This is a genomic window from Gemmatimonadaceae bacterium (assembly GCA_016720905.1).
In the GTDB taxonomy this organism is placed as follows: Bacteria; Gemmatimonadota; Gemmatimonadetes; order Gemmatimonadales; family Gemmatimonadaceae; genus Gemmatimonas.
In genome coordinates, this window is record JADKJT010000005.1 from 229,173 (window position 1) to 286,843 (window position 57,671).

At 63.3% G+C, this 57,671-nt stretch carries 45 protein-coding genes and 4 pseudogenes (2 of these 49 cut by a window edge); 28 read left to right on the forward strand and 21 right to left on the reverse strand.

The annotated features are described in order from the left end of the window. Positions 1-211, forward strand: partial view of a hypothetical protein gene (locus IPP90_07140; GenBank protein ID MBL0170498.1) — the final stretch only. It extends 284 nt beyond the left edge of the window; only the last 211 of its 495 coding nucleotides appear in the window; the start codon falls outside the window, past its left edge; its stop codon occupies positions 209-211. On the opposite strand, the gene IPP90_07145 is transcribed toward IPP90_07140, so the two are convergent. From IPP90_07145 to IPP90_07160, 4 genes are all read right to left on the reverse strand, one after another. Then, complete coding sequence (locus IPP90_07145) at positions 195-1,067, reverse strand: DUF4249 family protein (protein MBL0170499.1); 873 nt, start codon at positions 1,065-1,067, stop codon at positions 195-197. The genes IPP90_07140 and IPP90_07145 overlap by 17 nt on opposite strands. A 2-nt stretch (positions 1,068-1,069) precedes the next feature. Further along, positions 1,070-3,499 carry a TonB-dependent receptor gene (locus IPP90_07150; protein ID MBL0170500.1) on the reverse strand — a complete coding sequence of 810 codons (2,430 nt, stop codon included), beginning with the start codon at positions 3,497-3,499 and terminating at the stop codon, positions 1,070-1,072. 387 nt (positions 3,500-3,886) lie between these two features. Next, positions 3,887-4,087 carry a hypothetical protein gene (locus tag IPP90_07155; GenBank protein ID MBL0170501.1) on the reverse strand — a complete coding sequence of 67 codons (201 nt, stop codon included), beginning with the start codon at positions 4,085-4,087 and terminating at the stop codon, positions 3,887-3,889. 256 nt (positions 4,088-4,343) lie between these two features. After that, entirely contained in the window at positions 4,344-4,733 is a 390-nt protein-coding gene (locus IPP90_07160) for a YccF domain-containing protein (GenBank protein MBL0170502.1), read from the reverse strand. A 127-nt stretch (positions 4,734-4,860) separates the two neighbouring features. Here IPP90_07160 and IPP90_07165 point away from each other — a divergent pair, with 127 nt between their 5' ends. The 4 genes from IPP90_07165 to IPP90_07180 are packed head-to-tail and all read left to right on the forward strand — an operon-like array spanning position 4,861 to position 9,161. Continuing rightward, entirely contained in the window at positions 4,861-7,092 is a 2,232-nt protein-coding gene (locus tag IPP90_07165) for a S9 family peptidase (GenBank protein ID MBL0170503.1), read from the forward strand. Positions 7,093-7,106: 14 nt separating this feature from the next. Beyond that, positions 7,107-7,511 (forward strand): hypothetical protein, encoded by a 405-nt coding sequence (locus IPP90_07170; protein ID MBL0170504.1) that lies wholly within the window; start codon positions 7,107-7,109, stop codon positions 7,509-7,511. Between the two features lie 28 nt (positions 7,512-7,539). Continuing rightward, complete coding sequence (locus IPP90_07175) at positions 7,540-8,430, forward strand: DUF2911 domain-containing protein (GenBank protein MBL0170505.1); 891 nt, start codon at positions 7,540-7,542, stop codon at positions 8,428-8,430. Next, positions 8,427-9,161: a hypothetical protein gene (locus IPP90_07180; GenBank protein ID MBL0170506.1), complete on the forward strand. Its 735-nt coding sequence runs from the start codon at positions 8,427-8,429 to the stop codon at positions 9,159-9,161. The genes IPP90_07175 and IPP90_07180 overlap by 4 nt, the downstream gene beginning before the upstream one ends. On the opposite strand, the gene IPP90_07185 is transcribed toward IPP90_07180, so the two are convergent. Together IPP90_07185 and IPP90_07190 are read right to left on the reverse strand one after the other, a co-directional pair. After that, complete coding sequence (locus IPP90_07185) at positions 9,135-10,313, reverse strand: potassium channel family protein (GenBank protein MBL0170507.1); 1,179 nt, start codon at positions 10,311-10,313, stop codon at positions 9,135-9,137. The genes IPP90_07180 and IPP90_07185 overlap by 27 nt on opposite strands. Before the next feature lie 9 nt (positions 10,314-10,322). Beyond that, on the reverse strand, positions 10,323-13,664 hold the full coding sequence (locus tag IPP90_07190) for a PD40 domain-containing protein (protein ID MBL0170508.1): 3,342 nt from the start codon (positions 13,662-13,664) through the stop codon (positions 10,323-10,325). A gap of 132 nt (positions 13,665-13,796) precedes the next feature. On the opposite strand from IPP90_07190, the gene IPP90_07195 reads away from it, so the two are divergent. Together IPP90_07195 and IPP90_07200 are read left to right on the forward strand one after the other, a co-directional pair. Further along, entirely contained in the window at positions 13,797-14,096 is a 300-nt protein-coding gene (locus tag IPP90_07195) for a ribbon-helix-helix protein, CopG family (GenBank protein ID MBL0170509.1), read from the forward strand. Further along, positions 14,093-14,485: a type II toxin-antitoxin system VapC family toxin gene (locus IPP90_07200; GenBank protein ID MBL0170510.1), complete on the forward strand. Its 393-nt coding sequence runs from the start codon at positions 14,093-14,095 to the stop codon at positions 14,483-14,485. Before IPP90_07195 ends, IPP90_07200 begins: the two co-directional genes overlap by 4 nt. A gap of 23 nt (positions 14,486-14,508) precedes the next feature. Here the strand turns inward: IPP90_07200 and IPP90_07205 are convergent, their stop codons facing one another. Further along, positions 14,509-15,006: a hypothetical protein gene (locus IPP90_07205; GenBank protein MBL0170511.1), complete on the reverse strand. Its 498-nt coding sequence runs from the start codon at positions 15,004-15,006 to the stop codon at positions 14,509-14,511. A 174-nt stretch (positions 15,007-15,180) separates the two neighbouring features. Next, on the reverse strand, positions 15,181-15,378 hold the full coding sequence (locus IPP90_07210; GenBank protein MBL0170512.1) for a hypothetical protein: 198 nt from the start codon (positions 15,376-15,378) through the stop codon (positions 15,181-15,183). A 159-nt stretch (positions 15,379-15,537) separates the two neighbouring features. Between IPP90_07210 and IPP90_07215 the strand changes: the two genes are divergently transcribed. After that, entirely contained in the window at positions 15,538-15,972 is a 435-nt protein-coding gene (locus IPP90_07215; GenBank protein ID MBL0170513.1) for a GntR family transcriptional regulator, read from the forward strand. 647 nt (positions 15,973-16,619) lie between these two features. On the opposite strand, the gene IPP90_07220 is transcribed toward IPP90_07215, so the two are convergent. Continuing rightward, positions 16,620-18,980 carry a hypothetical protein gene (locus tag IPP90_07220; protein MBL0170514.1) on the reverse strand — a complete coding sequence of 787 codons (2,361 nt, stop codon included), beginning with the start codon at positions 18,978-18,980 and terminating at the stop codon, positions 16,620-16,622. A gap of 129 nt (positions 18,981-19,109) precedes the next feature. Between IPP90_07220 and IPP90_07225 the strand changes: the two are divergent. The 11 genes and pseudogenes from IPP90_07225 to IPP90_07275 all read left to right on the forward strand — a co-directional run bounded on the left by IPP90_07225 (position 19,110) and on the right by IPP90_07275 (position 33,588). Beyond that, positions 19,110-19,677: pseudogene (locus IPP90_07225) on the forward strand (RNA polymerase subunit sigma-70). 14 nt (positions 19,678-19,691) lie between these two features. Continuing rightward, entirely contained in the window at positions 19,692-20,522 is an 831-nt protein-coding gene (locus IPP90_07230) for a serine/threonine protein kinase (GenBank protein MBL0170515.1), read from the forward strand. Positions 20,523-22,523: 2,001 nt separating this feature from the next. Next, positions 22,524-23,675 carry an oligopeptide transporter, OPT family gene (locus IPP90_07235; protein ID MBL0170516.1) on the forward strand — a complete coding sequence of 384 codons (1,152 nt, stop codon included), beginning with the start codon at positions 22,524-22,526 and terminating at the stop codon, positions 23,673-23,675. A gap of 61 nt (positions 23,676-23,736) precedes the next feature. Continuing rightward, positions 23,737-24,282: an OPT/YSL family transporter gene (locus IPP90_07240; protein MBL0170517.1), complete on the forward strand. Its 546-nt coding sequence runs from the start codon at positions 23,737-23,739 to the stop codon at positions 24,280-24,282. A gap of 1,506 nt (positions 24,283-25,788) precedes the next feature. Continuing rightward, positions 25,789-27,446, forward strand: a pseudogene (locus IPP90_07245) (amidase). Positions 27,447-27,583: 137 nt separating this feature from the next. Further along, positions 27,584-28,305 (forward strand): annotated as a pseudogene (locus IPP90_07250) (creatininase family protein). Positions 28,306-28,325: 20 nt separating this feature from the next. Then, positions 28,326-29,337, forward strand: a pseudogene (locus tag IPP90_07255) (2-dehydropantoate 2-reductase). Next, positions 29,334-30,101 carry an SDR family oxidoreductase gene (locus IPP90_07260; protein ID MBL0170518.1) on the forward strand — a complete coding sequence of 256 codons (768 nt, stop codon included), beginning with the start codon at positions 29,334-29,336 and terminating at the stop codon, positions 30,099-30,101. Before IPP90_07255 ends, IPP90_07260 begins: the two are co-directional and overlap by 4 nt. Positions 30,102-30,103: 2 nt before the next feature. Further along, complete coding sequence (locus tag IPP90_07265) at positions 30,104-31,498, forward strand: dipeptidase (protein ID MBL0170519.1); 1,395 nt, start codon at positions 30,104-30,106, stop codon at positions 31,496-31,498. Continuing rightward, positions 31,495-32,925 (forward strand): APC family permease, encoded by a 1,431-nt coding sequence (locus IPP90_07270; GenBank protein MBL0170520.1) that lies wholly within the window; start codon positions 31,495-31,497, stop codon positions 32,923-32,925. The genes IPP90_07265 and IPP90_07270 overlap by 4 nt, the downstream gene beginning before the upstream one ends. Before the next feature lie 93 nt (positions 32,926-33,018). Beyond that, positions 33,019-33,588, forward strand: a complete 570-nt coding sequence (locus IPP90_07275) for a hypothetical protein (protein MBL0170521.1) — start codon at positions 33,019-33,021, stop codon at positions 33,586-33,588. A gap of 19 nt (positions 33,589-33,607) precedes the next feature. On the opposite strand, the gene IPP90_07280 is transcribed toward IPP90_07275, so the two are convergent. Beyond that, positions 33,608-34,153 (reverse strand): Uma2 family endonuclease, encoded by a 546-nt coding sequence (locus tag IPP90_07280; protein ID MBL0170522.1) that lies wholly within the window; start codon positions 34,151-34,153, stop codon positions 33,608-33,610. Positions 34,154-34,714: 561 nt separating this feature from the next. On the opposite strand from IPP90_07280, the gene IPP90_07285 reads away from it, so the two are divergent. From IPP90_07285 to IPP90_07295, 3 genes are all read left to right on the forward strand, one after another. Next, positions 34,715-35,347, forward strand: coding sequence for a carboxypeptidase regulatory-like domain-containing protein (locus tag IPP90_07285; GenBank protein MBL0170523.1), 633 nt, complete (start codon positions 34,715-34,717; stop codon positions 35,345-35,347). A gap of 183 nt (positions 35,348-35,530) precedes the next feature. Then, a complete protein-coding gene (locus IPP90_07290) occupies positions 35,531-35,833 on the forward strand; it encodes a carboxypeptidase regulatory-like domain-containing protein (protein MBL0170524.1) in 303 nt (100 codons plus the stop codon). 455 nt (positions 35,834-36,288) lie between these two features. Beyond that, positions 36,289-36,912 (forward strand): carboxypeptidase regulatory-like domain-containing protein, encoded by a 624-nt coding sequence (locus IPP90_07295; protein MBL0170525.1) that lies wholly within the window; start codon positions 36,289-36,291, stop codon positions 36,910-36,912. A 58-nt stretch (positions 36,913-36,970) separates the two neighbouring features. Here the strand turns inward: IPP90_07295 and IPP90_07300 are convergent, their stop codons facing one another. From IPP90_07300 to IPP90_07320, 5 genes are all read right to left on the reverse strand, one after another. After that, complete coding sequence (locus tag IPP90_07300) at positions 36,971-38,218, reverse strand: ABC transporter permease (protein MBL0170526.1); 1,248 nt, start codon at positions 38,216-38,218, stop codon at positions 36,971-36,973. Positions 38,219-38,704: 486 nt separating this feature from the next. Next, positions 38,705-39,967, reverse strand: coding sequence for a hypothetical protein (locus IPP90_07305; GenBank protein MBL0170527.1), 1,263 nt, complete (start codon positions 39,965-39,967; stop codon positions 38,705-38,707). A 193-nt stretch (positions 39,968-40,160) separates the two neighbouring features. Beyond that, positions 40,161-40,919: a hypothetical protein gene (locus IPP90_07310; protein ID MBL0170528.1), complete on the reverse strand. Its 759-nt coding sequence runs from the start codon at positions 40,917-40,919 to the stop codon at positions 40,161-40,163. A gap of 171 nt (positions 40,920-41,090) precedes the next feature. Next, a complete protein-coding gene (locus IPP90_07315; GenBank protein ID MBL0170529.1) occupies positions 41,091-42,650 on the reverse strand; it encodes an amidohydrolase in 1,560 nt (519 codons plus the stop codon). After that, entirely contained in the window at positions 42,611-44,023 is a 1,413-nt protein-coding gene (locus IPP90_07320; GenBank protein ID MBL0170530.1) for an MBL fold metallo-hydrolase, read from the reverse strand. The genes IPP90_07315 and IPP90_07320 overlap by 40 nt, the downstream gene beginning before the upstream one ends. Positions 44,024-44,110: 87 nt before the next feature. Here IPP90_07320 and IPP90_07325 point away from each other — a divergent pair, with 87 nt between their 5' ends. The 4 genes from IPP90_07325 to IPP90_07340 all read left to right on the forward strand — a co-directional run bounded on the left by IPP90_07325 (position 44,111) and on the right by IPP90_07340 (position 47,050). Further along, the gene (locus tag IPP90_07325; protein MBL0170531.1) at positions 44,111-44,689 is read left to right on the forward strand and encodes a hypothetical protein; all 579 of its coding nucleotides are present in this window, start codon (positions 44,111-44,113) and stop codon (positions 44,687-44,689) included. After that, positions 44,682-45,461 carry a 1,4-dihydroxy-6-naphthoate synthase gene (locus IPP90_07330; GenBank protein MBL0170532.1) on the forward strand — a complete coding sequence of 260 codons (780 nt, stop codon included), beginning with the start codon at positions 44,682-44,684 and terminating at the stop codon, positions 45,459-45,461. The genes IPP90_07325 and IPP90_07330 overlap by 8 nt, the downstream gene beginning before the upstream one ends. A gap of 48 nt (positions 45,462-45,509) precedes the next feature. Further along, positions 45,510-46,046 carry a prolyl-tRNA synthetase associated domain-containing protein gene (locus IPP90_07335; GenBank protein MBL0170533.1) on the forward strand — a complete coding sequence of 179 codons (537 nt, stop codon included), beginning with the start codon at positions 45,510-45,512 and terminating at the stop codon, positions 46,044-46,046. A gap of 65 nt (positions 46,047-46,111) precedes the next feature. Continuing rightward, the gene (locus IPP90_07340; GenBank protein MBL0170534.1) at positions 46,112-47,050 is read left to right on the forward strand and encodes a DUF4382 domain-containing protein; all 939 of its coding nucleotides are present in this window, start codon (positions 46,112-46,114) and stop codon (positions 47,048-47,050) included. A 153-nt stretch (positions 47,051-47,203) separates the two neighbouring features. On the opposite strand, the gene IPP90_07345 is transcribed toward IPP90_07340, so the two are convergent. From IPP90_07345 to IPP90_07365, 5 genes are all read right to left on the reverse strand, one after another. After that, positions 47,204-48,406 carry a histidinol-phosphate aminotransferase family protein gene (locus IPP90_07345; GenBank protein MBL0170535.1) on the reverse strand — a complete coding sequence of 401 codons (1,203 nt, stop codon included), beginning with the start codon at positions 48,404-48,406 and terminating at the stop codon, positions 47,204-47,206. Between the two features lie 205 nt (positions 48,407-48,611). Next, the gene (locus tag IPP90_07350; protein ID MBL0170536.1) at positions 48,612-51,461 is read right to left on the reverse strand and encodes an Ig-like domain-containing protein; all 2,850 of its coding nucleotides are present in this window, start codon (positions 51,459-51,461) and stop codon (positions 48,612-48,614) included. A 330-nt stretch (positions 51,462-51,791) separates the two neighbouring features. Then, positions 51,792-53,075, reverse strand: coding sequence for a VWA domain-containing protein (locus IPP90_07355; GenBank protein MBL0170537.1), 1,284 nt, complete (start codon positions 53,073-53,075; stop codon positions 51,792-51,794). A gap of 106 nt (positions 53,076-53,181) precedes the next feature. Continuing rightward, positions 53,182-54,126 (reverse strand): WYL domain-containing protein, encoded by a 945-nt coding sequence (locus tag IPP90_07360; GenBank protein ID MBL0170538.1) that lies wholly within the window; start codon positions 54,124-54,126, stop codon positions 53,182-53,184. Then, a complete protein-coding gene (locus IPP90_07365; GenBank protein ID MBL0170539.1) occupies positions 54,119-55,216 on the reverse strand; it encodes a WYL domain-containing protein in 1,098 nt (365 codons plus the stop codon). Before IPP90_07365 ends, IPP90_07360 begins: the two co-directional genes overlap by 8 nt. Before the next feature lie 170 nt (positions 55,217-55,386). Here IPP90_07365 and IPP90_07370 point away from each other — a divergent pair, with 170 nt between their 5' ends. Further along, positions 55,387-56,910 carry an Ig domain-containing protein gene (locus tag IPP90_07370; protein MBL0170540.1) on the forward strand — a complete coding sequence of 508 codons (1,524 nt, stop codon included), beginning with the start codon at positions 55,387-55,389 and terminating at the stop codon, positions 56,908-56,910. A 38-nt stretch (positions 56,911-56,948) separates the two neighbouring features. Here IPP90_07370 and IPP90_07375 read toward each other — a convergent pair whose 3' ends face one another. Beyond that, entirely contained in the window at positions 56,949-57,218 is a 270-nt protein-coding gene (locus IPP90_07375) for a metal-binding protein (GenBank protein MBL0170541.1), read from the reverse strand. Between the two features lie 221 nt (positions 57,219-57,439). Here IPP90_07375 and IPP90_07380 point away from each other — a divergent pair, with 221 nt between their 5' ends. Further along, positions 57,440-57,671 carry the 5' portion of a DUF2442 domain-containing protein gene (locus IPP90_07380; protein ID MBL0170542.1) on the forward strand. 215 nt of this gene lie beyond the right edge of the window, so the window shows 232 of its 447 coding nt (coding positions 1-232); the start codon lies at positions 57,440-57,442; its stop codon lies off the right edge, out of view.

A 57,671-nucleotide genomic window follows, 5' to 3' on the forward strand; every position in this document is an offset into this window, starting at 1 on the left:
ACAACAGGTGCAGGTGGACTCGGTGCTCACACGGCAGATGGAGGCGATCCGTCGCGCCACCGATGCGTTGCGACCCACGACCGACTCCATCACCCGCGAGGCGCAAAGTGCGATGGATTCCATTTTGAACCCGACGCAACGCGCCAAGGTCAAGGTCGTCCGCGAGCGCATGGGGCGTCCGCCCTCCGGCCGACCTACTTCACCACCGTAAACGACGTCGTATCGGCCGAAAACGCGCTGAAGATGCCGAGGCCGCCGTACACGTTGGAGATGGGCTCGTTCAGGTCTCGTGAATCCTGCTGTAAGGTGGCATACAGCTGGGCGTATTCTTCGTTCACGCGCCACACGCGCGCGGTGTACTTGCCGTAGTAGGTGAGGGAAAACACGTTCACGCGCGTGCTGTCGGCCGATGTCGGTGGAAAGATGAACCGGCGCCCGCCGCCAATCGGGATGGGCACATTGAGGTCAATGCGAACCGGCGAGGCCTCGGCACTTTCGAGTGTCACAAAGTACAAGGCAGCACTGCTCTTGGTCCAGCGAACGAGCACCGTTCCGGCCGTGAAGTCCGGTGGCCCGGAGCCCGGGGTGAACGTGAACGTGGGCACTTTCAACGTGGGCGCCGACATGTGTGCGCCGGAGGGGCGAACGGGGACGGTCGTTCTCGCTGTCAACGACTTGCCGTTGACCGTGGCGTCCAAATCGAACACGTCACCTTCGCGAACGGTGAGATCCGTGCCCGTGTATCGGTAGTACCCGCTGTCGCCTGGAGACCGGGTGAGGAGATAGCGAACACCACTACGCACCAGCGTCACGGCAGCATCATTGATCGGTGGCGATGCGCTGTCGGCAAGAGAGTCTGGCGTTCCGATAGGGGCGGTCCATGTCAGGCGAATGTCGTTCACCGGCTGACCCGCGTACAGGTAGGCCCGCACGACGGGTTCGCGCGCGGAGGCCGCGGTCGCGGTGGGATCACCGCAGGCGATGGCGCCGCAGGCGATGGCGCCAACGAGTACGGCACCGGCAGTCGGCGCACAGGCGCGCCGAGGGGTCTTGGGGTTTCCGCGCATGGTCAGTTGTTCCCTATCGGGTCACGCAGGCCGCGCCGCGTGAACTTGATGTCGATACTTGGGGTGAATCCCAGCTGCGTCACGTCGGAGATCGTCATCGGGTCGGTGCTCAGGTCGAATTTGCGGAATGACACATTGCGCCGGTTGGCAATGTTGTACAACGACATGCCGACGCGCCAATCAAACAGCCCTTCGGTCCGGATCGTGCGCGACACCGCGAGATCGATGCGTTGATACGATGGCAGGCGTTCGCCGTTCTTGTCGCCCACGTTGATGTAGTTCTGCGTGGATCCGTCCAGGAGCTTGAGTTGGTACTGACTGATGGGTGCGGTGTAGGGTCGGCCGGACCCGAAAATTCCGGTGGCGGAGAGGTCCCACTTGCGAAGCTGCATGGTGCCGAACGCCTTCAACTCGTGTCGCTGGTCTTGTGAGGTGGGGAACGTGCGCCCCTGATCCACGTCGGCAAATTGAGTCGTCGACTTCGCCAAGGTGTAGCTGGCCCAGCCGGTCACTGTGCCGATCTTTCGTTCCAGCAGGAACTCCAGACCGCGCGAACGTCCCTCGCCCGTGAAGAAGAAGGCTCCCGTATTGACGCCGAATGCCTGGCGATATCGTCGCGAGAACAGCGTGGCATTCTCGAGCGTCTTGTCATAGGCTTCCACGTTCAGCGCCCATGACGGGCGATCGAACAGCAATCCCACGATGCTGTGCGTTGACGCGTTCGGCTTCAGGGCGGTATCGGCGAGCAGCCAGAAGTCGCGGCTCCCCTGCAGAACGTCTTCGTTTTCCACGCGATTGACAAACTGGTGATAGCGACCCCAGGCGGCCTTCAGTCGAAGCGAAGGGGTGAGTTGCCATCCCGCGGCGAGACGCGGTTCGACGTAGGTAGCGGCCGTCACGTTGTAGCGATTGGCCCGCACACCCGTGGTGAGGTCAATGGTCGGCGTCGGCGTCCAGGTGTGCTGCGCATACGCCGCTGAAAGCGTGCCGGCGCCATCGCGGGTGGTATTGCGCCCGCGTTGCGTGGTGTCGGTGCCGCCGATAAGGAAGTCATATGTGACCGTGTTGTGAGTGTTCCACACCCCGAACGCCACGCGAGACCACGAGGCCAGGTCCAAGGTGTTGTCGATTCGTACGGTCACGTCGTTGACGGTGTTGGTCTCGTTGAAACCGAAATTGAAACGCGCGCCACCGTTGGGTGTGCCACCATTGGCCGTGCGGTCGCTGTTGCTCTCGTACCGTGAAGAGGCCACCAGGGCATCGGAGCTGAGTCGACTGGACCACTGCCGAAACCATCGACCGCTCACACCCTGATTGCTGGCCACCGTGATATCGTTCAGTGTCGATGATGTGCCCGCGCCTTGTCCGCCAAACGGACCACCGCCGCCCAGTGACTGGGACTGATCGAGGTTATCGAGACCACGATACACACTGAGCGTCGCGACGTCCTTGTCGCTTAGGCGGTAAGTCGCCTTTGAATTGAAGTCGTAGAAGTAGAAGGATGGATCGACCGACTGTTGCTGAAAACGATTGCCGAATCCGCCGCGCGCCGGTCCGGCCTGCGCCTGGGAGGTCCCCTGACTCCCCGCGAAGTCAAACAGCTTGTTGTACAGGCCACTGCGAATGATATCGGTGTAGGAACGGCGTCCGGACACCAGGATCGAACCACGGCCAAGCGGAATTTCCACCACACCGCGCGCGCTCAACAAACTGGCGCCGCCGCTGGCACGAAATTGATGTTCGTCCCCCGCCTTGCCGGTCAGATCGATCACCGACGAGACGCGTCCGCCGTAACGGGCCGGAAAACCACCCGCATACAACTGAATATCCTTGAGCGCATCGGTGTTGAACGCGCTGAAGAGTCCGAAGAAATGGTCCACGTGATACACCGTCATACCGTCGAGCAACACCAGGTTCTGGTCGGCCTTGCCGCCGCGAACCGAAAGACTGGCGGTGCCATTGCCGGCGCCGGCGACACTCGGCAGCATTTGCAGCGTGCGAAACACGTCCGCTTCACCAACCGATGGCATCGCTTCAACCTGGGCCGTCGAAATGGAGAGCTGGCTGATTTCGCGCCCGATCGCGACCACCGTTGGCGCCGCATCAGTGGCGCCGACGACGTTGGTCGTGGCCAATCGCACGACCGCATGCGAGAGCTCCACCGCCAGCGGACTCTTGACGGTATCTGCGTTGATCGCCAGCCGACGGGTGGTATACCCGATGTACTGGATAAGCAGAACCTGTGCGGTGGCCGGCACGCCGAGGAGCGTGAATCGACCGTCAGCGTTGGTTTGTGCCGTGCGCGCGATCGCGGCAATGCTCACCCGCGCGTTCGGCAGCACTTCGCCCGTGGTCGAATCCCGGACCACGCCTGTGAGCGTGACGCTGCGCTCTCGCGGAGACCCCTGTGCATTGAGCGAAGTGCTACCCATAGCGGTAGCGACGAACGCCGCCAGAAGTGATGCGGAAATACTGATAGGTCGCATGAGTCAGATGGGGCGATTGCCTGTACAGCCTGGAGGGCTCGTCCGCTGCTCGAGATTGCGTGGAGCGGACTCCGATGTGGACGTGTCGGCAACACCTGCCATTTGCCGCACCCTATGCCATAACCATATGATGTCAAATGGTTTACGTGCTATGCGAATGACCGGAACGTCCAATCTCGCGACACGTCGACTGGACGCCCCACCAACTTCAGATACCATCTTCATAGGGGAAGCGTTTGGCGGTGCTGTTTCTCGGGACCCTAGGCTCGCAAAAAGGGGGCGCGATCACATGGATCACGCCCCCTCTTTCACCGCGTTGAACAGCCCGCCGAATCAGTCCCCGAATACCGTGGCTGTCGGATGCGCCTTCTCGGTGCCATAGGACACCGAAGTTGGCGGGACGCCAGCGCCCAAACGCGTGGAGATGGCGTAGCCGCCAAACGTGAGGAAGCAGACAACAATCGTCATAACGGCGCGGTTGATCACCTTCATCGTGTTCGCGTCGTGCTGGTCATCGCAGAGTTCGTTCCACATGGCTAGGGAGCTCGGCCGAGAGGCCTGTCGAGGTCGAAAAATGGAAATCGAAAGGGGATACTTTCGATCAATATTAAGGACGATCGACCGGTCCCTGAAGTCCCTTGACCAGCCGGAGGCCTGCCGCTACGGCGGGACTGGGTTCTCCCCTCGCCGACTCACCCCTCCAGCGCTCAACGCTTCCCTTGCTCACCCCTCCGGCCCATCACCGCTCCCACCGCTCAGCGATAACCGCCATGACGACGGAGACACTGCTCTAGGGCAGGTCGACCACCCGCTTCCCCAGCGGCGCAAATGACACCGCCGCCAGCCGGAAGTGCGCAAACCCGAAGGGGATGCCGATGATGGTCACGCAGTACGCGATCCCAGCCGCCACGTGCGCAATCCACAGCCAGATCCCGGCGAAAACGATCCACAGGAGGTTCGCCACACCGGTCCCGACAATGGGTTGTTCGCCCAGCGTCCGCACATCCACGAGGGTGCGTCCAAACGGCCAGGCGGCAAATCCGGCGATGCGGAACGCGGCAACGGCGAACGGAATGCCCACAACGGTGATAGCCAGCACGCATCCGACCACAAGCCAGGCCAGCCCCGCCACCAGTCCGCCGCCGAAGACGAAGAAGACGATGTTGAGGAGTAGCGTCATGGTGCATCGTACGGCGCTGCGCATGGCGGGATTCAGTGCTGGCGAGGGTCGGTGACGACCCCCACATTCCGCAGGCCGCGTCGTAGTCGCAATCCGCCGACGAGGCCGCCCTCTCGCCACCGACACCATGCGCCTCTCCGCCGCCGTCACGTTCGCCCTGGCCACGCTTGTTCCCTCGGCGACCCGCACCGCCGAGAACACCTTTGTTGCCGACGACGCCCTGGGCATTGTCAGCTATACGATCGGTGATCTGACTGATGACGGGCGGTTTATCGCGGCCACATCATCCGTGCGTCGCGACGCCTACGGACAGGACTTCCGCCGCGACGGCGACCCCACGTACGTGCGCGGCGCACCCACTCGCGTGATGCTCATCGACACGAAGACCGGAGCGACACAGCCGATCTTCGTCGACAAGAAGAGCGTGCGCGCCATGCGCTGGTCGCCAGATGGTGCGCGACTCGCGATGCTGGTGTTCAACGGCGATGTGTACGAGCCGGTGATTTGGACAAAGGCCACCTCCAAGTCGGTGACGCTCAAGCTGTCGGCGGGCAAGTACGTGGCGGAGAACAGCGACGTACGGTGGACGCCGAGCGGCAAGGGGTTGGTGTTCGCCGTGCACACGCTGGAGTGGCGCAAGAAGGTGCGGGACACGTTTGCCACCATGACCGGCGTGACGCCGGTGTTCGTGCAAAGCAGCAAGGACCCGTTCCTGGCGTGGGATGCGATTCGTCGCGAGGGCAATGTGCGCAGCGTGGTCACGCTGGACGTGACCACGGGCCAGACGCGAGAGGCCATCCCCGAGCAGCCGTTGGCGAACTACACGCTGGCCGAAGACGGCAGTGCCATCGCGTTTGCGCGTGACATTGTCAGCAAGACGGATTACGAAAGCCTGGGCGGTGCGGAAACCTCACTGCGGGTGCGCGACTCAGCGGGCGTAGAGCGCGTGCTGCACGCCACCACGCGTGGCATGCAAATCCAGTGGGCCGAAGACGGAAAGCACTACGCGTACGCGAATGGCGGTCGCGTGTATCTCGCGAGCATCACCGACACCACAAGAAAGCTGCTGGCCGGTGCGCCCGAACCGCGACGCGGCGAAGCGGCCGACACCTCAAAGGCGGCACGCGACAAGGCAGCGCTGGAGCGCTTCTCGGTGGTTCGCTATAGCCCGGCTGGCGACGCCGTGCTGGTGTCCAACCGCGAAGGGCTGTGGCTGGCCGACGTGAATACCGGGGCGCGCGAGAAAGTCGCGGCCACCAATGATTCCAGCGAGACCATGCCGCGCATCGCGTTCGCCGGGTGGAGCACCGACGGTCGCCAACTGTACCTGACCTCTGCGTCGAGACAGAAATGGGAGCGCGGCATCCTGCGCTACGACCGGTCCACGAAACAGCTGAAGGAGCTGATCAAGGATGGGCGTTCGTACTCACAGCTGCGCATTGCCAAGGACGGCAAGACGCTGCTGCTGAACGTGGCCAACGGCAATCGCCCGCCCGACCTGTATGTCGCGAACGCCGACCTGACCGATCTGCACCGCCTGGTGGAGACCAATCCCCAACTGGCCGCGCGGAAAATCGGACCCACCGAGCTGCACACGTACCTGGACGCGGACGGTCACGCCAAGAAGATGGTGGTGTACTATCCTGCCGACTACGACAAGACCAAGGCGTATCCCACGGTCTTTGAGATCTACGAGGATTTCTTTGACGACACGTTTGATGTGCGCGCCAACGTGCTCACCGGCGCCGGCTATGTGTTCGTGAAGCCGGCGGTGGACTTCGAAATCGGTTATCCCGGCGAGGCATGGGCCAAGGGCGTTACGGCCGCGGCCAACAAGCTCGTGGAGATGGGCATTGCCGACTCGGCACGGCTGGGCGTGCAGGGACAGAGCTACGGCGGGTATGCCACCAATCTGCTCATCACGCAAACCAATCGATTCAAGGCGGCGGTGAATATTTCTGGCAAGGTGGACATGATCAGTTTCTACACCGACAGCCCGCGTCTCGGAGTGCGCAACATCAATGCGGCGGAAAAGACGCAGGATCGCATTGGCGCCTCCATGTGGGCGCAGCCGCAGAAGTACGTCGCACATTCGGCGGTGATGTTCGCCGATCGCATCACCACGCCGCTGATGCTGGTGACGGGGGAGCAGGATTCCAATGTCCCGGCGCTCAATACGCGCGAGATGTATTATGCCCTGCGGCGGCTGGGGAAGGAGTGCATCTGGGTGAACTACGCCAACGGCGGCCATGGCGGCGGCACCGCCACGCCCGAGGATTTCCTGGACATGCAAAAGCGCATCGTGGAGTTTTACGACCAGCGACTCAAGGCGCCGAAGGCGAAGGTCACGTCCAACTAGCCGTGCACTCCACCATGCTGACTCGTCGCGCCGTGCTGGCATCGCTGGTGAGTGTCCTCGTGCCGGCGACCCTGCGTGCCCGCGGCTCGCTCGTGGTGCCGTCGGCCATCCATCCCACGCCGCGGCGGGGGATCACGGGCGCCAAGGTGCTCACGGCCGCGCAACTCGCCAGTTCACCGGATCTGATTGAGCTGTTCGACGGCATCCGCGCCATCCCGCAGATTGCCGACGGCATCGGGTGTCACTGCGGGTGCGCCGACTTCAACGGACACCGATCGCTGCTCACCTGCTACGAGGCCGACGCGATGGCCAAGAGCTGCCCCATCTGTCAGGGCGAAGGGCGGGTGGCGGTTCGGATGGCCAAAGCCAGGAAGTCACTCAACGAAATTCGCATCGCCATTGACGCGCAGTACGGCTGACGTGCACCACCACTTACCCCGTTCATTCATGACCCGGAATTTCCCCCGCGCCGTCGCCATGCTCCTGGTGGGCGCCTCTGTTGTTGCCGCTCCCACTCGTGCGGACGCGCAGATTCGCGCCAGTGAGTTGCAGAGTGTGGCCCAGACGGTGGACGGCACGACCATTCGGGTGACGTACTCACGACCGCGCATGCGCGGGCGCTGGCCGATTTTCGGTACCGAAGCGGTGCAGTGGGGCGAAGTGTGGACCCCGGGAGCCAACTGGGCCACGCTGTTGGAGACCAACAAGGACATCACTATCGGCACCAAGCGTGTGCCGAAAGGCAAGTACGGTGTGTGGTTCGTGGTGAGGAAAGACAGCGCCTGGACCATGCTGCTCGACCCCAAGTGGAAGCAGTTCCACATGGATCACCCCAAGCCCAACAGCACGCAGATTCATGTGCCACTGCGCGTCGACTCCGCGGCGGTTGAAGAAGTGCTGACGTTCTCCTTCCCGACCCTCAGCGCCAACGGCGGCACGCTGGCCATGCGCTGGGCCCGCACGCAGGTCAGCGCGGACTTCACGGTCACCCCGTCCTTATCCGATCTGCTTCCGGAAAAAGACGCGGCGCCCTATGTGGGGGTCTACGCCATGCGTGAGGGGAAGGCGAAGGCCGACTCCGGGCGTGTGATCGTGACGTACGAAGGCGGCGGGCTCAAGGCGCGCTTCGAGCCGGAGGACCCCTACATGAAGACGTTTGCGCTGATGCGCGTCGGCCCGAATGTCTTCACCGCCGGCCTCTACGAAAAGGGCGTGATTTACGAGGTGCTGAAGCCCGATATGATGTTCACGTTCACCCTGGTGCCGGGCAAACCCGTCACGTTTGAAGTGCGCGGCGAGGATGACGAGTTGTACTTCACCGGACGGCGAAAGCCATGAAAAGGGATCTCTGGCTGCGTGTGCGGCAGTACCACTTCGCTGACATCGTCCCCACCCAACTGTGGGGCCGCGTCGCTGAAGCCTTTGGCGGTACCGATGCCTCCACCAAGGCGTTTGCCAGCAAGATCGCCCGCAAACACGTCTGGAGCACGCACTTTGCACTGCGCGCCATCGACGAATACCGCAAGTTCGTGTTCCTTGGCGTCACCGGCGATGGCATCGTCACGCCCTCCAAGGTGATCGATACGGTGTGGCATGAGCACCTGCTGTTCACGCGCGCCTATCGCGAGTTCTGTCGTGACGTGCTGCAGCGGGATTTCGATCATCATCCGGAACTCATGCCCAGCGAGGAGCAGACTGGCGTGTACGCGCAGCAGTTCGAGGCGACGCTGGCCCGCTATCGCGCCGAATTCAACGTGCGGCCGCCGTGGGATATCTGGGGTACGCCCAAGTTCAAGCGTGATGACGCCACCGCGCAGGCCGATTCAGGCGCGGCAGTGGGCAGTGGAGACGTGCCCCTGTACCAGCAATTCGACGGCCATGGAGACACACCGGGGCACTTCGACATGCCGGAGTTCAACGCCGATTCGTCAGGCGGTGGCTTCTCCGGCGGCGGCGGCGGATCGGACTGGGGTGACGCGCACGGCACGGACAGCGACAGCGGGTCGGGTGACTCCGGCAGCGATGGCGGTTCCGGCTGTTCGTCAGGGTGCGGTGGCGGCGGCGACTGACGGCATCGCGCGAAAGACTTTCTCGTCGGCGATGGCCGTCATGCTGAAGATGAGGTGAATGTCAAGCTGCTCGCGAATGCGCGCCGACATGGCGTCGTCGTATATGCGCAGCACCAGCCGCAGGTTGGGCTCGAACGTGCGTGCGTTGAGGCCGATTTCCAGATTCACGAAGTCGTTGTTGATGACGGAGTAGAGCGCCTTGGCGCGCGTGACGCCCACCTCTTTCAGCACGCGCGGCAGGCGGGCGTCGCCGATGTACACATCGGCCCCCAACGATCGGAAGTGCTCAATCGTGGACGAGTCTTCATTGCGCTCCACGATCAACACGTGCTCGCCGCGGGCCAGCAGCCCTTCGGCAATGAAGTAGCCCAGCCGCCCGAGTCCGCACACGATGACATGATCGCGAATCGTATACGTGCGCCGACCCAGCGCCAGTTGCACCCGCCGCTTGATGATGCGATCGACCGTGAGCGAAAAAATCATCCAGATGAAGACGGTCGAGCCCAGAATCAGACCGATATCCATCAGCTTGGACACCGTGCTGGCGTTGAGCAGGTTGATGTCGCCATAGCCCACCGTGGCGACGGTGACCGTGACAAAGTACAGCGCGTCAATCCACGACAGCTGCTGCGCGGCGTGAAAATACGCCGTGGCGGCCACCAGCATCGACACGAAGCCCAGGCTGAGCTTCATGATGAGCGGATCGACGGGCTTCCGAATCCGGTCGTCGGCGATGCGCACCGGTCGGTAGCCCAGTGCGTGCGTCAGCGGCGCATCCAACGCATCGACAAACGCCGGCGCAGCGATCTTCGCAGGATTGAGCACGCGAACATTGGGATTGGCCGCCTGCAAGTGCGGCGCGATGTTCTCGTTGAACAGCGCCACCACCACCGGCAGGCGGCGATCCACTGACATCAGCGCGATCAGGAACTCGAGATTCACCTCATCGCGATCATCCACCAGGTACGCCGACGCGATGCCGCCGTGCCCCGCATCGCGCACCATGCGAACAATCGACTCGAACGTCGGCTCGCCTTCGGATGTCGGGCGGACGTGCTCCCGGGACAACGAAACGATTTCGCCGCCGCTGGCGCTGATCAGCGTACGAATGCGATGGGCAAGATGCCCGGAGCCCACGAGGATGGTGCGCACGCGAGGCTGCTATCGTCCCACCGCTGCCGGCGCGACATCGTTGGCCATCCACCACTGCCTTGGCAACGGCCGCTGCCTCGGCCACAGCTCCGCCAGGCTGTTGCCGTCGTACACCCGTCCGTTCTTCATCACGTAGCGGATGGTGTTGGTATTCTTGATGTCGTCCAGCGGGTTGCCATCCAGCACGAGAATATCGGCCAGCTTGCCGGCCTCCACCGAGCCGATGTCCTGCTGCAGCCCAATCGACTCGGCGCCGAATATCGTGGCCACGCGCAGCGCGTCCATGGGCTTCATGCCGCCCTTGGCAATGGTCCACAGTTCCCAGTGCACGCCAAGCCCCTGCAGCTGACCGTGGCCACCGAGCCCCACACGACCACCGGCTTCCACCACCTTCTTCGCCTGCTCGGCGAACAGCGTGAATGAGTATTCGCTGTCGCGGAACCACTGCGGGCGACGCAGTCCGCGCCGTTCAAGTTCGGAGAACGGCGTGAAGCGGGTGAGCTTGGCATCGCTCAGAATGTCATAGTGCTCGTACCACCAGTTCTCGGCCCACGGGCCGCCGTATTGCACCAGCAGCGTCGGCGTCCACGTGGTGCCGCTTTGTGCGAACAGCTGAACGGCGTCCTTGTACATGGGAGCAATGGGCAATGTGTGCTCGATGCCGGCATAGCCGTCCATCGCTTCCGTCATGTTCTTCTTGAAGTCCAGTCCGCCCTCGAGCGTGGGCGTGATCTTCTGCTCCTTCGCCGCCATGGCAATCCATTGCCGCTGACGCCGGTCGCCTGCCTGGTACTGCTTGATGGTTTCTGTGAGATAGAACTCGGAATACCGTTTCATGACGTCCTTGGCGTCATCGGCACTGGAGACGTTGTCCTGCGCGAAAATGCCGGGGCCGGTGGCGTAAATGCGGGGCCCGATGATCTGTCCCATGTCCACCGCATCGCCGTAGGAAATCACATCGGCTTGCGACGTTTGCGGATCGCGCGTGGTGGTCACGCCATATGCGAGATTGGCGGTGTACATGTACGGTTGCGGCGAATGCACGCCCCATTGCGGCCACATGTGCGCGTGGACGTCAACGAGCCCGGGCATGATGGTCTTGCCGGACACATCGATCACGCGGGCACCGGCGGGTACGGCGACCTTTCCTTGTGCGCCCACGCCGACAATGCGGTTGCCGGTGACCACCACATCACCGCGGGCAATCACGGCGTCGCCTTTCATGGTGATGATGCGCGCACCGCGCAACACCACACTGCCGGTAGGGCGGTCTTTCGTGGCAGTAATGGTGACATCGATGCGGGCGGCGTCATACACCGGCTTGCCCGCGGCGACGGTGGCACCACCCGCTGGGGCGGCGGCGGGCCGCGGCGGCGCCTTGAACGCCGAGTCGGCGGCCAGAGAATCGGCGCGGGCAATGTCGTACTGGAAGAACGAGCGACCCAACGAGTAGAACACACTCCGTGAATCGGCATTCCAGCCAATGAAGTCGCCGCCAATGCGCGAGAGGCGGCGGAACGGCACCGCGCCGCCCGTGGGCTGCTGCACGGAGACCGTTGGCGTCGTGCCGCCGGTCATTGGCAGTGGCACCACGAACAGCATGTTGTCGACTTGCGCCAGTACGCGTCGCCCGTCGGGAGATACCTGTAGTTGACTGGCCGGTCGTGCCTGGGCATTGGGACCGCCGCCCGGCGCCTGATATCCCGTGACTTTCAGGTGCGCCTGCCGATCAGTGCCGTCCCAGCGCATGGAGACCAGGCCGTCGCCACCTTCGTACAGCCAGATGCGCGACGTGTCGGCAGTGAAATGCGGTCCGGCGGCGTTGGTGAGTGTGGAAATGAAGTTCGGTGCGCCACCGGCCGCGGGAATCCACACGAGATCGGTGATGACGAGGTTGGGATTGATCTCGTCGTTGATGATCGCGCGTTGCGTGCGTGGTGCGCGGGCGGCGACAATGCGCGATCCCGTAGGGGAGTACATGATGTCGTCGTAGAACGCCGTCTGCGTGGTGAGTTTTTCCGGACGTCCGCCAGTGGCCGCAATGCGCCAGATATCGCCACCGTCTTCCGTCCACGACACGTACGCGATGTACTTGCCATCGGGCGACCACACCGGCGCATGTTCACCGTCGGTAGATGTGGTGAGCCGTTTCGGCGTACCCGACGGAAGATCCATCGTCCACAAGCGGTCGAGCGCCGAGAACACGAGGCGCTTGCCGTCGGGTGACGGACGTGCCCCGCGGATCTGTCGCACGGTGAGCGTGGTGTCGTTCACCGGGTAGTTGAAGCGCACCAGGTCGCCAAGCATCTGATCGACCTGCGCGGTGAACGGGATCTGCGTTTGCTTGCCCGAGGCGACATCGTGCGACCAGATCTTGCCGTGGTGCGCCAGGACAATGGCCTTCGAGTCGGGTGTCCACGAATACCCTGGCAGCAAGTCACGCGAGCCGCGCGACTCGATGTCGTCGCGTTGAATTTCGCTGGCCAGCCAATGTTCATCGCCCGACGCGAGATCGCGCAACTTGAGGCCGGTGACGGCCATCTTGCGTGACGCGTAGGCCAGCCACTTGCCATCGGGGCTGACGGCGGGGCGGAAGCCGGTGCCGAGGTTGAGCGTGCGTGTGGCGAGTCGTCCGGTGCTGCGATCGTACATCACCACCTGCGTGGTGCCCATCATCTGGTTGTAGCCGGCTGGACCTGTGCGCGCGCTGGCATACACATAGCGGCCATCGGGTGCGACCGACGCACCCATGAAGTTGGCCGGCGCGGTGCCGCCGCCACCGCCGCCTGCGGCTGGCGTTTGTCCGGTAAGCTTGAGTCCACTCCCACCCTGGCGATGATACAGCCACAAATCGTTGCTGCGCGAGACCACGACGTATTCGCCGTCGGGTGTCCAATCGGGTGACACGAATGACTGATTCGCACCGCGCGTGAGCGGGCGGAGATTCTTTCCGTCGGGGTCGATGAGATACAAGTTTTCGCTGCCCGACCGGTCACTCACGAACACAATGGACTTGCCGTCGGGTGAGAAGCGCGGTTGTCCGTCAAACGGCGTGCCACTGGTGATGCGTGTGGCGCCGCCGCCGGTGGCCGGCAGGGTGTAAATGTCGCCCAACAGGTCGAACACGATCAGGCGTCCGTCGGGCGAGAGGTCCAATGACAGCCAGGTGCCCTCGTCGGTGCTGAATTTGAGCGGGCGTGTCGGGATCAGCGGCAGTTCGCCATTGGGTGCTGTGCGACGCGAGGAGTCGGCGGCGGCCTGCGCGTTGGCGATCGTCGCGCTGATGCTCATCGCACCCGTCGCGAGCAGAGAGACGAACAGGGCGCGCTGGACAGTCGTTGCAGAGATCATGATCGCGTCGGGTAGTGGTAGGGCAGGCCGAGCCTGCCAACAAGTCACCATCCAAACTGCACGGCGGCTCCCAATTCAGCGAGGAGGGCGGCCCTCCTTGCACCATCGAAATCTCCGTGGTATGGTAAGAGTATGGCACGCACCGTCAAAATGACGTTTACGCTCGACGAAGACACCTCGGCGCGGATTGATCGCACGGCGCTGCGCCTTGGTATTCCCAAGAGCGCCGTGGTACGGGAGGCCGTGGCAGAGTATGCCGCGCGCGCTGGACGCACCAGCGAAGAAGAGCGGCTTCGTCTGCTGAGCGTGTTTGATGATTTGCTGACGAGAATACCGCTCCTCCCAGTGGACGCGGCGGATACCGAGCTCGCGGCGTTGAGACGCGCCCGGCAATCGGGTGGCCGACGTACTTCAGCGGCACGGACGAAGTGATTCTGCTCGACACCTCGGTATTGATCGATGCGTTGACCGGCGGTCGACGATTGGCGCCCGCATTGCGCCAGGCAATCGAGAGTGGTGAGCAGATCGCGATACCGACGTTGGTGCTCTATGAGTGGCAACGAGGACCTCGCCGCGACGAGGAACTGGCGGTGCAGGAGGCACTGTGGCCTGGCGAGAACGCGATTGCGTTTGGTGCCGACGAGGCGGCTATCGCAGCGGATTTGTATCGTGCCCTGCGCCATCCGCGTGGGCGAGAGATCGATCTCGCGATCGCGGCGTGTGCGATCTGCCGCGGTGCCGAACTCTGGACCATGAACGTGAAGGACTTTCGCGACGTACCCGGTCTGATGTTGTACAGACCGGGGCCGCGTGACTCGTAAGGCCCTCTCCTACCGAGGATGCACTACGCGACTTCGGAAAACAGCACCACCTGGTTCGTGCCGAACTGCTTGGCGCACTTCGGGCACGTGGCGTAGTAGAACAGATGCCGCTTGGTGTGGTACCCCTTGGCACTGACGTAAGCGTCCATCTCCTTCAACCACTTCCCGACGTCGCGGTAGGGTCCCTCAAAGACCTTGGTGAGGTAGTGCCCGCTCAGTGGCACCATGTCGGCGTCCGGCACCGGATGATTCACGGCCACATACATGTCCGATCCCCAAGGCGATACTTCGTCGGACAGCCACAGGGGATCCTCCGGATACGCCGCGGCCGCTTCAATCACCTTCTGGTCGCGGGCCATCACCGATCCCATGTTGAGCGGCACGTGCATCACGGCCCGCACATGGTCTTTCAGGAAGAGTTTGTTGGTCCACTGGAATTCGCGCTCGTTCCATTTCGCCACGTCGAGTCGCGCGCAGCAGCCGGTCTCGGTGTTGTCGTAATTCGTATCGGCGAGTTTCATAACGACCTCTACGGTTGTGATGTCAACCATCGCGAACGACACATCCAACAAGAAATCATGCGGCGGCATGGGTGACAGTCCATCTGGGCCTGCCTTACAACCCCGCGGGGATTGCCCGACACACCCCTCCCTTCCGGCCAAATCGGAGTTTCCATCTCCGCCATGCCTACCTCCCTAAAACCCAAGGAACTCACCCTTCGCGGCCTGATCTTCGGTGCGCTCATCACCACCGTGTTCACCGCCGCCAACGTCTACCTCGGCCTGAAGGTCGGTGGCGGCCTGCGCGTTGGCGGTTGTCGCGCTGGTGCTCATCGCCCAGGTTGCGAGCAGAGAGACGAGCAGGGCGCGCTGGACAGTCGGTGCAGAGATCATGATCGCGTCGGGTTGTAGTGGGGCAGGCCGAACCTACCGGCAAGTCACCGTTCAAACTGCACGCCGGCGGGCGTTTCAGCGAATCGCCTGGAAACACGCGAAATGGCACTGCGGTGGTCGGTCTTGATATCTAGGTGTACTAGGGTGCATAGTACATGCATGCTTCCGTTCTCGGTCACGCTCACCACCGGCGAATCGCCGTTCCGCCAGATCGTCTACGCCGCTACCAAAGCGGTGGTGTCGGGCGAACTGGTCGAAGGAAGTGCCTTTCCGTCGGTCCGCGAATTGAGCCAGACGCTCAAGATCAATCCAAATACCGCGCACAAAGTCGTCGCCGAGTTGGTGCGCAATGGCCTGCTGGAAGTGATGCCTGGGCTTGGTACGGTTGTGTCGGCAGGCCGAAAATCATCCGCTGCTGAACGTCGCGCGCTGCTCTCACGCGAGGTCGAGCAATTGGTGGTCGAGGCCATGCGGCTTGGGCTCAAAGAAGCCGATGTGGTGAATGCCTTGTCATTGCGGTGGGCGGAACTGTCGGCCCCAGTTGGCGTCTCAAAATCGGCCGCTTCTGCGGTCACTACGGGTCGCAACGCATGAACGCTTCGTCGCAACCTCCGATTGCTGTTCGGGAGATGTCGCCTCGCTTCGGAAGGAAGCTGGTGCTCGATAACCTGGCATTTGACGTGCCGCGTGCAACGCGGACAGTCGTCAAGTCTCGGTCCAACCACGAACGTGACGCACGTTGTCGGCCGCGACTTCAAGCAGAATGACAGCTTGCGGATGCGACGTCAGTACAACCTGAGACGTCTGTCCACCGATCAACCCGGTGGTACCGACGTTCACTTGTATCAATTCAGCTACTAGCAAGCGCTGATAGTGCTACCGGGCACGAGTGTCCTGCGGGCGAAATGGAGAGAGGACGATCGTGCTTTCGGAATGCGAATGCTGGCGGAATCCGGACGCGCGAATGCACCGCAGTCGGCGCCTCGTTCCCAAACGTCACGACAAGGTGCCGCACTGGAGCTGGTTCGCTGGAACGTGGTCGCGAGTTATCCAAGGTCGGTCGAGCGCGTGGTGCGGTGACACAGTGCCCGTCCGTTAGGCGACTTGAGAGAACAGCACCACCTGGTTGGTGCCGAATGCTCCCTCAGAGACCTTGGTCAGATAGTGCCGCTCATGGCACTAAGTCGGCGGACTGCCGCTACGCGACTTCGGAAAACGGCACTACAGTGGTATCGTGGCGATCATGGGGTGACGATCAGGTAGATCGATGCCGCTGCCCCTATGAGGTCGGCACGCACCTCTACGCCGGTGGCTTGCGTGACGGACCGCGCAGTGATCGTGTAGAAGTAGGCGGGATTGGGGCCCGGAGGGTTCGGCGTGATGGTGAGCGCGGCATTGGGCGCCAGCGGAAAGTGTAGCCCGAGTTGCTCGATGGTCTTCGTGGAATTCGTGATCTGGACTCCGTTCACATCGCGCACGAGCACTTGCACGATCATCGATTCACCGACGGCAAGCCGTCGCCGGTCGGTGGGCGTCAGGATTTCCACGGCGCCCAAGTGATCCGATCCGGGGGCTACTTTGTACACCGTCAGTCCTGTCTGATAAGACACGGTCTGGCCGTTCTTTGTGTAGCGCACGGTGATGGTGGTGACTCCCGTTGGCCCCGTGGCTCCGACGCCGGTAGCGACTGCAAGTCCCGGCGACACGGCCGCGATTGTCGCGACGTTCACGTTGGACGACTCGTACGAGAGCACTCCACCGTCATTGCTGAGCGCGACCTCGTTCCCCAGCGCATTTAGCAGCTTTACGCGGTACGTGAGTGCGGCCGGCACCGTGATCTCGGCGTTGATCGGATCGAAGTACACGGCCACTACCTGTCCCGCCGCGGCGGCGGTCACCGTCACCGACAGGGTTGCCTGTTGTTCGGCCACTGCGCTGAAGCCGCGCACCAGTACGGGGTACGTGCCGGGCAAGACCGCTGATGTCGCCGACACATTGTAGGTGAGCGTGTTGCCAGTAAAGCTCGTCGATGTGGCCTGTACTGTGAGACCGGCCGGGGTACCGCTCACCTGCGTGCCGATGCCTCCAACGAAGCCGCCTGTCCGGGTGACGGCGATTGTCCCTACGGTGGGAGCGCTGATGCCTTGCACCACGCTGACCGCGCCGGCGGCGAGTGTGTACCCTGGAACGACCGCAGGTATGACGGTGATCTGGCTGATTGCGGATACCGTAGTTCCGGGTTGCACGTAGGTGGCAGTCACGGTCACCGGGTTGGCGGAGGGTGCGACGCCTGTCACGGTGGCGGTGTTGCTGCCGGGCTTCGCGACGGTCAGGCTGATCGCGTTGGACGATGACCAGTTCACGTCGACAGTGCCAATGGCGTTGGTAACCGTCGCCACCAGCGAAGCGCTCTTGCCAACTTCAACGGTGGCTGAGGTCGGCGTGACGGCGATGACAGGAGGTGGCGGCACTGCGACGCAGGTCAGCGTGGTCGATGCGTTGAGCGCGGTGCCGATCCTCGTTCCCTTGATGGACGCCGTGCCGGGTGTCACGCAGGTCGCGAGCCCCGTTGGACTGAGCGTCGCGCTGCCCGCATTCGCCAACTGCCATTGCACGCCGGAAACCGGAAAGTGGTCCTGGTCGATCAAACGATATTGCCGCGCGCTGCCCACTTGCACAGGCGTCGAGGCGCTGCTCGGGTCGTTCACTGGTCCCTCGTCTGGGGCTGTGACCACGCGCACGGACGCGCCCACAAGCACCAGCACTGTCTTCTCCAGAAAGAATGGCGATTTCGGCGCCTTGCTGGCGGGGTTCACTTCGGCAAGCGGCTTGTAGTGCTCCATGTAATCCGAGGTGGCTTTCTTGTATGAGATCTTGATAGTGGCCTGCCCCTGTGAAACGCCCCGTACCACGATGGGATCGCGCGACGACGTGACCACCTGCCCGTCGGGCTCTCCCGTGCCAAGTCCGAACAGCGGCGTAAGCGCCGCGACGCCCTGATTGGACGACGGTCCCCATACGAGAACGCCGGTGGTCACAGCCGACCCATTGTTGTACCGGGGCGCGGCCGGTAACAGTGTGGAGTCGCCGATGGCCAGGACAATGATGTCCGGGGCATCAAGCATGTTGGGCGGTGACGGGAGGACAATGATCCGGTGAGTGTAGGAGACGCCGCTTCGGAGCGTGATGCCCCCGAGGGGAGCAAAGGAAACCGTGGCTTCACCGACGCCAACTACGCGGACATAGGCGTCGTTGCGAATGAGGTTGGCGACGGTTCCTGATTCGACGTGCGTGATGCTGTTGAGCGCCGCGGCGACGCTTGGTGCCGTCGTGGTCCACTGCAGGTCGAAATTGCCCACGCCTTGACAAAGTCTGTCGCTCTCGCAGGACGGGCTGAACAGTTTGGGCATGACGTAGGCGATGGTGTCACCCACAAACGACGTATCCACTCGAAGACTGGGCGAGATCCTGGAGATGCTGGTGTCGCCGAGTTTCGTGATGTCGGTGACGGCGCAGCTGGAGAGCAGCCAGGACGCGACCAGCAGGCTGACGCGATACAAGGCTGGCACGCTTCTCGCACGTTTGAGAGTCGGTTGGATCATTGGTCGTGGTGCCGAAGTGGGCGCGGGCCGCAGCTAATCATCGCGAAGATCGGAGTTCCCGCTACATTACCAACGCAGGAAAAGCCATCCGATCGGCTCATCCGACACCGAAATCCTCCGGGGTGCCCTGTGTCCGCTCCTGATCCGCACGACCTCGCCACGTCCGCAATCGACGGGAGGACCCTTGACAAGGCGGCCCTTGATGCGCTGTTGCCCGCCGTGTACGGCGAACTGCATGCGCTCGCTGAGCGCTACCTGCGAGTCGAGCGTCCCGATCACACCCCTGCAGCCGACGGCTCTCGTCCACGAAGACCTACATTCGCCTGAGTAACCAACGGCATGTTAACTGGATGGACCGAGACCAGTTCTTCGGGATTCTGCACATGATGCGTCGCATCCTCGTGAACCACGCCGAAGCGCGAAACGCCGCCAAGCGCGGTGGTCAGGTAACCCAGTCACACTCGACGAATCGATCTCGTGATCTGGCGGACGAGACCTCGACCTCATCGAGCTGGACGAAGCACTCACGCGACTGGCCGCGTTCGATCCGCGACAGGCGCGCGTAGTTGAACTGCGTTTCTTCGCCGGGCTTGATATCAACGAGACGGCCGGCGTGATTGGCATCTCGGCAGCTACCGTCAAGCGCGAATGGAGCGTAGCAAAGGCATGGCTCCGACGAGAGCTGACGCGCGAATAGCGCGACGTACACCGATGACTCCGACGCAATGGGAACTCGTCAAGTCGTTGTTTCTCGACGCGCTCGATCAGCCGCCGGCTGAACGCGCGACTTTTGTTGCTCGACGGGCCGGTGCTGACGAAGCGCTCAGAGAAAGTGTCGAATCGCTCCTCGCCTCGCACGATGAATCCGGCGAGTTCATGGAGACCCCAGCAGCCGCGTTGCACATAAATGCATTGACGGAACCGCTGCCGTCAGGAGGGCGGGTCGGCTGCTACCGGCTGCTCAAGGAAATCGGGCGGGGCGGCATGGGAGCGGTCTATCTCGCTGCGCGCGACGACGGCGAGTTCCAATTTCGTGTTGCCGTCAAGCTGGTCAAGCGCGGCATGGATACGGATCGCATTCTCGCCCGATTCCGTCACGAACGGCAGATTCTCGCCGGACTCGATCATCCCAACATCGCACGATTGCTGGATGGGGGCACCACTGACGACGGGCGTCCGTATTTCGTCATGGAGTTCGTCGATGGTCAATCCGTCTGTGACTACTGCGAGTCACGCGGATTGGGCGTCACCGAACGGCTGATGCTGTTTCGGACCGTTTGCGCGGCCGTACAGTATGCGCACCAGAACCTGGTCGTCCATCGTGACATCAAGGCCGGTAACATCATCGTCACAGACACGGGTGTCCCGAAACTCCTGGACTTCGGAATCGCGAGGTTGCTCGATGCTGAGGCCACCGCCGTCCGCAGCGTGGTCACCGACACGGTGCACGCCATGACGCCGGAGTACGCCAGCCCTGAACAGCTCCGGGCGAACCGGTCCGACGGTTACCGACGTCTATTCACTTGGCGTGCTGCTCTTTGAAGTACTGACGGGCCACAGACCGTACTCGACTCGCGGTAGCCGCAAACCGAACGATATCGCGTGGTCTGTGACTTTGAGGCCTCCACTGCCGAGCGATGCCGTCGCTCCGGGACCGGACAGCGGCGCACGGCGACATCGCCTTGCGGAGACCCCGACTCCACGCCATTCCTGGTAGCGATGCGGAAGGATCCACAGCGTCGCTACAACTCGGTAAACCATTTGTCGAGACTAACCGCCGCTTCCTCATGGAGCCGCCCACGGTCACCGCGCGGCGCGGCAAATTGGCATACCGGGCCAGGAAGTTTGCCCGCCGCAATCGAGGCACCTTGGCGGCCTCTGCTGTGCCTACCATGCGCCCGCTCACATCAGCGGCGTGGCCGCGACCCTGGCGGAACGAAGTGCACGCAACGAACGGGGCCCGCGCCGAACGTCGGTTCAGCGAGGTGCGGACGCTGGCGACGTCGTTCCTGTTCGACGCTGCGCGTTACAATCGTCCAACCTGCCTGGATCGACGGCGCGCAGCGCCTCGCTGGTGACGGGCCCTCGTGCATCACTCGACGGACTCGCTGTGAGGCGCAAGGTGACCCCGTGCTCCAGCACGAACTTGCGGTGGCGTACCGAAAGTCGGCGATGTACAGGGGCATTGCCTACAATTCGAACCTTGGCCAAACACGGGGTGCGCTGCGGGCTATCCGCAAGTCGGTCGAGCTGCTGGAGCGCCTGACGCCGACCGGAGATAAGCAGTGCCACGGGCGCTATCGAAGGGTCATGTGAACGTTGCCCGGAGATACTGGCGACGACGGGCGAGCCGCGAGGGCGTACCGCCAACATATGACCGTGCAAAAAGTGCTGCTGCTCGGCCTCTTGGCACGCAATCCGACCGATGCAATCAACCACGCATGCTGGCCACCTTATGCCCGAGATCGGCGATACGAAAGTCAGGACGGCTACACCAACGTCGGTGACACACGGGGCGCTGGCGAGCTATCGCGCGTCGGTAGCCCCCTGCGCGAAGTCACTTTTCGTGATGTCGCCGAAGAACATCGACACCCGGGGAGGTCTCGCCAACAGCCTGATGAATTTGGGCTACCTGGCGTCGGCACCCGGCGACGCCGCTGGAGCAAACCAGGTGCGGCGCTCGGTCGACCTGCTTGGGGCTGTCGTCGCTGAACGACCAACGACGCGACGCGGCGCAGCGAACTCCTGTCCGGATATGCGCGTCTGCGACAGCCGTTGGCAGACGACAGTCCGGTTGACGAGGCCATCGCGGTCGATCGGCGGATCCTGTCAATGCCAGGGAGATGATCGCCGCCCGACACCGGAACGCGCACACCAGCGAAACCCCAGTGCGACGTTTAACTCTCTGGGACGGGATCACCGCGCATCGGTCGGGCCCGACCGCCGTTGGCAACCACCGTCGCGCGGGTGGGCGTCGCCGGACGGTTGGCCACGTCCGACACGGGCAGTGCCGAGCAACGCCACGGCATGCCGATCAATCGTTACTTCGCTCGCGGAAGCGTTGGCCGCCGCACTGAGCCTGGTGCCGCGCTCGTGCAACACCATCCGGGCCGCGGCGATGAAGCAAGCGCTCCACGCCGATCGAAAAATCGAACACACGACATGCGGACGATCTCGCCGTGATCTACGCCGGCACGGCGGAGAATTGCGGTGATGGTAGACAAGAAGGACTACGACGGCGCAGAGGCTGCCATGCGGCAGTCGACTTCCGCTCGCCGAAGCCGCCGCTGGGCGTGACGTACAGAATCCGGAAAGTCAAGTGATCCTCGCTTCGACATACTGCAGCCGAGTCGCCTGTCAGCGACGGAGCGTCGAGGCGGTCAACAGCCTCGAACGCTGCAACCCGTTGTGAGGAGTCGGCTGAGCGGTATCGAAACCTGATGATCTGGCAACGGCTACTGGAGTCGGGCGCGCTGCCCGTCGTGGCAACGGCGAAACGAGAGCGCACAAGGCGATCGCACGGTGCCTCTCTGAAGTGACTCGCTGATTCAGCTTCCTTACCGCATCACTTTCCCTTGCGCGCCAGTCAGGTTACCACAATCCTCGCCATGCCTACCTCACTTAAAACCCAAAGAACTCACCGCGCGCGCCCTCATTCTGGGCGCTGTCCTCACGTTCGTCTTCACCGCGGCGAACGTCTATCTCGGCCTCAAGGTCGGCCTCACCTTCGCCTCCTCGATCCCGGCGGCGGTGATCTCGATGGCGATCCTGAGCGCCGTCAAGAACTCGTCGATCCTCGAGAACAACATCGTCCAGACGGTGGCGTCGGCCGCCGGGACGCTCTCGGCGATCATCTTCGTCCTGCCGGGGCTCGTCATCGTCGGGTGGTGGACGGGCTTCCCCTTCTGGCAGTCGTTCCTCATCTGCGTGAGTGGCGGCGTGCTGGGGGTCCTCTTCACCATCCCGCTGCGCCGCGCGCTGGTGACCACGTCAGACCTCCCGTATCCGGAAGGTGTGGCGGCGGCCGAAGTGCTCAAGGTGGGATCAGGGACGCGCGGGGAGCTTGGCGACGACGCCGGTGAGTCCAAAGAAGGGCTGCGGGCGGTGGTACTCGGCGCAGTTGCTTCCGGCGGTTTGGCCGTGATCGCGGCCACGCGCATCGCCTCGGCCGAACTGGCGGGATTCTTCAGGCTTGGCGCAACGGCGTCGTCGGGATACAGCGTCGCCTGGTCACTCGCGCTCCTGGGGGCGGGACACCTGGTCGGACTCTCCGTAGGTCTGGCGATGCTCACGGGGCTCATCATCGCGTGGGGGGTGGCGGTGCCGTGGCTCACGTCGATCACACCGATCGCCGAAGGGGTGGAGCTCGCGGCGCACACCGGGGTGATCTGGAGCCGGCAGGTGCGCTTCATCGGCGCTGGTGCCATTGCCGTCGCGGCGATCTACACGCTCGCCCGACTGACGAAGCCGGTAGTGGGGGGACTCATCACCACGCTCACCCCTTCGCGCTCCACCGCGGCGGTGCCCGACACCGAACGCGACATCTCGCCGCCGTGGATCATCGGGCTTACCGCGATCTGTGTGGCGATCGCCGCGTGGCTCGCGTGGAGCTTTGCCAGCTCCACTGTGCTCGCCTCCAGTGCGCTCGCCCTCACGCTGGTGGCGGCCCCGCTGGTACTCGTCGTGGCTTCGTGATCGCCGGGATCTGCGGCTACATGGCGGGGCTCATCGGGCGTCCAATCCGCCGATCTCGGGCGTGGGGATCCTCTCGATCGTCGCCTGTGCGTCGCTGGTGGCGATGGTCGTCCCCGCGACGGCGGAGTCGTCGCCGGCGCTGGTCGCCTTCGCGCTGTTCGTGACGTCGATCATCTTCGCCTGCGCCACGATCTCCAACGACAATCTGCAGGACCTCAAGACGGGGCAACTCGTCGGGGCCTCGCCCATGCGGCAGCAGATCGCGCTGATCGTCGGCGTGATCGCGGGGGCTGCGGTGATTCCGTTCGTCCTCAACCTGCTGGCCCGGGCCTATGGCTTTGCCGGTGCGGCCAATGTCGGTGTCGTCGCGCCCAACCCGCTCCCGGCGCCGCAGGCCACGCTCATCTCGGCACTCGCGCAAGGTGTGATTGGCGGGACGCTGCAGTGGACGATGATCGGGATAGGCGGAGTGGTCGGGTGTCCTGTTGGTCGCCACCAGCGCGGCCGCAAGGCCACCGACGATCTCGCCGCTGGCGGAAGTAGAACTAGCATTCTACCTGCCATATACTCGCAGCTACGTTTGCGGTTGTTCAGCCGGGCGCCGTGATTGGACACTGGTACAACAAGCGCACTGCGCAGTCCAAAGCGCCAGAACGCAGGCAGTTGGCGATTTCAACACTGGTCGCATCAGGGATGTGATCGTGGGCGAAGAGCCTGATTTGGCGTTGCTGAACGCCGGGCCCTTGATCGGTAATTCGCCAGCGATGCGCCGGATCGCGCTGGTGAAGCGAACGCGCTCCGTGGCTGCTGCGGCCCGCGCCGTGGCGTTCGTCGTGCTGGCTCTCACGCTGTATCGGTGGATGCTAGGAAGAACGCGAGACACCGGCCAGCGCGTAGCGTCGTCTTTTGGTAGCCGGACCCGCGTATCCTCGCGGAGCAATCTCCAGTCGGTAGCCACTGTTAAGCCAGCCACACTGTCAGGCGTGGACGACGGGATCGAAACAGCGTGGTTTGCGAAACCAGACTCCATCCGCATGCAGGCGGTGATTGGCGCACCGTTCTTTTTCAGTGGGCTAACGATTTTGGCTGAAGCACGCCGATGCGCCGACACGCGCACTCGGGTGTGGCTTCACGCTCGTCCCTGACTCGATGGTCTCTCTCCCGCGTGGGTCACCATGAGAACCGGCAGCGCGGAGCTTACGCTGTCAGTTCAGTTCAAGGGGCTAGCGGAGCGAGAGGTACCAACGTCACGCTCACTCACGACGGGTTTGCGACGGAAGCGGCGCGAAACCGGTTATGCCAGCGCGTGGCCGCTGGTCAGCCCACACAACAATCAAAAGCTGAAAACGAACTGGAGGGCAGCACCGAAGCCCCGTCAAGGAAGAGGGCTGGCCGTCAATCGGCTTAATGCCCGATTCGTCGTTCATCCCGGTTCGCAGCTACCCTGACCTGGACCAGGCCGTTGCCTGAAGCTTGCGCGATATCCTGGGTTGCCGCGAACGACTGCGCATACCGGGGCATCGCGTGCAACTCACGCTTAGCAGCAGCGCCGTTGTCGCCGTAGCGTGGGATGCGAGCACCGCGCCGGCCACAGGCGGGGAAACCGCCAAGCCACCATGATAGTTCGCGTCTCGAGAGCGTAGGGCCACGTATGCGCGTGCGTTGAACAAGGGCCACCGGACTCCAGTGCGCCCGCGATTTCCCGTATGGCGAACGACAAGCACAAGTGCGCGATCCACGCGGGGCACGCGTGGACGCTGACGCAAACAATCGGCGACGTCGACTTCCCCGCTTCGTGGGGTGGAGAGCTCAGCACGTAATGTTCCCATGTCACGGTTCGGAGTATCACGTGAACACTCGACGGGATTTTCTCATCAAAGGCTCCGCTGCTCTGGCCGGTGTGGCGGCCGCGTGTCCGCAACAATGACCAGCTTCTGCGGCGACCACTGGCGGCGCGGTGCCGGCGACACCCGGCGCCGCCAGCGTTCGGCACATCCAGCGGTGCGGGGCCTGCGGTATCGACCGACGACTTTGCCGCCGCCGAAAAGTTGGCGCAAGTCACGTACTCGGCCGAAGAAGCGCGCGATGATGGCCGAGGATTGGCCGCCGGACGCTGTCGTCGACACTTGAGCGTACAGGACCGCGCATCGTGCCGATTCCGCCGGAGTTGTCGCCGGCTACCGTGTGGAAGGCAGTGCGAGGCCGTGAACTTTGCACCGCCAACACGTCACCGATTCGTGCACCGGTGGCCGGTGATCTGGTGTGCTGCCGTCAAACGATGATGACATTGCCTTTTGCACCGGTCACCTCGCTGTCACGGTGGATCGAACGCAAACAGCCCACCTCCTCGCCCCTGACCCAGATCTATCTCGATCGCATCGCGGCTTCTACGACTAAGCTGCGCTGCATCATGGCGCTCGCTCGCGACCGCACGCGTTGACGCGCGCGAAGGCGGCCGACGCCGAGATTGCAAAGCCGGCAAGTATCGTGGGTCCGCTGCACGGCGTTCCGTTTGGTGTGAAGGACCTGTTGGACACGGCGAACTTCGCGCCACCACCTATGGCGCCGAGCCTTATCGTGATCCTTTTGCCCGGTATGACTCGGCGATGGTGAAGCGACTGGAAGACGCCGGGGCGCCATTCTCGTTGTAAGCCAGTTCTGGGCGCGCTGGCGTTGAGCAACATCTGGTTTGGCGGACAAACCATGAACCCGTGGTTGCTGGAAGAAGGCGCGTCCGGTTCCAGCGCGGGACAGTGCCGCGACGGCGGCAGGACTGGTGGGATTTTCGATTGGCAGCGAGACTGGCGGCGGCATTGTTAGCCCGAGCATGCGCTGCGGTGACCGGGATTGCGGCCCACCTTTGGACGAGTGCCGCGCACCGGCGCGATGACGTTATTGCTGGTCGCTGGGCAAGCTGGGGCCGATGACGCGCGGCGTGGAAGACGCGCGATGCTGGTGCTCAACGCGCGATCTCCGGACCTGACAGCGGCGACGTATCGAGAGTGTCGTCAGTCACCTCGATTACGATGGCGCTGCCGAGTGTGGGCCGGAAGCTGCGCGTGGGCATCTTCCCCATGGATGCAACAGGCGCCGGCCACCGACGTGGATCGCGCCGCGGTGGAGATCGCTGCGCACGCTGGAAAGTATGAACGTCGTTTGAAACGACCGAAACGTAGACTGACATACCCCATAACGCGCGTGCTTTGATTTGTTTGCCGAGGCGGCTGCAGCGTTTGAGGAGCTGACCTTGTCGGGGAAGTCGCGCACAATGAAAGTGCAAGTGCCCGATGCGTGGCCCAACCTGTTCCGCATGTCGCGTTTCTGACGGCAGTGGGTTTCGACTAGAAGCCGACCGGTTGCGACGGCGCTTTTCTTGCGCACGAGTTGGCGACGATCTTCGAGAAAAAGGTAGATTTGCTGATGGTTCCGTCGCTGCGAGGACGAAACGCTGACCACCACCGAACTACCCGGGGCATCCGTCATACGTTGCGCACGGGCTCGGCGAATGTAAGCGAGGCGCGTAGTGACTGGGCGACGACCCGGGGAATCCGTTGCCCCGGTTTGGCACGCCGCGGCGTGTGCCACGTAAGGGTGACGCTGGTTGACCGGTTGTTCGATGGGGGGCCGTGGCGTATGCCCGGGGTTAGCCTTGGGCGTGCGTCCGGCGTGGCATCTGAGCGGAAGGCGGGTTTCCGGTTGAACCACCGCGTTTTACCGCAGAGGGCGCAAAGGGCGCAGGGGCCATCATTGATTCATCGCCAGTTCCGGTAGATTCAAAATCAAACAGGTAGGAAAGCGAAAGCGCCTAGGGCGTCCGTCCTCCGGCACTCCCCTACGAACTCAGCGCCCCCTGCGGGGTTCAAATGCTGTTTCTTGCAAGACGAGCCACCAGCCCGACCCCAACCACCTTGCGAATCAGCGACACGAACTGGATGCAGGGTTGAGGGCAATACCTGCAACATGACGACAACGCCATACTGCCGCTGGGCAGCACGCGAACAGCACAACTACCTGCCACTCGGTGGGATTGCATACTCCCCCGGGCGCGTGGCGGTAGGTACGGCAGCCGAGCCGCTGGGCATCCCGGTGTTCCCGGTCGTTCCGGCATGGCGTCGCCTCACTTTCGGGAATTCCGGGATCCATTTCTACCAAGGTGGAACGCATTCTGCGCCTGGTGAGCGACATCCTGGACGGCATGGCGCACAGTGGTTTCTCCCGTCGTATACTCATTGTGGAGGGGCACAGTAGCCCAACAACGCCGTGCGGCAGTTTCCTCGCCCTGAGTGGGCGACCAACCATCCGGAATGTCGGGTGCTGTACCACAACTGGTGGAACGCGCCGAATACGTGGGCCAAGGTGCGGGCGATTGAGTCCGTGGCGTCCGCACGGGTCGTGGATGGAGAACTTTCCCCAGACGCGACTGCCCGGTGTGGACGTGCCGACCGTGCAGCGGCCCATGGTTAACTTAGCGCGAGTGCGGGCGCTCGATCCTGTGGCGCTGCGCAAATACCTCGGCGACGGCAACTACGGTGGCCTGTATCAACGGTCCGATGAGGATACGCTGGCCCTCTGGCAGGTCGCCGTCCGGAAACGCGCGCTGCTGACGGGCGATTGGGGCGGTGCCGCCTGACCGCGCCCACACTGTTACCCATGCGTTGGCTGGTATGGGGTGCGGGCGCGATTGGCGGCACGTTGGCGGCGTATCTCGCGCGCGCCGGTCATGATGTCACGCTCGTTGACAATGTCGGCGAGCATGTGGACGCCATCAATCGCGATGGACTGCGTATTACCGGCCCTATCGAGACGTTCACCACGCGCCTGCCGGCATTCACGCCGGAGTCGCTGCGCGGGGCGTGGGACATTGTCGTGCTGGCCCCAAAGCGCATCACACCGGAGTCAGCAGTGCGCGCGCTGTTGCCCCACCTGAGCGCCAACGGCGCGTAGTGAGTGCGCAGAACGGACTCAACGAGCTCGCTATCAGCACTGTGGTAGGCCCGATCGCACCGTGGGCGCCCTTCGTGAACTTCGGCGCCGACTACCTGGAACCGGGCGTGATTCTATGGCGGACGCGGCGCAGTGGTGGTCGGTGAAATCGACGGAGCATCACACCGCGGGTGACCGGGATACGGATGCGTGGGCCGCATTCGACGACCGCGCCATAGTCACGCCCAACATCTGGGGCTACCTGTGGGGCAAGGAAGCCTACGGCGCGATGCTCTTTGCCACGGCACTCACCAACGAGTCCATCGCCGACGCCCTCGCCATGCCTGCCTATCGCGGCCTGTATGTCGCACTCGCGCAGGAAATCCTGGCGGTGGCGGCGGCGCGCGGCGTCACACCGGAATCATTCGACGGATTCGATCCCGCCGCGTACCTGCCAACGGCCGCGCCCGACGCTGCCACGCGCTCACTCGACGCGCTGGTTGCCCATGACCGTCGTTCGGCCAAGACGCACAGTGGCATCTGGCGCGATCTGGCCGTTCGCAAGCGCCCTACCGAGGTTGACGCACAGCTGGGCATCGTGGTGACGCTGGGTCGTGAAGTCGGAGTGCCAACTCCAATCACTGCGCGCCTCGTGGCGCTGGTTCACGACATCGAACGTGGCGTTCGCCCGCAATCGATGGACACCCTGGATGCGCTGAATAGTCTCGTGACATCATGAACATCGAATTCAACGGCCAGACCGCCATTGTGACCGGTGCGGCACACGGCTTTGGTCGCGCCATCAGCCGCGCACTCAGCGAACGCGGAGCGCACGTGTGGGCCTGCGACGTGCTTGGCGACGAGTTGGTGGAGACCAAACAGGTGTGTGACGCGGCAGGCGGCGCATGCACCGTGCGCACGGTGGACGTATGCGACAAGTCCGCCGTTGAGGCGCTGGTGGCTGAAGCGTCCGCGGCAACGGGTCGGGTGGACATTCTGGTCAACAACGCCGGCGGTGTGCTGGGACAAGTAGGCCGTCCACTGGAAGAGGTCACACCCGCCGAGTGGCAGCGCATCTTCGATGTGAACGTGACGGGAGCATTCTACCTGTCACAGGCCGTCGCGCCCGGCATGAAGGCGGTGCGCCGGGGCCGCATCGTGAACATCTCCAGCGGTGCCGGACTGGGCATCAGTCTCACCGGTATTCAGGCCTATGCCTCGGCCAAGGCGGCGCAAATTGGACTCACGCGGCAACTGGCCCACGAACTGGGGCCGTGGGGCATCACCGTGAACAATGTGGCGCCAGGTTTTGTGCGCTCCAACGCTGCGACCGAACGCCAGTGGGATTCGTACGGTGCCGAAGGGCAGCAGCTGCTTATTGACCGCATTGCGCTCAAGCGATTGGGCACGCCCGACGACATCGCCAACGGTGTGATGTTCTTCGCATCCGATCACGCCAACTGGATCACCGGGCAGGTGCTCTCCGTCGACGGCGGGAAGTAGCCATGAACGAACAGGTTCTTGAGAGACTCCGCACGAGTCACGATCGCATTCTCGGCGAGTTGGTGGAGTTCGCGGCGATTCCGAGCGTGAGCACCGATCCGGCGCACGCGGCCGACATGACCGCCGCCGCGCAATGGGTGGCCACGAAACTCGCCGCGGCCGGGCCTATCACGGTGCGCACCATCGCCACACGAGGCAATCCCGTGGTGTATGGCGAATGGCTGGGCGCACCCGGCCAGCTCACGGTGCTGGTGTACGGCCACTATGACGTGCAACCGCCCGATCCGCTGGCGAAGTGGCACAGCGCGCCGTTCACTCCCACCGTGCGTGATGGCCGACTGTACGCGCGGGGCGTGTCCGACGACAAAGGGCCGATGCTTATCCCCATCAAAGTCGCCGAAGCATTCTTTGCGTGTGCGGGTGCGTTGCCCGTCAACGTGAAGTTCATGTTCGAAGGCGAAGAGGAGATTGGCAGCGAGAACCTTGAGGCATTCATTGCGCAGCACACCGAGTTGCTGGCGGCAGACTTCGTGTTGTCGGCCGATGGTGCGATGTGGCGCATCAACGAGCCATCGCTGACCGTGGCCAGCCGCGGACTGGCAGGATTGGAGTTCACACTCGCCTCGGCCGCAAAGGACCTGCATTCGGGCCGTCACGGTGGTGGCGTGGCCAATCCGCTGCATGCCATGGCGCAGCTCGTGGCCTCGTTGCACCACGCCGACGGTCGCATTGCCGTCGATGGATTCTATGAGACCGTGAAAGAGCTCACGCCGGCCGAGCGTGCTGCAATTGCCGCGTTGCCATTCGACGAACAGGCGTACCTCGCGCAGGTGGGTGCGCCGGCGGTGTTTGGCGAACCGGGCTACACCACACTCGAACGCCAGTGGACGCGGCCCACCGTTGAAGTGAACGGCCTGTGGGGCGGGTACGAAGGCCCGGGTCAGAAGACCGTGATCCCCAGCGAAGCACACGCGAAGATCACCTGTCGGCTGGTGCCCGATCAACGCCCCCAGGATGTCATCGCGCTGTTGACGAAACATCTGCAGTCACACGTGCCGCCAGGTACCGCCCTGACTGTCAGCACTGCCGACCACGGCGCGTGGCCCGCCCACATCGACGGCAATCACTTTGCCCTCAAGGCCGCCGATGCCGCGTTGCATGCGGTGTACGGCGTGCATCCGTTGGTGGTGCGCATGGGCGGCACGGTGCCTATCTCCGAGCTGTTCCAGCGTCACATGAATCTCGATACCGTGTTCTTCAGCTTCTCCACGGCCGACGAAGACTATCACGCACCCAACGAGTTCTTTCGTGTGCATCGGTTGCACGAAGGCCTCGAAGCCTGGGCGCGCATCTGGCACATTCTTGGAAATCCACCTGGCGTCGGGGCCAACACATGACGGCATCTGAGAACACCGAACTCGCGCGGGCCGAAGCAGCGGTCGAAGCGCACAGCGCCGGGCTGATCAAGGAACTCGGTGTGCGCGACCTGGCCCTCACGCAAATCCTGTTCATTGTGGGGCTCACCTGGATTGGCGTGGCCGGAAAGCTCGGGCCGTCCAACATGGTGTTCTGGCTGCTCGCGCTGACGCTGTTCTATTTGCCGTCGGCCGCCGTGGTGATGTACCTCAACAAGTTGATGCCGCTGGAAGGCGGATTGTATCAGTGGGCGAAACTCGGATTCAATCAGACCGTGGGCTTCATGTTGGCGTGGAATCTCTGGCTGTATGTGATTGCGCTCACGTCGGAAGTGGGATTGGCCGCCACCACGTATCTCTCCTACGCCATTGGCCCGAGCGCGGCGTGGATGACGTCCAGCGCGTGGGTGGCGGCCTTGGCATCGGCAGTGATTGTCTCGTTGATGGTGGTGGCGTCCACCATCGGCCTCTCGGTTGGCAAGTGGGTGCACAATTTCGGCGGCATGCTGATGCTTATTGTGTTCGGCGTGGTGATCCTGCTCCCAATACTCGGGTTGCTCACCGGCACACTGACCGCGTACAACCCGTTTCGCACCAGCATGCCCGAGCTGTCGTTGCTCAATCTGAACATTTTGGGCAAGATGGGCTTTGGAGCGCTTGGTGGATTCGAGTATGTCGCCATTCTCGCCGGCGAAACCAGGGCACCAAGCCGATCAGTTGGCAAATCCGTGCTCATTGCCGCGCCCATCATTGCCATCATGTTCGTGCTGGGAACCAGCACCGTGGTGGCATACATTCCCACCGCGGATATCGATCTGGTCGGGCCGCTGCCACAGGTGCTCCGTGCCGGGTTCGCGCCATTTGGCATTGCGGGACCGTTGGTGACCGTGGCCATTCTCATGACGTTGATCATGCGGGTGGCGCAGTCGAGCGTGAGTTTCACCGCCGTGACCAGACTGCCCATGGTGGCCGGGTGGGACAGCATGCTGCCCGCGTGGTTCAGCCGTCTGCATCACAAGTACCAGACACCCGTCAACTCGATCGTGCTGGTGGGGTTGTGCTCGTTTGGCCTGTCGGTGATCGGCAACATCGGCGTGGGGCAGGCGGAAGCGTTTCAACTGCTGTTCAACGCCAGTGGAATTTTCTATGCCCTCACGTACATCGTGATGTTCGCGATTCCGATTTTCGGATTGCGGGGCATAACACCGCGACCGCCACTGTGGTTGCGCGTGACGTCCATGTCGGGACTGCTCATGACGGTGTTGTACGTGGCGCTGTCGGTGTTCCCGATCATCAAGGTGGAGAGCGTGTCAACGTTTGCCTTCAAGATTACGGGCGTGATCGTGGTGATGAATCTGGTGGGCGTGGGAATTCTGGTGGCAGCAAAGCGGCGCGTGGCGCGCGGGTGACCCTCTCGCCGACCAACCTACATATTCTCTCCCCCTGCTTGGATTTCCTATCCCGACTTCAGAGTAGGTATCCATCTGCCACCGAGGTTCTCCGTGCCACACCACTCTCCAGCTGAGCATGACCCCGAAGTGCTGCCCGATCGGGTGGCGACTCGGCTACTCGAACGTGCGAGCGAAATGGACGTGGCGCGCATGGCGGGTTCAACAGTGGCCGATCTTCGCGCCGCGGCCGCCGAGGCCGGCATTTCGACGCATTCGTTCGATGCGGCGCTGGCGGAAATGCAGCGTGATGCCAACCCCGTCGTCGCCGCAACTCCAGCGAGCGCTCGCGGTCGCTATTGGAAGTGGGTTTTCGCCGCGCTGGCGACTACGGTTTTCGTGGCGATGATCGTTGTCCCGCGCTTGGTGATTCCCGTGCCCTCGACGTCTGAGGAATCGATCCTGCTCCGTTGTCTGACGCCCGGCGAGGCCGCCGAGTTGATACGCCCGGTTCTCAACGAGGACGGAGCAACGATTGTCGTGAGATCCGCGCAGGCACCGCGCGCGATCACCATTCGCGCGACGCCAGCAGGGATGCAAAAAGCGAAGGCGACGCTGGACATGTTCGAGAGCGCCAAGGCGCCTGCGTGTGCGATACCACCGGCAATCCCTGCGAAGCCGTAGACATAGCGGCGTGGTCCGACTAGCCCAGCGCCTCGCGAAAGTAGGCGGCGACATCAATGGTCAACGCCGCACTCGCACCGGCTGGTTGCCACACCATCTCGTTTTCAACAACCACGTCATCCGCATTGGGCGCCACCACCCGAATCGTGCGACGCTCGCCGTCAACAATCCAGTACTGTGCGACGCCGCAGCGCAGATAGAACTCGCGCTTCTGCGCGTGATCGCGCAGCCGGGTAGTACGTGAGGCAATTTCCACAACCAGTAGCGGAATCGGTGCCAGTTCCCACGTAGATGGGATTGACGGGGTATTCGGTCTCACCATGATGTCGGGCTCGACCTCGGAACCGTCCACGCGCACAACGGCCCGAGGCCTGAACACCTTGCCGATCCGCTGCGCTCGCACGTAGGGGTCGAGGATGGTGTGCAACTCGGAGCCGAGTGACTCGTGCGCCGGCGACGGGGCCGGCGTCACGAACAGCGCTCCGTCCACGAGCTCGTACTTGTTGCCGTCGTCGGGCAGCCGATCGAGCTCGGCCAGCGTCCAGACAACATCAGTCTGAGTCATGAGCATAACCCGTGTGTCCTCGGCGATGAGAGTGTGGCGCGCATCGGCGAATATGCGCCCAATCGCCAAGCGGTCCGTCACCAATTCCGTTCGCCCGGTGCCGTAGTGTTGCCCGCAGTTGGAGGGTACGCTCGGCGCATGCGCCGAGTCAAGCGCTGACGTTTGAATGGGTACTGCGCGACTTCTGCGTACAGCCGCGTCGCAACATCGTGCGCGCTCTGCGGGCGCCTACGGGATCGAGCACCTCCTTCACTGCGGCGGAATTGCTTGGTTGAGCCGCGGTGGGAGAGCGGCCGGGCAAGTGCGAACTGGGGCTCGATGGACGCGCTACTCGTTAGGTATCCGAGGTATTGATGTAGACGCCAGGGGGCAGGAATGGACACGAGTCATTCACGGTTTGGCCAATCGACACAGGTAGTTGTAGTTTTCTGAGATGGACGCCGAATGAGACACCATCTGTTCAGCCGCGCCAGCTGCTTCGCTCTTGTTTTGAGCGCGGCTCCAGCCGCCCAGGCCCAGACGGCCACGATTGTCGGCACGGTGCATGTTTTCGGCGATTCCGTGCGCAGGCTTCGAGATGTCGATGTGGTGCTCGATCCGACCACTCGACAGACCCGGTCGGATTCGCTGGGCGCCTTTCGTTTTGTCGGCGTGGCTGCAGGCGAATACCGAGTGCGGGTTCGCCGGATAGGCTTCGAAGCGGTGGTCATGAAGATTTTGGCCATCTCCGACCACGACGTTGCAGTAAACGTCGCGATGCAGCCCTCCGCGCAGGCCCTGGCGACCATGACGATCGCGGGGAAGCGCATTGACTATCCGGTGAGGCTCACGGAGGCGTACACGCGCATGCGCCGCAGCACGGGCTACTTCGTGACACGAGAGCAGATTGATAGCCTATTTCCCCGCGACGTGAGCTCATTGCTGATGCGGATACCTGGCGTTCGCGTCATCGGGATGGGTGATTTCGAATTCGCGAGATGCGACACTGAAAGAAACGTCCATGTGTGGGTTGATGGCACACGATGGACGAAGTACTTCTCACGTGACACATTGATCAACGTGAACGCCACCAAGGCCGTGCGGGATATCCCTGTATCCTCGATCCAACTCATGGAGGTCTACAGCGGCGTCGCGCGCATTCCTGGCGAGTATCTCGATGACGCCTGCGCGGTGATTCTCATTTGGCGAAAGTAGTTCAATCCTCGAACCAACCTCGCCCTCCCGACATGACGGCTCAATGAGGCGCAGTTCGCTTGGTTGTGCCGGTATTGCGGCGCCTGCCTGAGCCTGGGTCGAGATGCCTGCGCACAGACGGCTGCAATTGTCGGCATTGTGCATGTCGCCGGTGATTCTGTGCGGCGACTGCGGGACGTTGGCGTGGTACTTGAACCGACGGGTCGGCAGACCCGTACGGACTCGCTTGGCGGATTTCGCTTCGTCGGTGTGGACGCGGGCGAATATCTGGTGCGTGTTCGCCGCGTGGGTTTCGAGGCGAGAGTGATGAAGGTCGTGGCCATCGCCGACCGCGAGGTTTCGGTGAATGTCGCGATGGTGTCCTCGGCGCAGGCCATCGCGACCATGACGATCGCGGGAAAGCGCGTCGACTATCCGGTACGTCTAACGGATGCGTACACGCGCATGCGGCGGAGTACAGGATACTTCGTGACACGAGCAAATTGATAGCCTGTTTCCCTATGATGAAAGCTCTCTTGATGCGAATACCGAGTGTTCGCGTCATCGGGAATGGGGCTTCGAATTCGCAAGGTGCGATACTGGCAGAAACGTGCATGCGTGGGTAGATGGCACTCGTTGGACGAACTACAACAGATTCGGTGAAAGTGTGGTTGACGCCCCCACCGCCGTGAAATACATCCCCTCCCTCCATCCAGCTCATGGAGGTCTACAGCGGCGTCGCGCGCATTCCTGGCGAGTATCTCGATGACGCCTGCGCGGTAATCCTCATTTGGCGAAAGTAGTTCAATCCTCGAACCAACCTCTCCTCCTGACATGCCGGCTCAATGAGGCGCAGCTCACTTGGCTGTGCCGGTCTTGTGGTTGCCTGCCTGAGCCCAGGTAGAGCTGCCTACGCACAGACGGCTACTCTTGTCGGCACTGTGCATGTCGCCGGCGATTCCGTGCGGCGACTGCGAGACGCGGCCGTGGCGCTGGATCCGAGTGACCGACAGACGCGCACGGACTCGCTGGGCACCTTTCGGTTTGCCGGCGTGGCCGCAGGCGAATACCGGGTGCGGGTTCGGCGGATAGGCTTCGAGGCGGTGGTGATGAAGGTCGTGGCTATCGCCGATCGTGAGGTTGTAGTCAACGTCGCGATGATGTCGTCGGCGCAAGCCATCGCGACCATGACCATCTCGGGGAAGCGCATCGACTTTCCGGTGCGCCTTACGGATGCATACTCGCGAATGCGGCGCAGCACGGGATACTTCTTTTCAAGAGAGCAGATTGACAGCCTGTTCCCACTTGATGTGAGCGCCCTGCTCATGCGGACACCCGGTGTACGCGTCACCGGGGATGGCAGGTTTGACTTCGCGCGATGCAAGACAAGCAGAAATATTCATGTATGGGTGGATGGCGCGCGATGGACGAACTACCATGGGTTCGGGGGGATGGATGCCCACACTGCCGTGAGAGACATCCCCCCCTCCTCCATCCAGCTCATGGAAGTCTACAGCGGCGTCGCGCGCATTCCTGGCGAGTATCTCGATGACGCCTGCGCGGTAATCCTCATTTGGCGGAAGTAGATCAGTCCTCGTGGGCCGCGTGCAATAGGTGTAGCCGAGCGGTAGCGCAGCCAAGATATTACTCGTGGCGTATGGCGTCGATCGGACTAAGCCGCGAGGCCCGCCGCGCGGGATAGGTGCCGAACACTAGACCAATCACGGCCGACGAGCCAACCGCCACCAGCAGCGTGCTCGGCGAAATCACAAAATGCAGATTCTCCACCTTCGACCACGCGCGGATGCCCATCACTGCGCCCGCCGTGATCGTCGCGCCCAGCGCGACACCGAGTGCACACCCAAAGCAGGCAATGGTCACGGCTTCGGTGAGGAACTGCACGTTGATGTCATGCGCACGCGCGCCCAACGCTTTGCGAATGCCAATCTCGCGGGTGCGCTCGGTCACGTTGGCCAGCATGATGTTCATGATGCCAATGCCGCCCACCAGCAGCGAGATGCCGGCCAGGGTGCCGAGGAACAGCTTCATGACCCCGAACCCCTGGGTCACCTGTTCCAACTGCTGTTCCATCGCCTTGATCTCCACCTTGTCGTCCCAGTTGCGATAACGACTGGCGAGCCAGTCCTCGATGCCGTGTTGCATGCCCGGGAGATCCTCCACCGTTCGCGCCTGCAGCATCAGTTGCGGCGCATTCCGGGAAAAGTTGGGCCCGAACACGGCGCCGGCCGCCGAGTACGGGACGCGGGCGCTGTAGCCAAACTCACCGGTAAACGCGGCAAAGATGCCGATCACTTGCCGCGGCAGTCCCCGCACGCGCACCCATTCGTCCAACAGAGACTCCGCAGGACGACCGGCGGCCAGTTCTGCGGCGAGTCGATAGGAAAGAAGAATGACGGGTGCATTGTGGGTGGCTTCGGCCACTGTAAACGGTCGACCGACCGCGAGCGCGGTTTTTCCAAACGCGTCAATGCCGGGCGTGGTGGCGGTGATGCCCACTTGACGCTGTTTGCCGGACCGAAGCCACGCGACCCGCGCACTGCCATTGAGAAACATGGCCGCACCGCGTACCATCGGCAGCTCGCGCTGCAGCTGCTCCAGATGCGTGGGCGTGAAAATCGGCACATCCCGCACCGGTACCCACTCGCCGTCCACCAGAATGCGCGACCGAACCTGGACGGTGACGGCTTGGACATCGGTCGTGCGCGCCAATTCCCCGCGCACGAAGGACTCCATCGCGTCTCCCAGCGAGAGCACCGACACCAGCGCGCCCACGCCGACAATCACGCCGAGCGTGGAGAGGATTGTGCGGAGTGGATTGTCGCGTAGCGCGCCGACGCCCACGCTGACTGCGGCAAGGACGGCGGTGATCATGCGGGACTACCCGTCTGGAGCATGGACATCCTCTTTCGTGCGAAAAGTCGGTCGTACCTCTCCTCGAAATACGCGGAACCGGTTGGGAAGTGCCAGGGAGTTGCCCGGAACCTTGAATCAGCACGCTGCCGAGTCTCCAAAGCGTGTTGACAAACATCGCTGAGCGTGGGAGCGGTGAGGGGCCGGAGGTGGGGGGTTTTGGGGCCGGGGGGGGGGTGGGGGGGGGGCCGCCGCCGGTTGGGCTTTGTTTTTTGGGGGGGGGGTTTTGTCGCCGGGGGGTTTTGGGGGTTGGGGGGGATGAGCAACCGAAGCGTTGAGCGCGAGAGGGGTGAGCCGGCGAGGGTAGACCCCAGTCCTGCCCTCGCCGGCTCACCCCTGAATGCTCAACGCTTCGGTTGCTCACCGCTCCGGCCCCTAAACACAACGTGGGCACCCGAAGGTGCCCACGCCTCACCAGCATTGCACATCGCGATCCATCCGCGTGCCTTACGGGTGATTCTTCAGCCAGTCAATGGAATTCTGCAGCAGTTGCAATGCATACACAGGATTGTGCACGCCCATTGAAAGCTCGCTGTTGATGTAGCCGTAGTTGTATGCGGCGCCAAGCTCACCATACTTCCACGGCCGGCCAATCCGGGTCGCCCAACTGGCGTCCGTGGCCATGGTGACGGTGTTGCCGTACACCACCAACCCGGTGGTCGGGGAGACGGTGTTGGCGCTGGCCAGCGCCGTGGCAAACAGCGTTGAGGACGCGGTGGTGGGGAACAGGCGCCCGTAGAAGTCGTGCGTTTGCACGGCGGAGTACGAAACCACGCCCGAGCTGTTGGTGGACTTTCTGAACACTTTTCGGGCCGTCAGCAGTTCACCGAGTTCAATGCGCTTGGCGTCGATCTTGGCCTGTGTGGGCAGGATCCGATCAGCCTGATGGCAATTTTCGCAGAGGGGAATGTTCGGCTTCAGCGTATGGCCGCCAACTTTGTTGACCGCGTCGTACTTGTTCATGTGGCATGTGGTGCACGAGTTGTTGGAGTGCATCCACGTCCGCGTGTACGTCATGCCGGTGTACTCGTACCCGTTGATGCCCTTGAACAGGTTCGACTGATTGCCGTCGTGGACGGAGAAGCTCTGTCCAACCTGATAGTTGACCGAGGCGTTGTCGTCCTTGGTGGCCGAGAACGGGAAGAAGGGGAGCTGCGCGAACGTCTTGATGACGCCCAGCGAGTCGGTGTAGCGCTCGGAGGTCACGCCGCGAATCTGGTGGCATCCGGTGCAGAGGTTGTTGATCTTCCCGAAATCCGTCGGGGTAAGGTTCTTGTTGTAGTTCAAAAGGACGGGCGACGTTGCGCGCAGAATCTGCGCACTGGTGTCCACTACGAAATCAAAACCGGAATGTTTGTGGCACGTCCCGCACGTAATCCGCGTGGCATTCGGAATGTCGTTGGCCACCACCGCGGTGCCAGCGCCCGAGACTTCCAGGAACCCGTCGTTGGTGTGACAGCGCGCGCAATACTTGGTATTCCGGGAACTCGTGGTACCGGTGAAATGCTTCGACAGTTGATACTCGCTGTTTCTCGCCGCCATGTTCAGCGAGGCGTGGCATGACAAGCAGACCGAGTTGGCATCTTTTCCATTGGTGCCGTTGGTGCCATTGCTGCCGTCTTCTCCCGACGTACCGGCAGGCCCCATGGGTCCTTCGCAGGCGGCGAGCATCGCGCATGCGAGCAGAATCGCAAATCCGTGTTTCGTCATATGGCAAGCCCGCTCCGGGCTGTATTCGTGAAGTACGTACAATTACGGTAAACAATCACTTGCAATAAGATTTCGGCAACGCGCGGCGAATGGAGATCAGGGATTCGCCGAATGTGTGTAAGGAAAGCGTGATTCGCCCGTCACACTGTTCGTTCCGGGATGTCTTGGTAGTGAATGCGCGTCCATCGCGCAATTACGGACCGATCAGTCCCATACTCGATCCCGAGGGGTCCTTGAAATATCCGAAGGTCCCCATGCCCGGCATGCTCATCGCGTCGCCCAATCGTGCGCCGCCTGCTGCATCAATGGCTGTGAGCGTAGTCGCGACATCGTTCACATAGATGTACGCCACGGCTGGCAACGCCGGTGTGTGTGTCTGGTACACGCCGCCAATGCCGGCGCCGGGATCGAACGCGACAAACGCCGGCATGGTGGGCAGCGTGCCCCAGCCAAACACGTCGTGGAAGAACTGCGGTGTGGCATCGCCGGCCGAGAACATCTCGAGACTGCAAATCGTGCCGGCAGGCGGCTTGGGGTTGGTGCCAAAAGGCATCGGCACGCGCGGTGATCCGATTGGCGAGACCGCGTTGGTGAGTCCGTAAATGGTGCCCGAGACATCCTTGAAGCGCGCCAATGTCCCCATCATGGGAATCTTCCAACTGGCGCGTTCCACCGTGCCGCCCGCGGCAACCGCTTGCTGGAGCATCGCATCAACATCGGTGACGCCGATGAACGGCACCACGCCAGGGAATCCCTGTGGCATGCCGGCGCGCAACGCGATCATCGGGCCGGCCGTGGCACTCACTGCCGTCAACTCGTCGGACATCTTCATCATCTGCCAGCCGAACAGCGACACGTAAAATGCGCTGGAGGCGGCGAGGTCGTTGGCGGAAATCACAACGAGGACAACGGGATGTTGGCCGTTGCCGGCGGGGGCTTGGGGGAGGTCCATGAGGGGAGTTTACCGCCGACGCGTAGTTCGGGCCACTGTGTCTGGAAGACGGGAGACGGGAGACGGGAGACGGGAGACGCTTCGAGGGCCGGCGCGTGTCTGCCGGTTGGACGTCTCCCTTCTCCGGTCTTCAGTCTCCCGTCTCCATTCCCATTCCCATTCCCATTCCGACTATCGCACAAACACCTGCTCCCCCCCTACCACCGTGCGCACGATGGCGATGTCCTTGATGACCTCTGCCTTCACCGTATGCGGGTCATCGGACAACATCACGAAATCGGCCAGTTTGCCCAGGGTGATCGATCCCTTGATTCCCTCTTCATGCGCCGCGTACGCACCATTCAACGTGTTCACGCGAATGGCCTCGCTCACACTGATGCGCTGGTTCACGCCCCAGGACGTGCCGTCCCATCCGGTGCGTGTCACCATCCCCTGAATGCCCATCAGCGGCGCAAACGGCCCAGGGCTGAAGTCCGATCCCGCGGCCGCGTGGATGCCCGCATCCAGCATGGTGCGGAACGCCATGCTGCGCTTCATAAGCGCTTCGCCGTAAAACGGGAACTTGTCCGTGTTGTAGTACGCGTACGTGGTGAACATGGCCGGAATGGCATCCAGTGCCTTCATGCGCTTCACCAAATCGTCGGTAATGAGCGTGCAGTGCGTGATCTTGGGACGCGCATCGGGGCGCGGAGCCTTCTGCTGCGCGCGTTCGAAGGCGGTGAGGTACATGTCGATGGCCACGTCACCGTTGGCATGACAGTTCACCTGAATGCCGGCGCGATGCACGCGCTCCACCCACGCGTCCAGCGTGGCCTGCGTTTCGGTCACGTTGCCTTTGTAGTCGGTGCCGGTGTACGGCACGCTCATGGCCATCGTGCGCTCGGAGAACGAGCCGTCCACCGTATGCTCCGACGTGGCACCAAAGCGAATCCAGTCATCGCCAAAGCCGCTCTTGATACCGCTGGTGATCATCCCCTCCAGCACGGCGCCACTGGCCTCATAGCTCACACGGTGCTTGAGATCGCCGCGCGCGCGCACGTCCTGAATGGCCGCCAGGTCGCCGCCTTCGTGATGCACCGTGGTGAGACCATAGCGCGCGAACTCCTTGGAGATGTGCGCCATGCCATCACGTTCCCGCTTGTCGTTCTCGGCCGCCGAATACTGCGGACGCTTGCCGGCGGCGCTCAACATGTTCATGGCACGATCGGTGACCCGTCCTGACAGTTCGCCGTTCGCGTCCTTGTCGAATGTCCCGCCCGGTGGGTTGGGCGTGTCCTTGGTAACCTTGGCCAACTCGAAGGCCTTGCTGTTGTAGAACGCTGTGTGCCCGCCACGATGACGCACCACCACCGGATGCGCGGTGCTCACCTGGTCCAGGTCGCGCAGCGTGACCTGGCGCTTGTCCTTGAGCTTCGTGTCGTCGTGAAAGTAGCCCGATACCCAGGTGCCCGGCGGCGTTTGCTTCGCTCGCTCGCGCAACTTGTCGATGATGCTCTGGATGGTGACGAACTCCACCTCGAACGGATTGCCCACCAGCACTTCGTACAACAGGGTGGTGCCGCCCGCATGATTGTGCGTGTCGATGAAGCCCGGCACGATGGTCATGCCCTTGGCATCGATCACCTGGGTGCGTTTGCCCACCAACGACTTCATCGCGGCCGACGTCCCGATGGCCACGAACCGATTGTTGCTCACCGCAAACGCCTCGGCGCGCGGTGTGGCGCTGTCCATTGTGTAGACCTTGGCGTTGAGGCGCTGTGCACCACCCCAAGGCCACCAGGTGCCGGGGTCAACAGCCAGGAGTCCCGTTCGCCGACGCGAAACGGGCCGCGGGCAGCCCGGAAGGGGGACGGACGGCGACCACTGTCCGCACCGGCAACGGTGAGCCCCATGAACTCGCGACGGGTGGAATCGCGTGGTGAGCGACGGTTGTACATCGTTGTCTCCAGGGGCGCGAAAAGGCTCCGCCCCGCGCCCCCAACGGGAACCCCCCCCTCCCCCCCCCCCCCGGGCGTTTCTTCCCCCCCCCCCCGGGGCCCCCCCCCCCCGCCGCCGTTGGGGGCGGCCCCCGGGGGGGGGGGCAGCGCTACCTCCGGAGGGGCGGCGCGGCGCCCGCCGCCCGCCCCGATCATGAACGTCACGTCACCAACACGCACCTGCACACGATTGGCACCCTCCGGCGTGCGAACGCCACCACCGGCGCGCATGGTGCGCACGGCGTCTACCACGGCGGTCAGTCGTGACGGATCTGCCGTGGCCGTGTTGTGCGCCGGCAGCAAACGGTGCAGCACGGGCACCAGTTTCGCCAGACGCGTCATGGACTGTTCGTACGCGTCCAGATCGGTGCCCGGTGAGAACAGCCAGATGGCGGAGTCGTAGTACGAATCGCCGGTCCAGAGCAGTCCGTGCGCCGGGTCCAGCAGCGCAATGGCGTCCGGCGTGTGCCCCGGTGCCGCGAGAATGACCAGCTTGCGGTTGCCGAGGTCGATCGTATCACCGTCGGCCACGCGACGCGTGATGGTAAAGGGGAGCGACCGAAACGCCGCGGTGTCAACGCCGGCCGGCGGTTTCCCGCAGAAACTCCCGGCCTCCACTTCGTCGGCAATATCGGCATGCGGTCGTCCGCGCTCCTTCTCGCGCGTGAATGGCGTGTCCATGCCCAGAATGTCGGTGAACTCATGGTTCGCGCCCACGTGATCGAAGTGCGTGTGCGAGTTGAGCACCGTTACCGGGAGTTTGGTGAGTCGCTCGATGGTGGGCCGCATGGGCACCAGTCCGATACCGGCATCGTACAACAACGCGCGATGGGTGCCCACGATGAGATACGAAATGGCCTCCTGGAACTGCCGCGACTCCACCAGCGCATACACATCGGGTTCCACGCGGTACACGGTGAACCAGTCGCTGCCGGCGTCTACCAACTCGAGTGCGGCGTTGGCCGGGCGGGGCAGGGAGGCGCACCAGGATGCGGCGGCCACGGTGGCCGTTGAGGCCGTGGTATCGCTCACGCGCGGTGCGGGTTGCTGATCGCACGCCACGAGCGCTCCGCACAGCACCGGGACGAGTGCCGCGGCGGCGGCGCGATGGGAGCGGAAGGCAGTCATCATCCCAAGCTACGCCCACGGCCACAAAGTGCCAGCGACGCCGGACCGCTCGCCGCCCGTCGGACAGGGTCTTAGACTTCAGAGACTATGAGTGATCGCGCACGAATTCTGGTGGTGGCGGCCACGGCGCGCGAACTCGCGGAGCCGTACGATTGGCTCGCGCTGCAATGTGGCGTGGGGCCCGTGGACTCGGCGGCCGCGACCGCCGCAGCCATTGCGCAGCATCGCCCGGAGGCTGTTCTGCATGTCGGTATCGCCGGCGCTCGGCGGCAACGCGCCTTGGCGCCGGGTTCGCTGGTGATTGGCAGCGAGTCACGCTACTGCGACCTGATGGTACCCGAGCAATGGGCACCGCGGACAGTGGTTGCGTCGCCATGGCTGCTGGCCGCGGTGCAGCGTGCGTTCCCGAACGCACCGACGCTGGTCATTGGGACCAGCGCCAGAGTTGGCGGCACCACCGACTGTGACGTGGAGGCCATGGAAGGCTTTGGGGTCCTGCGTGCCGCGCAACTGGCTGGCGTGCCGGCCATTGAGGTGCGCGCCATTTCCAACGACATCGAGGAAACCGACCGGGCCCGCTGGCACTTTGACACGGCGTTTACGTCCATTCTCGTGGCAACGCGGGCGCTCGTCGAACTTACTCGTCGGAGTCTGGAGCATGCGTGAGCTGACGTTCGGCTATTCGCCGTGCCCGAACGACACGTTCGCCTTCCATGCACTGGCGCACGGCCTCGTGTCCGCGCCGTTTCGCATCCGGCCGGTATTGCTGGATATCGAGGAGTTGAATCGTCGCGCGCATGACGGCGAGTTCCACCTCACCAAGATGAGCGTCGGGGCGTTCGCCGGTGTGGGTGACACCTATCGGCTGCTGCGCAGCGGGGCTGCGTTGGGGCAGGGCGTAGGACCGCTGGTGGTGACACGCACGCCCATGTCGCTTGCCGAGGCCGTGCAGGGTCGCATGGCGATTCCGGGACGCGAGACCACGGCGTATCGACTGCTGCGTTTGGCCGCGCCGGTGCCTGGCGAGGTGGTGGAGATGCGGTACGATCGCATCCTGCAGGCTGTGGCCAGCGGCGATGTGGACGCCGGGCTCATCATCCACGAAAGCCGTTTTACGTACGCCGAGCACGGGTTGTCGCGGGCCGCGGATCTGGGGGAATGGTGGGAGAACGAGACGGGGTTGCCGGTGCCACTGGCCGGGATTTGCGCGCGCGCCGATCTGGATGGCGTGCTGGTGGCGGCGGCCGAGCGGGCCATTCGCGATTCGGTGCAGTATGCGTTTGATAATCCCGATGCGAGCCGCGCGTATGTGCGTGAGCATGCGCAGGAGATGTCGGAGACGGTGTGCGCGGCGCACATTGCGCTGTACGTGAACCGGTACAGCCTTGATGTGGGTGAGGACGGGCGGCGGGCAATTGCACGGCTGGTGCGGGCCTGAAACAGCTTTTTGAACCTGCGGTAAGAAGCAGTTCCCCAATAACCCCACATGCCCGACATCTACGCCTTCCTCGACGAACTCGGCATCGCCTACGAACGCTGCGATCACCCGGCGGTGTTCACCGTGTCCGAAGTCCATCAACTCGTGCCACCGCTGCGCGGTGCGCACACCAAGAATCTCTTCCTGCGCGACAAGAAAGGCCGCCAACACGTGCTGGTCGTGGTAGCGTCCGACAAGCAGGTGGACATCAAGTCGCTGTCGGGAATGCTGGGACTTGGTCACCTGAGCTTCGGGTCGCCGGAACGACTCCACAAGTATCTGGGTATAGAACCAGGCTCGGTCACGCTGCTGGCGCTACTCAACGACGCCAACCACGAGGTGGCCGTGTTCATCGATCGGGACCTCTGGGACGCCGATGCGCTCCAGTGTCATCCGCTGGTCAACACCGCGACACTGGTCATTGCCAGGGACGGAATCGAACGATTTCTCCGGGCCACTGGCCACCCGTACCAGTTGGTGGAGGTGCCAGTCGATGCCGGTCGGGCAATCCCCGATGCTCACCGTGGCTCGGGTGAGGCAACGTGAATGGGAGTTTGCTGCACGCGTAGACCGCGTTGGATTGCAACGCGTCTTTTCCGGAGGGATACATCATGAATATTCAACGCACCATGTCGGTCATTGCGTTGCCGGTGCTGTTTGCACTGGCGTGTGGCGACGGCGACACCGGCAGCACCGAGCCACGCACCAGCGTCACGCGCACGCTCATCACCGACGACCCGTTTCCGTTCCATCGCGTGGCGCGCGTCGACCTGTACATCGTGAGCGTTTCTGCGTCGCTATCGCCGGACACCGGTTCCGCCGCGGCGGGGTTCGTCACGCTGGCCACGCCGCGTCGTCGCATCAACCTGCTGGCGCTCCAGAACGGCGTGACTGATGAACTGGGCACGGTAACGCTGCCCACTGGTGCCATCAGCGCCGTGCGCATGGTCATCGACACCGATTCATCCAGTATCACACTCAAGAGCGGCGCGGTGCTCACGGGGCGGACAACGCCGGGCATCCAATGGCAGTCGAGTGCCGGTCGTCCCACACTGGATGCAGTGATTCACGAGCAGATTTCGGTGCCTGATGTCGGCGCGATTGTCGTGATCGACTACGACGTGGGCAAGGCCTTTATCACGCCGCAAGAGATCAACCCCAGCAGCACCGATAGCGGGTTCATCTTTTCGCCCGTGCTGCGCGCCGCCGACTCCCGCCGCACCGGCGCCATTACCGGCACGGTGCGCGCGTTGACGTCCGGGGGCGCTTCGGTGGCCGATGCCGCGCTGCGATTGTATCTGGGCACCCCGGGAACGCCCGAGAACACGTGGATCATGCTGCAGACGGGCAAGACAGCGGCCGATGGCACGTTTCGGCTGTCGTACGTCACCAGGAGCTCGTACTGGGCGGGATTTCCGGCGCACGCCGGCAAGAGTTACATCGTGGCGATTGATCCGGCGCCGGGGAGCGGGCGCGGCCGCATGCTGGTGCAGAATCTGAGCGTGACGGCGGGAGTGGATACGCCCGTGGGTGTGGTCGTGCTGCCGTAGCTGCGCTGGCGGTGAGTAGGGATGAGCAACTGAAGGTCGTGAGCATTAGAGCGGTCAGCCGGTGACGGTAGAGTTAAAACCAGGCTCTACCGTCACCGGCTGACCGCTCTAACGCTCACGACCTTCAGTTGCCCACCCTAAAACCCTCACCCCTCACGTCATGGCCAGCGCAGCCGGCAGCGCCGCCACCACCTGGCGCATTTCATCCGGCGTGCCAATGCTGATACGCGCCCAGTCGTTGTACGGCGGAAACGCGCGACCAATCATGAATCCGGCCGCCAGCATCTTGGCCTGCACGCGTTCCACCGGCATGCCGGCGTGGAAAAACACGAAGTTGGTATGCGATACGGTCATCTTCCGGCCCATGCCCTTGAGCGCCGTCTCCATGATCGCGCGACCCTCGGCGTTACGCTGCTTGCACATGGCCTGATACGCGGTGTCGGCGATGGACGCGATGGCACCACGCGCGCCGAACACGCTCGGTGCGCTGGTGGAGTAGCCCGCCAGTCGGGCAATGATGTCGGGACGCGCAATGGCAAAGCCCGTGCGCAGTCCGGCCAATCCGTGAATCTTGGAGGCCGTGCGCGAGATGATGACGTTCTCACCCGCCAGCACCATGTCGATCATCGACTTGTACGTGGGGTCGCCAACGAAGTCATGATACGCCTCGTCCACCAGTACCACCGACTTGCGTGACGCGTTGCTCACAAACGACCGCAGCTTGGCGTTGTGCGTGAGTGTGCCGGTGGGATTGTTGGGATTGCACACGAACACCAGGTCGATGGCTTGCACGAGGCGGCGATCCATGGCCTCCAGGTCGTGCGCATAGTCGCCATCCAGCGCCACCTTGTGCACGCGCGCGCCCATCGTCTCGGCGTATCGCGGCAGCCCCTCATAGGTGGGCCACGCCGTGAGCACTTCACTGCCGTGCATGCCATACGCGAGTGCGACAATCGACAGCACCTCGCCCGATCCGGCGGTCACCAGCACGCATTCCTCGGGCACGCCCACGTGCGCGGCAAACACCTTGCGCAGCGCGTTGGGTGACGCGTTGCCGTACAGGCTGTGTTCCGACCAGCGCTCGGTGATGGCCGCCTTGGCCGACGGGGCCATGCCGTACGGGTTTTCGTTGGACGACAGACGTATCGGTCCGGCCGCCTTCCGTTCCAGCTGGATATCGCGCTCGTGGGCCAGGAACCCTGCCTCGGTGGTGAGACCGTTCACCACCGCCGGTTCCGCCTCGGGTGTGCCAAGTGCGGGCAGCAGACGGGGCGCGGCCAGCGCGCCACCGGCGACGAGTCCGGACGATTTGAGCCACTGACGGCGCGAAAGCGGAGACAGGTTGAACGGGGTCATGACGCGAGTCCTCGGGGCGGGAGCTAGGGGAGGGGGAGGCGCGGACTGGGCGGGGGAGGGAGCGGCCCAGCAGACATCCACTTGAGAGTACGCTCACGACGCGCCGAGCGCGAGCCGGGTGAATGTCCGCGCGGCAGGCCACCCTTAGCAACGCGCCCGTCCTGGTGGACGGGCGCGTGCCTGACCTGTACCTGCCGTGCTGCCGTTACCGATGCCGGATCCGGACGTTCGCGCCCTGCACCCGCAGCGACCGTTCCAGAATCTGCGACAAGTTGCCTTCATCGTCCGGCGGCGTTGGAGGTTTCACTCCGTTCGCGTAGGCGACCCCGCTGGGCGAATACGTCGCAAAGCCCGTCCCGACACACCGACCGCGCACCGAGTCGACCTTCACGTCTTTGTCGTCGTAGATGTAGCGCCAGTATTCCAGGATGTCCTGATTGATCGTCGTCTTGCCAACGCCGTTGTTCAGTTCCATCAGTGTCGCATTGGCGTCGTTGGGATCGGCGGTCCAGCGCATCTTGGTGAAGCTCATGTCAAACGTTTCGTCCAGCGTCCAGTTGATGGGTCCGATGCCCGTGCAGCTGACAATCAGCAGCACAACGGCCGCACCAGCCACCGGCAGGAACCGGCGCGCTTTCTTGCTGACCGCCACGGGTACGAGGCCAATCGGCAGTAGCAGCCACCACCACGACAGGTTGTTCGTGCCGCCCAGCTTGGTGTTGTAACGGCTGATCGCCGAAGCACTCGGCGCCCAACGCAGGCGAGCCTGCAGATACACCGTGTCCTTGAGGCTTTCGCGAATGGTGGACGAGAGCGTCATCCCCATCACGCGCAGCGAGTCGACCATCACCGGATCGGCGGCCCACTCGTAACTGGCGGGGTAGACCGGGTTGGCTTTGCGAGTCCATGTCCCGGCCTGCGCGAAGAAGCTCAATACCGACGTGACATTGTCCGCCGGATCCATCGTCATCGTGACGCCCGTGTCGCAGGCGAATTTGACCTGATCGTTGACGTTCTTGATGGTGGGCATGTACCAGTCGCCATCGGGAAGTCGCAGGTCAACCGTGTAGAGGAGTTTGCGCGTGGTGTTGTACGGCGCAACCACTTCGGTGCGCGTCAGCATCATCACGGCCGTGTCAGTCGTCATGAGCCGGTTTCCCGGAATGAACACGGTGTCTGTGCCGGCAATCGGGCGGAAGTGCGTTGCCGCGGCCGGCTTCTCCATCACCAGCAACCGTCCCTTGCCCATTGACACAGGACTCAGGTACACCGGCAGACGGAAGTTGGGGCCGAACATCGCCGTATCGCGCAGCAAGATGTTGGTGCTCACGCCCAGCGGTTTGAGCGCATCAGACTCCCATTCCTGCACACCGGCCGTGAGCGCCAATCCGTAGTACTGGTACGTCGGCATCAGTTGCGCGGGCGTCCACGGATACAGCGAGCCACCCCACTGCTGATACAGCACCTGCGGCCACCATTGCGCTGGCGGCTCGGGGAATGTCGCCACGATAGCCGCGATCGGGTCGGCACCACCCTGCACACTCGTCCAGATGTCCTTCACCTTCGCGTTGCCAAAGCGATTCGCGATGTACTTGATCATCGGCGCCTTGCCGTAGCCGGATTTCATCGTCATGCCGGCGGCGAGTCCGGTGTACAGCGAGTCCTTCCAGGACAGCGCGGTCTCGTTGGTATACGGAGCCACGATGAGCGGGTGATTGCCACCCATCCAGGTGGACGTCGCTTCCATCAGCCACCCGCTGGCAATGTAGGAATTCCACGGCTTCGTGCCGATGAATCCCTGCTGCATCATGTGGAACACTTCGTGAATGACGGTGCCGGGGAATTCCGGGTGTGGCACGCGCGCGTTGTTGTAGCCAATCGTGCTCAGGTTCTGATCCCACGGATACGGCCATTTGCTTGAAAACACGCCGTTGCCAGGGATGGGCGCGAGTTCGACTTGCAGGGGCCAGAGCGCGCGATGCGCGGCCGAGTAGCCGAGCGTGCCGGTGAGCGTGGTCCATGATGTCTCAAGCAGTCCGGCCACTTTGTGCACTTTGTCTGGCATGGCGGGATCAATCGCCTTCGATCCCAGCACCAGAAACTTTCCGTTGGCCGTGTTTTCGGCGGCCATGTTCAATACGACATTGATGAACGCGTCGATGGGATTGGCGCCCCAATCGGGCATGACCCCTGCCGACGCAACGTTACCGGTGGTACGCACGCTGGAGCGGAACCCAAAGCCGGCGGCCGGCGCGGCGTCGCGTCCAACGATGTGCACCGTGGCCACCCACCATCCCGAGGAATCGGTGGCGATAGCGTACTGGGTGCCCAGCATCATGGTGTCAGACGCCGCATACACCAGCATCGGGCTACGCACGGCAATGGTCGCCACGCCGGAGTTCGATTCGCTGGTGCGTATGCGTATGCGCGGCTCGATGGACGTTCCCACCGGCAGCCCTTCCACGAAGTAGCGCGCGCCGGAGCGAGGCGAACCTTCGTCGGCTGGCAGAATAGTGTCGCGCACCAATTCAATGGTGCTGGTGGCGGTGAGCTGTCCCGCTGGAACTGTCACGGCCACATCGGCGCCACTGAGTGTGCCACCGGCCGGACCAATTGGCTTGCGATCGAGTACGGGGCCATAGGGGCTGGCGCTCACGGTAATCTGAGCGCTGCCCTGTTGACCTGACGTACTGGCCGTGATGGTTGTGGTACCACCAGCAACTGCGGTCACGAGGCCGGTTTGCGCGACGGTGGCGACGGCGGATGCGGAGCTGGTCCACGTGTAGGTTTGGCCGGTCAACTCGGTACCGGCGCTATTGCGTGCAGTGGCGGTCAGCTGAACCGATGCGGGAACGCTGAGCGCGACGCTGCCGGGAGTCACCACCACGGACGTGACGGTGTTGTTTGGCGGTGGAGGCGGAGGTGGATTGGGTGTGGTGGGCGTATCGCTGCCGCCGCCGCAGGCGAACAGCAGGGCCACACTCGCGAGGGTCAAGGTCCGTGCGTTGAACGCCTGACGGATCTGACCGCGATTTGACCACAGATTGGTGAGCATTGTGCGCTCCGTATTGCAGGAGCGGCATCTCGCCTGGAGGTGTTTCGGGACCTCCACGGGACCAATCGGTCAGTGGATGCCGCTGGCGGGCAGGGTAGTCGTGGCGGGCGGCGCTGCATATCGGGCGAGTGCCGTGGTCTCGTAGGTGAATCCCTTGCCGTGCACTTGAGCGGTGAGGGTTGAGGGGCTTAGGGGCGAGCAACGGAAGCGTAGAGCGCTAGAGGGGTCAGCCGGCGAGGGTAGGACTGAGTTCTGCCCTCGCCGGCTGAGCCCTCAACGCTCTACGCTTCCGTTGCTCACCCCTAAGCCCCTCACTGCTCACCGCTCCCCTCACCGCCTCTGCCTTCTCGCCTTCCCTTCAAAGTCCCGATTGTGCAGTTGCGCCTCGGCCAAAAAAAACGCCGACTTCTGCTCCATCGCGCTCAACTTCCTCCGCGAGAATCGCTCGGCTTCGTCGAACAGCTCGCGCCACAGCGCCTCCAGCACCGCATCACCGCGCGCGTATTCGCGAATGCGGCGCGCCGTGGCCTCCAACACGCGCCGGGCCCCGGGCAGGTCGCCCTGACGATTGGCCTCAGTGGCCTCGGCGCGCGCCCGTCCGGCATACAGCGCCGCCACCTCGCGGTCCACCACCACGTCGCGCGGTTGCGCATCGTTCGCCTCGTGATTGCCGTACGTCCATGCAAAGCTCTGCTCACACTCCGGCAACACACGATCCCCGTCGGCCAGTACCGCGCGCGCGCTGGTGACTGCGCCCTCGCGATCTTCCGGAAACGTGAGACGCACCACCAGTGACAGCTCTTCGCCCGATGTCAGGTCGCCCAATTCAATGCGCAGTTCATTGTCACCCGCCGCGTGCGTGGTGCGATAGGTATTGAGCAACTCGCCACGGGCACCGGGCGGCAGCGCCAGTTGCAGCACCGCCCCGCGACGCACCACCTCCAGCGCCTCACCCAGTTCGCTGGTGAGCAGGTCTGCAATTTGCGCGGGTGTCCGAATGAAGTACGACTTGCCGCCGCCTTCGTGCGCCATGTCGCGCAGCAGGCGTTCATCGAAATCCTCGCCCACGCCAAACGTGGTGGTGGCAATACCGCGTGCACGCAGGTCACCGGCCGCGGTCTTCAATGCCGATGGTTCGGTGATGCCGGCATTGGCCAGGCCATCAGTGAGCAGCAACATTCTATTCACACATTCATTCGTGAAATACGGCGTCATTTGCGATGCCGCCGTCATCCATCCGGCAAACAGGTCGGTGCCGCCGCGCGGGTGCACGTCAGTGAGGCGCTGCAATGCGGTGCGTTTGGCGCCCGCAGTGGCCATGGTTGACGGCATGATCACGTCGACGGCGGTGTCGTACACCACCAGCGTGAACCGATCCTGCGGTCGCAGCATACGCAGCGCCTGCTCCACGGCTTGCGTGGCGAGCGTGAACTTCTGCTCGCCGTCCATGGAGCCCGACCGGTCCAGCACAATGCCCACATGAATGGGCAGGCGACCGTCACGCGGCGCGGCCAGGGGGGCGGTGAGCGACACCGCGAGGTACCGCGTGCTCCGCGCGGTGGCGCGCAACAGGGAGCGATCGCTCCGTAATGTCATCTGCATCGAATCGGGCACTGTATTCCTCCGCGAAGGTGGCATCGACGCGGCGCGCAAATGCAGGGCGCGTGGTCGACATGCGGGAGGATACCGGGAGGGTCTGACAGCGCCCGTTTCGCGCCCCTCAGGCGCTGGCCATCGCCTCCAGCCGCGCTGCCACCAGCTGCCGGATTTCGTCGGGAGCCAGCACTTCCGCCTCGGGCCCGTACTGCAGCACATGCCGCACGGCCCAGCTGTCGTCGGCCACCGGATGCTCCAGCGTCAGACTCCCGTCGCTTGCCAGCGCGGTGCCCTCGCGTTCGGCCACCCAACGGGAAATGCGCGGCGAGTACCGCACCGTCATGCGACGCGTCGTGTCCGAGGCGAATGCGCGACCGGCCTGCAACACGCGTTCGGCCACGGCGTGGTCCTTCTCGAAATGCTCGTCCAGCAGTTCCACCTGTTCGATGCGATCGAGTCGGTAGTGTCGCATCACGTTGTCGTCACCCAGCGACACCACATACCACATGTGCTCCGCGTACACCAGCGCGTACGGCCGCACATCACGCGACTTGCTTTCGGTGGCGCCGCTGGAGCGATACTGCAGACGCACGGCCTGTTGTTCGTTTACAGCGGTGCGAATGACCTGCAGATGTTCGCCGTTGGCCAGGTCGGTCAGCGTGGCATGACGCAACGATTCATGACGATCATTCGCTGGTAGCGTGGTGATGGCCTTGCGCAACCGGGTTATCGCGCCATCGATGGCGGCATAATCGGCGGGCGTGCGCTCCGCACGCAGCATGGTGAGTCCCAGCTCGAGGGCGCACAGCTCGGACATGGTGAGTCGCATAGGCCGGAAAAACTCGTTGGTGAACATGCTCACCGTCTCGTGCTCGACATGGATCTGGACACAGTCCACAAACCCGGCCACGTCAAAGCGCTGCGTGATGGACTGGAAATCGTGCACCATCTGCTTGGGCGTGGTACCGGCGGCCAGAGCCACTGCGGCAATCGGATAGTCTTTGTCGTCGGCAAATTGCGGGATGACCGCCAGAATCCGTTTCAGTTGTTGCGCGGCCGTATCAGGCATGGGTGACGTACCTCGCGCGCGTGGCCAGTACCAGTTGCCGATACTCCTGCACCAGTGAGTCCGGTGCTACCGGAACCGCGTCGCCGGCGAAGGACATCAACCAGCGCGCGAAGCTGTCGCGTTGTCGAATGTCAAAGCGACGCACCGTGGCGTTGTCGGTATCCGGTTTTCCCAGTGCCCTCGCGGCCAGCACGGCACCCGATTGCCCACGAAACTCCACCACGGCCTCCAGCGCGTCCATATCGCCAATTTCCCAGGCTTGCCGCGACTTCGCGTGTGCGCGCAATGAGAAGCTGGCGGGAATATCGAAGTCGGGTGAGGCTTTCTCCTTGTTGGTGATTTTCGCCTCGGTCATGCGATTGACCCTGAAGTTGCGCATCGCATTCTTGTCCGCATCGCGCGCGGCCAGATACCAGTAGCCGCTGACAAAAAACAGACCGTACGGTTCGACCGCGCGGGTGGCCACGCGATCTGCCGCCATGCTGTGATAGTTGAATGTGACGCGCTTGCGGGCGAACAGCGCGTCGCCCAGCGTGGACAGCAGCTGCGCATCAGCCTGCGGAACAGGCTCCACCAGCATGCCGGTGGTTGGCGCGTCGGTGGCCCCCATCGGCAAGTCGAACGCCAGCTTGCGACGCGCACTGCGCGCTTCCCCGGCCAACATGGGATCACCCACCTGCAGTACGCGGGCGACACTGTCGGCAATCACCAGCAGTTCATCGGGCTCGAACGCCAAGCATTCGATGGAGCCATAGCCAAACCGGTCAAGCTTGTCCGGCCGTTGGACGCCGTGCGCGGTCACCACGCCCAGATAGGGCAAGTAGAAATCGCGCACCTTGAGCGTGTAGGCCGATTGCTCGCTTCCGAGTTCGCCTACCGATTCAATGGGCACGCCCTGCGCGCGCAACTCGTCCTTGTCGCGCTCGAACATGCGCTTGAGCGTGTCTGATGGCTTTCCGGCCAGTACGCTGCCATCGGCGAGGTAGGCGGGCACGCGCCGGGCGAGCTCGGTGAAGGTGAGCGGCGTCTGCTTGCTGAGCAGCGCCGCCAGCAGATCAATCCAGCGGCGGAGTTTGTCAGTGGGCGGCATGTCATTCCGGTGGCGTTGGGCAATCGATCACAGTGGGGCGACTGTGGCGAAGATGCAGCATAGCCGAGGGGACCGACAGTGCCGGGCTGAACGGGATGTTGTCAGACCCTCGCCTCAGGTTGACGCAGCGGCCCAATGAAGGCGCCGCGTGTGCAATCACTGGAGGGGATATGACAGAGTGGAAGGCAGTACGTACGGCGCAGCGGGCGTTAGTGCTCGCAGGCCTGGCAATGTGGGTAGTGGCGTGTGGTGGTGGCGGGGACGGGGGCACGGCGCCGGCACCAGCCCCGCCAAGTGTCGCCACGGTAACTGTCACGCTGGCGCAGTCATCAGTAGTCGTTGGAGGCGGCACCAGTGCCGCGGCATCTCTCCGCGACGCCAGCGGTGCGTCGCTCAGCAACCGCACGATTGTCTGGACTTCATCGAATCCCGCAATCGCCGGCGTATCGGATGCCGGCGTGATCAGCACAATTGCCGTCGGATCGGTGACGATCTCGGCAAGCAGTGAGGGCAAATCCGGTACGGCCGCACTGACGGTGATCCCGCCGCCGGTCGCCACGATTGCCGTCGCGCTTGCGCAGTCAGTGGTCTTTGTCAACGCGTCAACCAGTGCTGTGGCTGTGCTGCGCGACGGCAACGGCACCGTGTTGACCGATCGGGCGGTGGCCTGGACCTCATCCAACGCCAGCGTGGCCACGGTCGGCGCAACTGGCGTCGTCACGGCGCTTGCCGCCGGAGCGGCGACCATCTCGGCCACGAGCGAAGGGCGCACAGGGGCGGCGAACCTCACGGTGCAACTGCCGCCGGTTGCGACGGTCACCATCAGCGGTGCGCCACGCGTCAAAGTGGGCGACAGTTACAGCTACACCGTCACGCTCCGACTCGGCGATGGCACCATTGTCAATCGCCCCATCAGCTGGAGCATCGCTGAGGCGGCCCAGGCGTCAGTGACACAGGGCGGTGTGGTGACGCCGCTTCAGGTTGGTGCGTTCACCATCCGACTGGTGATTGACGGGGTGGTGTGGACCTCCACCTACTCGGCGTACGATTGGGAGGCGCTCGCCAGCAGCGGCACGCAATTTCTCGTGCTCAAGGCCGACAACACCATCACCAACCGATCGGGGACTGTCGATTACTCGGAGTTGGTGGTGAGCTGCGGATCAAGCGGGTACTTCTTCGTGTGGGTGCGCACACCGCACGTGATCACGTCCAGCGGACTGGTGGCGATGTCGTTCGATGGCGGTGCCGCGTTCTCGCAGACGTGGGACGAGCTGTCGCCCAGCTACAACACGCTGTGGAAGCCCGGTTCGAACGCGGCCATCAAGTCGTTCTCGCTCGACATCGCCAGTGTGCGGGTATTCGGTTTCGCGTTCGGCGAGTTTCTCGGATCCTCCAAGGCCATGCTGTTTCGGGTTGGCGGACTGGGCCCGCGTTTGCCGCCGTTGTTCACCGCGTGTCCAGGCAGCGCCATCACGGCCAGCGCTGAGGTGATTGCGGCCGACCTCGCGGCGCAGCGGGCTGTCCTGGACGCGCGATGGGACCTGCGAGCGAATGCGCTCTCTGCAGCGGACCTCGCGAGTCGACAGCAGTCAGGGTCTGCGGTCGCGTCGGCATTCGGGCTGACGAACGCACTGAGCGGTACGATCTTCGCATCGCCGACCACGCATTCGCAGTCAGCGCGACGTCAGCGCTGACTATGCCTCGCGGTGAGGGCAGGGGCGTCTCGCTGCCCTCACCGCGCGCCAGCCTTCCACGCCTTGTACTCCACCGGCATGCAGCGCGCGCACGGATGGTATCCCGCGGCAATCGCGGTGGCTTCGTCGGCGAAGAACACGCGCTGCTGGGCATACAGTCCGCCCTCATGCAGCGCACGACGGGCGACCTTGCAGTCCAGGCGCCCGTAACGGCGCGCCTTGCGGTATCCGCCCAGGGTGCCGGGCACGGGGCTGGTGATACGGGCGCCGTCGGGGCCGATGAGAGTGTACTGCTTTTCGGTTGGCATGAGGGGAAAGCTAGCTCAGGGCGGAATTGACGGCCTGTGCAAGGCAATGGTGAAGCGAATGCGAGCCAACCACTTCACAATGCTGGTGGCGAACAGGCCCGTGCCTGCTGACATGTCGCGCCGATCGTGTCAAACTTGCATAAACCAAACAGATGGGTTACTGTCCCAGCACGTGGTCGAAGAGTATGCACCTTTCCTGATGCAGCAGTGGCGCATGTATCATGACTAGTCATCAGCTCAGCGACGCTGAGATCCGTGCGCAGATCCCTGCGGCGCTCGCTCGCGATGCGGCGCAACGCAAGAAGGGCCTGAGGGCGGTGAGCGCGAGGTACGATAGGAAGGCACAACGCGTGGTGCTGGAACTTACGAGCGGGTACTTGTTCGCCTTCCCGGTGCGGGCGATTCCGGCGCTCGCCGCGGCTACACCGGCGCAAATTGCTTCTGCCGATGTGC

Bases quoted from the DNA above. Each gene is read 5' to 3' on its own strand.
- IPP90_07300 (MBL0170526.1), bottom strand. From the start codon at position 38,218: ATGATCACCGCCGTCCTTGCCGCAGTCAGCGTGGGCGTCGGCGCGCTA.
- IPP90_07365 (MBL0170539.1), bottom strand. From the start codon at position 55,216: ATGCCGCCCACTGACAAACTCCGCCGCTGGATTGATCTGCTGGCGGCG.
- IPP90_07315 (MBL0170529.1), bottom strand. From the start codon at position 42,650: ATGGACAGCGCCACACCGCGCGCCGAGGCGTTTGCGGTGAGCAACAAT.
- IPP90_07370 (MBL0170540.1), top strand. From the start codon at position 55,387: ATGACAGAGTGGAAGGCAGTACGTACGGCGCAGCGGGCGTTAGTGCTC.
- IPP90_07260 (MBL0170518.1), top strand. From the start codon at position 29,334: ATGAACATCGAATTCAACGGCCAGACCGCCATTGTGACCGGTGCGGCA.
- IPP90_07325 (MBL0170531.1), top strand. From the start codon at position 44,111: ATGAGTGATCGCGCACGAATTCTGGTGGTGGCGGCCACGGCGCGCGAA.
- IPP90_07205 (MBL0170511.1), bottom strand. From the start codon at position 15,006: ATGAAACTCGCCGATACGAATTACGACAACACCGAGACCGGCTGCTGC.
- IPP90_07150 (MBL0170500.1), bottom strand. From the start codon at position 3,499: ATGGGTAGCACTTCGCTCAATGCACAGGGGTCTCCGCGAGAGCGCAGC.
- IPP90_07265 (MBL0170519.1), top strand. From the start codon at position 30,104: ATGAACGAACAGGTTCTTGAGAGACTCCGCACGAGTCACGATCGCATT.
- IPP90_07330 (MBL0170532.1), top strand. From the start codon at position 44,682: ATGCGTGAGCTGACGTTCGGCTATTCGCCGTGCCCGAACGACACGTTC.
- IPP90_07280 (MBL0170522.1), bottom strand. From the start codon at position 34,153: ATGACTCAGACTGATGTTGTCTGGACGCTGGCCGAGCTCGATCGGCTG.
- IPP90_07320 (MBL0170530.1), bottom strand. From the start codon at position 44,023: ATGACTGCCTTCCGCTCCCATCGCGCCGCCGCCGCGGCACTCGTCCCG.
- IPP90_07165 (MBL0170503.1), top strand. From the start codon at position 4,861: ATGCGCCTCTCCGCCGCCGTCACGTTCGCCCTGGCCACGCTTGTTCCC.
- IPP90_07270 (MBL0170520.1), top strand. From the start codon at position 31,495: ATGACGGCATCTGAGAACACCGAACTCGCGCGGGCCGAAGCAGCGGTC.
- IPP90_07190 (MBL0170508.1), bottom strand. From the start codon at position 13,664: ATGATCTCTGCAACGACTGTCCAGCGCGCCCTGTTCGTCTCTCTGCTC.
- IPP90_07210 (MBL0170512.1), bottom strand. From the start codon at position 15,378: ATGATCTCTGCACCGACTGTCCAGCGCGCCCTGCTCGTCTCTCTGCTC.
- IPP90_07345 (MBL0170535.1), bottom strand. From the start codon at position 48,406: ATGACCCCGTTCAACCTGTCTCCGCTTTCGCGCCGTCAGTGGCTCAAA.
- IPP90_07180 (MBL0170506.1), top strand. From the start codon at position 8,427: ATGAAAAGGGATCTCTGGCTGCGTGTGCGGCAGTACCACTTCGCTGAC.
- IPP90_07155 (MBL0170501.1), bottom strand. From the start codon at position 4,087: ATGTGGAACGAACTCTGCGATGACCAGCACGACGCGAACACGATGAAG.
- IPP90_07160 (MBL0170502.1), bottom strand. From the start codon at position 4,733: ATGACGCTACTCCTCAACATCGTCTTCTTCGTCTTCGGCGGCGGACTG.
- IPP90_07175 (MBL0170505.1), top strand. From the start codon at position 7,540: ATGACCCGGAATTTCCCCCGCGCCGTCGCCATGCTCCTGGTGGGCGCC.
- IPP90_07195 (MBL0170509.1), top strand. From the start codon at position 13,797: ATGGCACGCACCGTCAAAATGACGTTTACGCTCGACGAAGACACCTCG.
- IPP90_07170 (MBL0170504.1), top strand. From the start codon at position 7,107: ATGCTGACTCGTCGCGCCGTGCTGGCATCGCTGGTGAGTGTCCTCGTG.
- IPP90_07375 (MBL0170541.1), bottom strand. From the start codon at position 57,218: ATGCCAACCGAAAAGCAGTACACTCTCATCGGCCCCGACGGCGCCCGT.
- IPP90_07145 (MBL0170499.1), bottom strand. From the start codon at position 1,067: ATGCGCGGAAACCCCAAGACCCCTCGGCGCGCCTGTGCGCCGACTGCC.
- IPP90_07305 (MBL0170527.1), bottom strand. From the start codon at position 39,967: ATGACGAAACACGGATTTGCGATTCTGCTCGCATGCGCGATGCTCGCC.
- IPP90_07360 (MBL0170538.1), bottom strand. From the start codon at position 54,126: ATGCCTGATACGGCCGCGCAACAACTGAAACGGATTCTGGCGGTCATC.
- IPP90_07220 (MBL0170514.1), bottom strand. From the start codon at position 18,980: ATGATCCAACCGACTCTCAAACGTGCGAGAAGCGTGCCAGCCTTGTAT.
- IPP90_07230 (MBL0170515.1), top strand. From the start codon at position 19,692: ATGACTCCGACGCAATGGGAACTCGTCAAGTCGTTGTTTCTCGACGCG.
- IPP90_07310 (MBL0170528.1), bottom strand. From the start codon at position 40,919: ATGGACCTCCCCCAAGCCCCCGCCGGCAACGGCCAACATCCCGTTGTC.
- IPP90_07340 (MBL0170534.1), top strand. From the start codon at position 46,112: ATGAATATTCAACGCACCATGTCGGTCATTGCGTTGCCGGTGCTGTTT.
- IPP90_07335 (MBL0170533.1), top strand. From the start codon at position 45,510: ATGCCCGACATCTACGCCTTCCTCGACGAACTCGGCATCGCCTACGAA.
- IPP90_07215 (MBL0170513.1), top strand. From the start codon at position 15,538: ATGCTTCCGTTCTCGGTCACGCTCACCACCGGCGAATCGCCGTTCCGC.
- IPP90_07350 (MBL0170536.1), bottom strand. From the start codon at position 51,461: ATGCTCACCAATCTGTGGTCAAATCGCGGTCAGATCCGTCAGGCGTTC.